The sequence below is a fragment of the Acidimicrobiales bacterium genome (assembly GCA_041394245.1).
Classification (GTDB): Bacteria; Actinomycetota; Acidimicrobiia; order Acidimicrobiales; family Aldehydirespiratoraceae; genus JAJRXC01.
Map to the genome: position 1 here is coordinate 2,057,375 of JAWKIR010000002.1, position 57,364 is coordinate 2,114,738.

The following is a 57,364-nucleotide window of genomic DNA, read 5'->3' on the forward strand; positions in this document are numbered from 1 at the left end:
CGATCCCGGCGATCCGTCGGTGCGGCGCGTCGGGGAGCTGCTCCCAGTCGTCGGGGATGTCGTCGCGCCAGGCGAGGGTGATGTTGACGACGGCGTCGCCGTCGCCGAACACCACGAATCGGTCCTCGTCGGGACCGAAACCCATGAGCGACGGGGTGGTTCCCGAGCCGGTACCACCGCCGTTGCGATAGGGAACCGTCCAGCACCCGTGCGCCTCGTCGTCGGTGAGCTCGGTTCCCGTCCACCGCAGCTTGTGGTGGTGGTCGTTCGACGAGCAGTAGATCCCGTTGTCCTCGTCGACACACATGCTCGTGCGCATCCACCCGTAGCCGGCCCGTCCGGCCTCCTCCATCTTCGTGCAGTACGCCTCGGCCTCCTCGGCCCCTCCCGCCACCTGGATGGCGTGGTACTCGCTGAAGTCACGGGCGAGCACGACCACCCAGCCGCGGTCGGTCGACATCACGAGGCGGCCGTCGAAGGTGATGTTCATGCCGACGAAGGCGCCGGTGATGTGAGCGGGCTTGTACCAACGATCTCGCTCGACGATCTCCGAGCGACGGTCGTTCGGATCGGTTTCGACATAGGCGACCGCGTGGTCCTTTCGCCCGAGGAAGAGCGTGTGGTCACGGTCGAGGAGTGCGTAGACGCCATCGAGGCCCGTCATGTACCGCATCGACAGCTCGACGGCGTGTTCGATCGCCGCCCAGCCGTCCTTTTCGTCGAGACCGCGGAGGTTGTCCTCGAGCTCTGACTGGGGGCTCTTCCCCTCGCCGCCCACGATGACGTGATCGGCGAGGATCTCGAGCGTGTCGTAGTCGAGCTTGACGATGTTCTGGCGCCCGTTGCTCCAGATGGTGCGACCGCCGTCGGGATAGACCCCGGAGATGAGTCCGCCGAAGTGACACGGACCGAGCCAGGCGTACTGGAGGTCGACCGCCTCGTCGAGCACCTCGGTCGGCCCCTCGGGGCCGCGCCACGGCACGTTGTCCTGCTGGTCGCTGCGACCGTGGGCCACCGGATAGGACGAATCGGCGAGAAAGGGATTGCGGGGTCCGTGCTGCATCTGGTTCATGTTCGGTGTCCGTTCGGGTGCTACCGGTGGGTGGTGAGAGGGGCATCGGCACGAAAGCCGGCAGAGGAGGGCAGACCGCCGTCGCGTTCGAAGGCATCGACCAGAGCTCGGATCTGGTCGCCGACGACGGCGCGGTCGAGTCCGTCGACCACCCGCGCGACCCGAGCGACGATCGCCTCGACCACCCGGGAGTGCACGGACTCTCCCGCATCGGTCAACACGACGAGGCGCCCTCGGCCGTCGCTCGGATCGGCCACCCGCTCGACGAGCCCATCGGCCTCGAGTCGGCGGAGCGTGGCGGTGAGGCCGCCGCTCGTCTGGACGACGAAGTCGGCGAGGTCGGAGGGACTGGCCGACCGGTCCGGCCGGTGGACGAGCAGTGACATGACCCTCGTCTCTGCCGGGGTGATGCCGTGGTCGGCACACACCTCGGCCATGGCGGCCTCGTTGAGACGGGACAGCCGTCCGAGCAGGAGGGCGAGTGTGGTCAGATCGATCACTCCGCCAGATAACTTTGCAGAAAGCTTTCTGTCAAGATAGTGCGGGCCAAGATAGTGTCGGCGTTCATGATTCTCGGGTTCGACGTGGGGGGCACCAACGCCCGCGGGCTGCTGGTCGACCCCACGACGCGATCGGTCATCGACCGGGCCCGGGCGTCGAGTGCGGGCCCCGGCGCAGCCGTCGTGGCGACGCTCGTCGAGATCACCCGCGAGCTCGAGCGCGCGAATGCGGTCTCCGTCGATGCCGTCGGACTCGGCGTTGCCGGCCTCGTCACCACCGACGGTGTGGTCCGGTACTCGCCGAACCTGGCGCAACTGGTCGAGTTCCCCCTCGGTCCCGAGCTGAGCGACGCGCTCGGAATCCCCGTGACCGCGATGAACGACGCGACCACCGGCACCTGGGCCGAGGCCAAGCTCGGCGCCGGGCGGGGCGCCGACGACTTCGCGTTCGTCGCCCTGGGCACCGGCATCGGGACCGGATTCGTGGTCGGCGGACAGCTCGTCCACGGCGCGCACGGTTTCGCCGGCGAGGCGGGCCACATGGTGGTCGATGCCGACGGCCCCGCCCACATCACCGGCCAGCAGGGGCCCTGGGAGTACTACGCGTCGGGCAGCGCGCTCGGTCGACGCGGGCGCGAGGCCGCCCACGACGGACGGTTCGACGCGGCGATCGACCTGGCCGGCGGTGTCGCGGCGATCACGGGCCTCCACGTCGCCGACGCGTTGGCCGCCGGGGACGACGACGCTGCCCGCGTCTTCGACGAGTTCTGCCGTGACGTCGCCCGCGGGTGCGCCAATCTCGTCGTGGTCCTCGACCCGCAGCGCATCGTCATCGGCGGCGGGCTCACCGGCATCGGCGAACCCCTCCGGCGCGGCGTCGACGACTGGCTGCACGAGCTGCTGCTCGCGTCCGACCATCGTCCCCGGGTCGAGGTCAGGCTCGCCGAACTCGGCGACGATGCCGGCGCCCTCGGCGCGGCCCTCGTCGCGATCGACGCCGCCTGAGCGACGCCGTCAGCCGTCGTCGTGCGGGCCACGCTTGGCCCGACTGGGGCTGACCCGGGGCGGCTCGTTGGGCTGCTTCGGATAGACGGGCGGCCAGGGTGCATCCATGAGACCGTCGGCCCAGTCGCGCTCGTGCCACTCGAGCAACGGCTCGATCGACTGCAGTGCATCGTCGACGCCGGCCCACGCGTCGCCGCGTTCGGCCAACCGGGCCGGCACCGTCGCGAGGGTCAACGCCTCGGGTTCGACGTCGGCGACCTCGTCCCAGGTGATCGGGGTGGAGACCTGGCCGCCCACCCTCGGACGCACCGACCAGGCACCGAACACCGTCTTGTGGGGTGCATTCTGGTTGAAGTCGACGAAGACGCGCCGACCCCGCTCCTCTTTCCACCATTCGCAGGTGAGCAGATCGGGCCGGCGCCGCTGCAGCTCGCGGGCCAGCGCCACTGCGGCGTAACGGACCTGGTAGCTGTCCCAGCGCGGATGGAGCCGCACATAGATGTGGATGCCCTTGGAACCGCTTGTCTTCGGCCATGCGACGATGCCGAGCTCGTCGAGCACCGCCTTCACCTCGTAGGCCGCGGCGCGCACGTCGTCGAAGTCGGTCCCCGGCTGCGGGTCGAGATCGATGCGCAGCTCGTCGGCGTGGGTCGGGTCCGCCGCCCGGTAGGGCCACACGTGGAACCCGAGACAGCCCATGTTGACCGCCCAGACGATGTGGGCCATGTCGTGGGCGACGAGGGCATTCGACGTCGTGCCGTTGGGTGTGCTCACCACGGTGGTCCGCAGCCAGTCGGGCGCACCCTTCGGGACCCGCTTCTGGAAGAACGACTTCCCTCCGGCCCCATCGGGATAACGCTCCAACAGGAGCGGACGCCCACCAACGACCCTCAGGAACGGCTCGGCGACCACCAGGTAGTAGCGGACGAGGTCCAACTTGGTCTCGCCTCGTTTCGAGAAGAACACCTTGTCGGGGCTGGTGACGCGGGCCTCGATGCCATCGACATCGATGATCACGGGGTCGCCGGCCATGACGCGACGCTACTTGTTCACCCGTGGGGACGCCGAAGCTCGACGGCGAGACTCACCGCGCCGCCGGCGGCCATCAGCCCACCGCCGATCAGCCCCAGGCCGGCGAACGACCACGACGAGACCAGCACGCCACCGAGCAACGGGCCGACCGCCCGGCCGGCCGCCATCGCCGCCTGCGCATCGCCGGCCCGGTCGGCCGGGTGCGCGGAGCGTTCCGCCAACAGCGTGTAGATCCCGGGCACGCCTGCCCAGAACGCGAACCCCCAGATGGTCAGCACGGGCCATGCCATCCAGACCTCGGTGATCAGCGGCAACGCGACCGCACATCCCGCGGTCACCACCAGCCAGATGCCGGCACGAGGTCGACGACCGCGCCAACGCGACGAGGGCACGCTGGCCAGGGCGTTGGCGGCGAAGAGGAGCGACAGCACCCCGGGACTCACCCCGACCTCGTCGATCAGGATCACACCGCCGAACACGAACACGGCCGAGCCACCGAGCGTCAGGAGCGTGAGCGCGCCGATCAGGACGAGGGCCTGGGGAACCGCCGCGGTGCGGGACCGATGTTCCGCCGCCGCCGCAGCCGCGAAGTCGGGAACCATCAGCAGGGGCACGAGGGCGGCGACGCCGAGCGCCCCGAAGACCCAGCGGTCGTCGCCGACCGACAGCAGCACACCGAACAGCGGCGAGACCACGACGCCGGCGATGGGCCCGACGACGGCGATGTCGCCCTGGCGCTGCTCGTCGCCGAAGACCTGCGACCAGGCGAGCCAGGTCAGGACCCCGAGTGAGAGGCCCGACAGCGCGCGGATGACCACGAACACCGCGAAGACGTCGGTCGCGGCGCTGGCGAAGTTCGCGGTCGCCAGCACGAGAAGCGCCAGACGAAATCCCCTCGCGCTCGGGACCATGAACCGCCCCGACGCCCATGAGGCCACCACGAACATGCCGAGCTGTGCCGCGGAGAAGATGCCGGCGGTGCCGGCGCCGACACCGAAACGGTCGGCGATCGACGACAGCGAGATCGGCGTGGCGACGAAGACCGCAGTCGACACCGCGGTGGCGAAGAGCAGGCCGGGTGCCGCACCGGTCCGAACGACGCGGAGAAGTCGGAGCGGAGCCTGCACCGGGGAAGTCTAAGACGGCTCTGGAGGGTCAGGCGCCCGGCTTGAAGACCATCAGGTAGAGGGTCACGAGGAACATCAGGGTGATCAACATGCCACCGATCTCGGCCTTCCTCCCGACCACGTCGTCGCCGGCGGCGATCCCCTTCTCGCCGGGGATGATCATCCCGTGCAGCACCCCGTTCATGGCGACCCAGAGGAGCACGGCAGGCCAGAGCCAGCTGTCGCTCACCGAGTAGACGAGCTCGTCGGTTCCCGGCGCCTTCGACATCCCGGCGACACCGAAACCGAGCAACCCGCCGAGGATCAGCATGCTGCCGTAGATCCGCATCGACCGGGCGGCGATGCCGGCGAAGACGGCCTGACGGACCGACGCGTCGCCACCGGCGGTCTCCCGATCGATGAACGGGTGGACGAACATCGGCGCGAACGCGGCGAACATCGTCAGGATGTGGAGGAAGAGAATGATGTTGTAGCCAGTGTCATTGATGTCGGCGAGAAGCATGGACGCGACCCTAGTCGCGCATCCGCCCGATACAGCCGAGCCGTAGTGTTCGGTATGGCCCGCTACACCACGTCGATCCGCTGCTCCCTCTCCGCCGGCGAGGCTTTCGCTCGTGTCGCCGACCTCGCCAACCTCGCCGACTGGGATCCCGGCGTCACCACGTCCGTGCAGGTCGTCGGCGACGGGCCGGGTCCCGATGCCGAATACGACGTCACCCTCTCGACCGGGTCGATGACGCTGCGCTACGTGACCACGGCGTTCACCGGGCCCCGCTCCGTCACCTACGAGGCGAAAGCGTCGTGGTTCACCTCGATCGACGTCATCTCCGTCGAGCCCGCCCCGGAAGGTTCGATCGTGACCTACGACGCCACGCTACGTCTCCCGCTCCTGTTGCGCCTGGGTGACCCGATCCTCGGCCTGGTCTTCCGTCGGGTCGGTGATGCCGCCGCCGGCGGACTGAGAAGTGCGCTCGAGGGAGACTTCGTCTCGTGAGTCTCACGGCCCGCATCGTCGATCGACTGCTCGAGGTGCCGATCGCGCCGAGCTTCACCCGAGTCGGCTACCACCTGCGGTCGTCGCTGTTCGATTGGACCGACCTCGACGAGCTCGACGGCACGGGCAAGACCGTCATCCTCACCGGCGCCACCTCCGGGATCGGCCTCGCCGCCGCACAACGCCTCACCGATGCCGACACCACGCTCGTCATCCTCGGTCGCAACGCCGAGAAGACCGAACGGGTCCGCGCCGAATTGGCCGACGGCGGCGGCGATGTGTCCTGCGTGATCGCCGACATGGGCGACCTCGACCAGGTTCGCCGCGTGAGCGCCGAGATCCTCGAGCGGCACCCCGGGATCGACGCGCTGCTCCACAACGCCGGTGCGCTCAGCGCCGAACGTCGCGACAACAACGCCGGGATCGAGTTGACGGTCGCCAGCCAGGTAGTGGGGCCGTTCCTGATGACGACCCTGCTCGCCCCTGCGCTCTCCGCCGCCGGCGGCAGGGTGATCACGATGTCATCGGGCGGCATGTACGCCAGCCCGTTGCGGGTCGACGGACTCCAGATGAGCGAGGCCGACTACGGCGGCAGCGAGCAGTACTCACGGGCCAAGCGGGCCCAGGTCACGCTCAACGAGATGTGGCCGACACGTTCCCCCGAACCCGGGATCTCCTTCCATGCCGTGCACCCCGGATGGGCCGACACTCCCGGTGTCGAGGAAGCCCTTCCGACGTTCCGGCGCATCGTCGGGCCGGCCCTGCGCACCCCGGACGAGGGCGCCGACACCATGGTGTGGCTCGCTCTCGCCCCCGACCTCGGCGACGCCCCCAACGGCAGCTTCTGGCTCGATCGTGCCCCGCGCCCGATCCATCGCCTGCCATCCACGAAGCGGTCCGACACCCCCCAACGACGCGAAGAGTTGTGGCGGATGGTGGCCGATCTTGCCGGGATCGAATGAACGACGCCGATTGCCGGGTGCGGGCCGGTGAGAATCTTGGGCCGGGAGACGACGTCACCCGTAGGCTGAGCGCATGCCCGAGTACCGCTCCCGCACCACCACCCACGGCCGCAACATGGCCGGTGCCCGCGCCCTGTGGCGCGCCACCGGCATGGGCGATGACGACTTCGACAAGCCGATCATCGCCATCTCGAACTCGTTCACGCAGTTCGTGCCCGGCCACGTCCACCTGAAAGACCTCGGTCAACTCGTCGCCCGCGAGATCGAGGCGGCCGGCGGCGTGGCCAAGGAGTTCAACACGATCGCCGTCGACGACGGCATCGCGATGGGTCACGGCGGCATGCTCTACAGCCTCCCGAGCCGCGACCTGATCTCCGATTCCGTCGAGTACATGGTCAACGCCCACTGCGCCGACGCCCTCGTCTGCATCTCGAACTGCGACAAGATCACTCCGGGCATGCTCAACGCGGCGATGCGGCTCAACATCCCGACGATCTTCGTCAGCGGCGGACCGATGGAAGCCGGCAAGACCAAGCTCGCCGGTGTGAGCGTGAAGCTCGACCTCATCAACCCGATGATCAGCGCCGGCGACAGCTCGGTGAGCGACGACGACCTGCTCCAGATGGAGCGCTCGGCGTGCCCGACGTGTGGCTCCTGCTCGGGCATGTTCACCGCCAACTCGATGAACTGCCTGACCGAGGCCCTCGGCCTGTCACTGCCCGGCAACGGCACCGTCGTCGCCACCCACGCCGACCGCGAGCAACTCTTCCTCGAGGCCGGCCGTCGCATCGTCGATCTCGCCCGCCGCTACTACGAAAAGGACGACGAGTCGGTCCTGCCCCGCTCGATCGCCACCAAGGCCGCCTTCGAGAACGCGATGACCCTCGACATCGCGATGGGTGGCTCGACCAACACGGTGCTCCACATCCTCGCCGCCGCCCATGAGGGCGGCATCGACTTCACGATGGCCGACGTCGACCGGTTGAGCCGCCGGTCGCCCAACATCTGCAAGGTCGCACCGAGCACCGAGAAGTACCACGTGGAAGACGTGCATCGAGCCGGCGGCATCATGGGCATCCTCGGTGAGCTCGACCGTGGCGGGCTGCTCGACACCACCCTCCCGACCGTCCACAGCGAGTCGTTGGCGGCTGCGCTCGACCAGTGGGACGTCATGCGCGACCCGTCCGACGAGGTCGTCGAGTTCTACCGGGCCGGCCCCGCCGGCATCCCCACGCAGGTCGCGTTCAGCCAGGCCGAGCGGTGGCCCGACCTCGACCTCGACCGCGACGACGGGTGCATCCGCACCGTGGCGAACCCCTACAACGCCGAGGGCGGCCTGGCCGTCCTCTTCGGCAACATCGCCGAGAACGGGTGCATCGTCAAGACGGCCGGTGTCGACGAATCGATCTTCACGTTCTCCGGCCCGGCCCGCGTCTTCGAGAGCCAGGACGCCGCATGCGACGCCATCCTCGACGAGACCGACATCAAGGCCGGCGACATCGTGGTGGTCCGCTACGAGGGCCCCAAGGGCGGGCCCGGCATGCAGGAGATGCTCTACCCGACCTCCTACATCAAGAGCCGGGGCCTCGGGAAGGAGTGCGCGCTCCTCACCGACGGCCGCTTCTCGGGTGGCACCTCGGGGCTCTCGATCGGTCACACGTCTCCTGAGGCGGCCGAGGGCGGCGCGATCGGTCTGATCGAGGAGGGCGACTTCATCGACATCGACATCCCCAACCGCTCCATCAACCTGCGCATCTCCGACGACGAGCTCGCTGCTCGCCGCGCCGCGATGGAAGCCAAGGGCAGCGACGCCTGGCAGCCGAACGGTCGGGTGCGCGAGGTCTCGGCCGCGCTGCAGGCCTACGCCGCGATGACGACATCGGCGGACCGCGGCGCGGTTCGCGACGTGAGCCAACTCCGCCGCTGAACCGCGACCACACCACCTCACGCAGCGACCGGTCGGTCGTCGCGTTCCTCGCATTCCTGAGCATCGTCCTCGCGTTCGGGATCGACTCGTCGTTGCCCGCGTTCGACGAGCTCCGTGACGAGTTCGGCCTGCGCGACGGTTCCGGTGAGGTCTCGCTCATCGTCACCACGTACTTCCTCGGCATGGCGGCCGGCCAGCTCGTCTGGGGCCTGTCATCGGACCGCACGGGTCGGCGGCGGCCCCTGCTGAGCGGCCTGGTGCTCTACGGCATCGGCGCGGCCGGCGCGGCGGCTGCCGGCTCGATGACCACGATGCTCGTCGCCCGTTTCGTCTGGGGCCTGGGAGCCGCCGCGCCGAGTGTCCTCCGGAACTCCATCGCCCGCGACCTCTACAGCGGCGACCGCCTCGCCCGCATCACTTCGCTCACCATGGCCATCTTCCTCGTCGGGCCGGCCATCGCACCCTCGATCGGCGAGGTCATCCTCCTCAGCGGCAACTGGCGTCTCGTATTCGCCGCCGCGGTGCCGCTCGCGCTTGCCGGCATCGCCTGGACACTCTGGTTCGGCGAGACGATGGCGCCCGAGAACGCTCGACCGCTCGACGTCGCCACGGTCCGCCGCGGCGCCGCGGCCTTCTTCCGCACGAGGGCGACGGTCGGCTACTCCGGGGCGATCACCCTCGGCTCGGGTGCGTTCTTCATCTATCTCGGCAGCGGTCAGCCGATCGTCGACGAGATCTACGGCTACGGCGACTGGTTCGCGCTCGTGTTCTTCATCACTGCGGCCGGCATCGGACTCACCGTGTGGACGAGCAGCCGGTTCATCAGTCGGTTCGGCGCCGACGCCGTGGGATCGACGGCGACGACGGTCATGGTGACCAGGGCGACGGTGTTCCTCGCGACGTGCCTCGCAACCGATGGCCGACCGCCGTTCGTGATCTGGCTCGTCCTCGTCACGGTCTTCGCGTCGTTCACGACCGTGTCGACCCCGGCGTTCGTCGCCCTCGCGATGACACCCATGGCCCGCATCGCCGGCACCGCGAGCGCCCTCAACGGGGTGCTGTCGATCGGCGTTGCATCGCTGCTCGCCGCTGTGTTCGACCGGATGATCGACGACACCGTCACACCGATGGCCGTCGGCTTTCTCACCTACTCGACGCTTGCCCTCCTCACCGCCCGCTGGGCCCGCGGCGGCTCGCGGGAGATCGTCGAACCCGACACCGAGCCGACGGCGAGAGCGATCGATGGAGGCTAGGTTGCGCGAGATGGGCAACGAGTACCGCGACGGCGTTCCTGAAGCCGTGACGTGATCTGGCCCCTCTTCCTCGCACCGGTGGCATTCGTGGCCGCCTGGCTCTTCGATCGTCGCCGCCGCGTCTATGCCGATCTCGGAACCACGCCCGCAGCCGCCGTCTACGCGGGTCGCAACGAGGTCAAGGGCCGGGCCTGGCACGAGCAACCCCTGCGCTCGCATTTGTCGCACACACCCTCGGTCTGGTGGACCTACCGACTCGAGGAGGAGCGAGAGCACACCCGCACGGTGACCAGCACCGACAGCGAAGGACGCACGACCACGCGTACCGAGACCTACACCGAGTGGCACGAGATCGATGCCCGGTCCGATGCCCGGCCGAGCATCGAGGTGGTCGACGACAGCGGGGCGGTCGAGGTGGTGATCGCGGAGGCCTCGCTGACCCCGCGCACCCTGGTGAGCGAGGTGTTCCGCGACGGCGAGAAGAAGGGGTTCCTGGCCCGACTCGTGAGCTTCGACAATCGGACCGGCCGGTACCGCCAGACCGAGACGGCGATCGCGATCGGCGACGACCTCTACGTGGTGGGCGACGCCTCGTTCCCCGGCGATGCCTCCGTCCCCCGCATCGATCACGGTCGCCCCTTCATCGTCTCGACCCGCCCGGAGGAGTCCCATCGCAAACGGGCGGGCATCGCCGTACCGATCTTCCTCGTCATCGGCGTCGCCCTCGCCATCTGGGGGGCGAGTGGGATCGACTCCGCTGTCGCGCTGCCGCTCACGATCACGGTTCTGGTGCTCCTGTTCCTCTCGGCCGTGTCGCTCGTCGTCTACAACCAGCTCCAGTCGTTCGTGCAGGCCGCCGCCCGCGCGTGGAGTCTGGTCGACGTGCAGCTGGCCCGACGGCGCGACCTCATCCCGGCGCTCGAATCGGTCACCAAGGCGGCCATCGCCCACGAACGCCAGACCCAGGAGGCGGTCGCCGTGGCTCGATCGAGCGTCGTGGGCGACGTCCCCGATGCTGCCGCCGTCGCCCAGGCCGATGCCGCCGTGCGTGAACAGACCGAGCAGATCACCCGGCTCCTCGCCGTCATCGAGGCACACCCCGAACTCGCGACCGACACGACGACGCGTCGGCTCCAACACGAGCTGGCCGACACCGAGAACCGCATCGCCGGGTCGCGGGCGTTCTACAACGAGACGGTCACGCTCCTGCGCAACAAGCGGGGAACCTTCCCGGGTGTGTTCATCGCCCGCTTCGCCGACCCGCGCGGCTTCGCCCTCTTCGGGGCCGACGGTTTCGAGCGCACCGTCCCGTCGATCGTCTACGACTTCGGCGAGGCCGACCCGCAGGTCCCGGATTAGCCTCACCCCCATGCGTCTGACCACCATCCGCCACCAGGGATCGACCCGCGCCGCCCGGGTCGAAGGCGACGATCTCGTCATCCTCGATGCCGTCGATGTGGGCGACCTGCTCCGCGGGAACGGCGACGCTTCGGCCGACGGTGCCACCATCACGGCGAGCGAGGCCGACCATGCACCGCTCGTGACCCATCCCGACAAGATCGTCTGTGTCGGGGTCAACTATCGGGACCACATCGAGGAGATGGGACGCGAGGCCCCACCCGCCCCCACGTACTTCGCCAAGTTCCGCCGCGCCCTGATCGGCGCCCACGACGACATCGCACTTCCCGACCCGTCGGTGTCGACCAGCATCGACTGGGAGGCCGAACTCGCCATCGTGATCGGTGCCGAAGTCCGGCACGCGTCGCCGGCCGAGGCGATGGCCGCCATTGCCGGCTTCACCGTGCTCAACGATGTCTCCGTACGTGACTACCAGCGCCGCACGACACAGTTCCTCGCCGGGAAGACCTTCGAAGCGATGACACCGCTCGGCCCCCACCTCGTCACCACCGACGAGGCCGGCGACGGTTCCGGTTTCGAGATCACCGCAACCGTCGACGGCGTGGTCAAGCAATCCAGCAACACGAGCCAGCTCATCTTCAACGCGGTCGACATCGTGGCGGATCTCAGCACGATCATCACCCTGGAACCCGGCGATGTGATCGCGACCGGCACCCCTGGCGGCGTGGGCGCGGCGAGGACACCGCCGGAGTGGCTGCGTGACGGCACGGTGCTGCGCACCGAGATCGCAGGCATCGGCGCCTGCGTCAACACCTGCCGCGTGCCGTGATGCCGCACGGCTCCGAACCTCAGCTGCAAGGATGACGTGATGGGTCTGTTCAGTCGTAGGAAACGGGCGCCGACCGACGACCCGACGCTCGTCGGGTTCGGTGGCGACGCGCCCGAAGAAGAGCTCGAAGAGCCCGAACCGCTCGACCTCGGACCGGAACCGCTCGAGGCGTTCGAGATGCTCGTCGACCGGGAATGGGAACGCCTCGCTGCGCCCGGAACCTGGTGGACCGGGGCCGAACGCATCGCCATCGCGGCCGATGCCCGCCGGGCCATGGCGGGGGAAGCACTCTCGGGGATCCTCCCCCCACCGGTGGAAGAGGCCACACGGATCATCGCGACCGCCGCGGCGTCCATCCGCGGCACCGACGTCGCTCGATGGGAACTCGACGGGCTCGACGCATCCGCCTACATCGAGATCGCCGGCATCGTGAGTCGCCTCGCCGCACTCGATGTCACCGCGTTCGGGCTCGGTCACAAGTTCCGCCCGCTTCCCGAACCCGAACCCGGCGACCCCTCGCGCGATCGCCCCGACGGTGCCACCATCACCACTGGCTGGGCCCCGACCATCGGACCCGCCGCAGCGTCGTCGGCTCTCTCGGCGGTCCCGGCCGAGGCGGAGGCCATGGCCGACGTGAGAGACGTGCTCTACCTCGGCGCCGTGCAGATGCTTCAGACACAGAGTGGGCGCGACGGGCTGACGCGGCCGCAGATCGAGCTGGCCGCATCGCGCGCATCGGCGCTCAACGACTGCTTCCACTGCCTGCTCGGCCAGACGTCGATGCTCCACGAGACCATCGACGCCGCGCCCGGCGCACGGACCTCGCGGCCGATCATCACCGGCTGCGGCGACGCCGGGGTCGAGCACGGTGCGGAGATCATCGCGTTCGTCGACAGCGTCGTCCTGTTCGACGACGACGAGGTCGATGCCGCACGGGCCGCGCTCGAACACCGCATCGGTCCGGTCGCAACCGACCGGGTCGCGATGGTCGCCGGCAGCTTCTCGATGACGAGCCGCGCCGTCGACGCCATCGGCGCACCCGTCGGTCGGGGTCACGACGAGTTGGCCGACGAACTCGGCGTCGCGATTCCCGCCCACCTCGCCCCGAGGTAGTTCAGACCACCTCGGCGAGCGTCGTCAGGAACCGGTCGTTCTCCTCCGGAGTCCCGATCGTCACGCGGATGCCCTCGTCGGGGAAGGGTCGGGTCACCACACCTCGCTGCTCGAGCGCGAGCGCGAGTTCGGCGCTGCGCACACCGAAGGGCAGCCAGACGAAGTTGGCCATGGGGCGAGGGAACACATGGCCGGCCGCGGTCAGGGCGTCGACCACACGATCGCGTTCCTGTCCGATCAGCCTGACCCGTTCGCGGATCTCGTCGTCCGCGGCGACGGCGGCAACAGCGGCCGCCTGTGCGATCGCGTTGACCGCGAAGGGCACCAGGGTCTTGTCCACCGACGCCACGACCTCGGGCGGGCCGATCATGTAACCCAGTCGTAGACCGGCGAGGCCGTGCGCCTTCGAGAACGTTCGCAGCACGACGGCGTTGTCGTGATGGGGCAACACGTCGACGACGGGATCTCCCAGCGCCGGGTCGTTGAACTCGCGGTACGCCTCGTCGATCACGACGAGGGTTCCTCGATCGACGGACTCCATGAAGCGCTTCAATTCATCGGTGCGCAGCGCCGTGCCGGTCGGGTTGTTGGGCGAGGCCAGGAACACCAGCTTCGTGCGGTCCGTCACGGCACCGGCGACGGCGTCGAGGTCGAACGCGTGGTCGACGAGGGGCACCGTCACCGACGTTCCCCCGACCAGCTGCGTGAACACGGGGTAGACCTCGAACGATCGCCACGGGTAGACGACCTCGTCACCGGGGTCCACATAGGTGAGACAGATCTGCTGCAGCAGACCGACCGACCCACACCCGACCGCCACCTCTGCCTCGGACACGCCCACGGCCCCCGCAAGTGCGGCCCGTACCGCCCCGGCCCGATGGTCGGCGTAGCGGTTGACCCCCGCGGCCGCCTCGGCGATCGCGGCGGCGACCGACGCGACCGGCGCCCACGGGGTCTCGTTCGACGCCAGCTTGATCGCGTTGGTGATGCCGTGTTCGGCCTCGGCCTGCGCCGCGGCCTTGCCCGGTCGATAGGCCGGCAGCGCGTCGACCGCGGGGCGCGGCCGACCGGTCATCGTTCGTCTCCGGAACCAGGTTCGGCGAGCTCGTCGGCGAGATCACGGAGCTTGTTCTTGGCCACCTTGTCGAGCGTGGCCCTCGGGAACTCCTCGACGAAGTGGACCGCGCGCGGCACCTTGAAGTCGGCGAGTTGTTCCACGCAGTGATCGATGATCGCCTGCGCGTGGGCGTCCTGGTCCTCGGGTGCGTCGCCACTGCGGATCACGAACGCGACCGGCACCTGGTCGAGCATGTCGTGGCTGCGCCCGACGACAGCGATGTCGGCGATGCCGCCGACGGCGCGGCACGTGTCCTCCACCTGACGGGCCGACACGTTCTCACCCCCGACCTTCAGGAGATCCTTGTCGCGCTCCTGGTAGAAGAAGCGGCCGGCGTCGTCGACCATCACCATGTCACCGGTGCGGAACCAGCCGTCGGCGGTGAACGCCTTGTCGTTGGCCTCCGGGTTGTCGAGGTACTCGAGGAAGAGCTGGATCCCCCGCGTGCCGCGCAACCACAGCTCGCCGATCTCCTCGACACCACACATGGCGCCGGTCTCGGGATCGACCACGATCGCCTCGTAGCCCGGTGTCGGCCAGCCCATCGTCCGCTCGGGGAAGGGATGGTGCAGGGGCGCATGGATCGCATGGATGACCGTCTCGGTCATGCCGTAGGCGGGAAGCACCCGGAGTCCGAGCCAGCCCTCGAGCAACGGCATCACGAGCCCGAACACACCGACACGGATGGTGTGCTCCGGGACCTGCTGCCCGCCGAGTGCCTTGAAGACGAACGGGATGAGCGAGATGTGGGTCACCGAATGGCGTTGCACCACTTCCCAGAACCGACTCGACGAGAACTTCGGCTGGAGCACGACGGTCCCGCCGACGCCGAGGATGCTCCACATCGACCAGGTCTGCGCATTGACGTGGAAGAACGGGAGGTAGATCAGGTAGGTGTCGCCCGGCCGCAGGTCGATGTTGCGGGGCCCCACGCGGCTCGTCCAGATCGCGTTGGCGTGGGTGTGCACCACCGCCTTCGGCAGCGACGTGGTGCCCGAGGTGAACATCACCCCCACCGGGAGCATCGGGTCGGCGGGGCGCTCGGCGACGCCGGCGGCGTCGCCGAACAACGCCGACCACGACTCGAAGCCGTCGGGAACCGGAGCCGACGGGGCCTCGCCGCTGTCGTCGTCGGTGACGACGAACCAACCGAGGTGCGGCGCGGCGTCGCGGACCAGCGCCGCGTACTGCGGCTGGGTGATCGCGCCGACGGCCTTCGTGTGGTCGGCGAAGTAGGCGACCTCGTTGGCCACCGACCGGGTGTTGGTCGTGACGCCCACCGCACCGATCCGGGCGCACGCATACCAGGCGAGCACCATCTCCGGACAGTTGTCGGCGTGGATCAGTACCCGATCGCCGACCCCGACCCCCCGTTCGACGAGGCCGGCGGCGATGCGCAGCGTGTCGTCGCGGAACTCCCGGTACGTCCACGTCGCCGTCGCCCCGTCGCGCGGTTCCCACACCAGCAGCGGCGTGTCCGGTTGGGTCTCGACCCACTCGTCGATCAGATGGGGAAGGTCCTGACCCACCATCTGAAAGCGCTCGATCTCGGTTGCGTCCATGGAACTCCTCATCCCCAATCGATCGGCACGGGCGTGACGTCGACCGGAACGGAACGTCCGTCTCGCATCACCGCCACCCAGTCCTGGTTGAAGGTCATCTCGTGGGCGATCGTCGTCGCCGCCGGCGAGTAGTGATACACCATCGCCGCCCGCATGCCATCGCTCACGTTGTCGGTCGATCGGTGGCGGAGGTGGCAGTCGAACACGAGCAGGTCGCCCGCGTTCATGAGCATCTGTCGCTCGCCGCTGGTGTCGGCGCCCTGGATCTCGACGTAGGCGAGACCGGCGCCGGGTCGGGGATCCTTCACCACGTCCTCGTGCACCGCCTCGCGGTGCGAACCGGGAACGACCCACAGCGGCCCGTTGTCGGCCGTCGCATCCGTGCAGGCCAGCCACACGCCCACCTGACGCGGCGGGTCCATCCGGAAGTACCACTCGTCCTGGTGCCATGGTTGGCCGAGGGCGCCCGGCTGCTTGAAGATGAACTGCGACAGGAAGCAGTCGATGTCCGGTCCGATCAGCTCGGCCAGCATGTCGAGGAGACGGGTGTCGGTCGCGAACTCGCGGAACACGCCCTCGGTTCGCATCACACGGAAGATCTTCGAGAGCCGTCCCTCCGCCGTCGACGCGTCGGCCAGGACGCTCTCGTGACTCACGAGGAGATCCGGTCGTTCCTCGCCACCGTCGATCCGCCGGGCGAGTTCGACGATCCGGGCGATCATCGCCTCGAGCACCTCCGGCTCCGCGAACCCCGGGACGACGAAGTACCCGTCGTCGTCCCAACTGCGGCGCTGCGCCGCGGTCAGTGCCGTCACAGGGTGACGACGTCGCTCGACGGCTGCTCGGGATCTTCCTCGGGAAGCAGGAAGCGCCAGAAGACCGTGCCGCGGGCATGCGAGTCGGTGTCGAGCCAGTTCGGGTGGCCGGGGTCCTTCGCCGACACCCAGATCTCGAAGCTGCCGTCGTCCTCGAGCTGGATCTGCGCGCCGTTGAGCGAGCAGCGACGGCCCCGGTATTCGAGCGTCTGCATGTGGGCGTTCCAGAGCATCACGTTGACGAACGGACCGGGCGGGATCGTGCCCCGCATGACCAGCGCCTCGTCGGGACCGAGATCCCAGCGACACATCGCGTAGTGGATGTCGGCCGCACCGGGAACGGGCAGTCCCGAGTCGCGGAAGCTGTAGGGCTTGGGGAGCACGTTGGGCTCGGTGGATGCGAACGGCACGCCGATGCCGCTGCTGCCGAAGTACCCCTGGCCCGTGGTGACCTGCCGCAGGAATGCGACCCCCTCGCGCATGCGTTCGGCGATGAACTCCTCGGTCAGGGCCGGCGGCGGCGTGTCGACGTCGAGGCATTCGATGTCGATGTCGACGTGCACGGCGCTGTCGTTCTGGGCCGACTTCTCGTTCTGGTAGTAGCTGCGCACGATGACGGCGATCGTGTCGGGCTCGAGCTTGATCCAGTCGCCGCCGTCGGCGTCGGCCTCGTCGGCACTGATCGTCAGCGAGTACCTCCCATCGGCGCCGACCGTGAGGTCGCGGTCGTTCACGTCGCCACGCAACGGACCGGCCATGCCGCCGTCGTCGGCACGACCGTGGAGCGTGAACGACGTGTAGCACTCGCCCTGGATGCGACCGGTCACGCGGTACTTCCGCGATCCGTCGACGCGCGTGTAGTGGTAGATCGCGTCGGGATTGTCGCCCTGGAGCTTTCGACCGGGGTCGACGATCGACACGAACCGCGGGTGCTCGGGCTGCGCTTCCCAGTAGAGCTCCGACATCGCCGAGAGCATCTGGCCGAGGTAGCGGAACGCCTCCGCCTGTTCGACCGGTTGGCTCCATCGTTCGTCATCGAGGATGTAGCCGTCACGGATCTCGGTGAGGGCCGCGATGAGATCGTCGAGCGCGGCCGTGGCGGGAGAAGTGGGGTTGTTCGACATGCGGCGAATACTGTCACGCGGTGGACGAGAACTCCGAAGACGACCAGCAACTCATCGACAGGTTCGCCGGTCACGGGATCACCCGCGACAACGCCGAGCACTTCCGCGGTCGCCTTCACCGACGACTCCTCATGGCCCGCTGCGAAGACTGCGGACGGTGGCAGCACCCGACCCGGCCGATGTGCCCGTCGTGCTGGTCGTGGAACATGACGATGACCGAGGTCTCCGGACACGGCACCATCCACCTGCTCATGACGCTGCACCAGGGTCCCGCGGCCGATGGCGTCGACTACACCGAGGGTCACCCGGTGGTCACCGTCGAACTCGACGAGCAGCCGGCGCTGCGGTTCACGTCGACGGTCACGGCCGACTTCCCCGCTGCCGACCTCGCGATCGGCACGCCGGTGACGCTGGAATGGATCGAACGCGACGGCACACCGATGCCCGTGTTCGGGAAGGCCGACCGATGACCAGCCGCAACCCGATGAAAGACCAGGTCGCGATCGTCGGTCTGGGCTCGACCGGCTTCTCGCGTGAGGGTGGCGAGTCGTCGCTCGCCATGGCGCTGCGCGCCGCGACCGAGGCGATCGCCGACGCCGGACTGACCGCGTCCGACATCGACGGCGTCGTCGCCACGAACGAGCCGGGAGCCGACGGCCCCGAGACCATCGCCGCCGCGCTCGGCATCGCCGAGGCGACCCACCACACCAAGCCGACACCGGTCGCCATGTTCTCCCTCCTCGACGCGGCCCGGGCGGTCTTCACCGGTGCCGCCGACCACGTCCTGGTCGTGACACCGGTCGTGATGGGGCCGTGGAACTCACGACGCGCCGCCGCCGATCCATGGCGACGGGGAACCCGATCCGGGATCCTTCCGGTCCCCGAGGACGCCACGAAGGCCGCGGCCTACGCGGCATGGGCCAGCCGCTACATCCACGAGTACGGCGCGACGAAGGACCCCTTCGCCCGTGTCGCGATCAACTCGCGGACCAATGCCGCCGCCAACCCGCTCGCCGCCAGCACCACACCGCTCTCGTTCGGCGCCTACGACGCCGCGCGCATGATCCGCGACCCGCTCAACATCTACGACATGGACCTTCCCGTCGACGGCGCCGATGCCTTCGTCCTCACGACCGCCGAACGGGCCCGGGCCCTCCCCCACCATCCGGTGCTCATCCATGCGGCCACGTCGGGCATCGTCGGCAAGAACGACGAGGACCAGCTCGCCGGGCTGCACCGCACCGGCCAGCACGTCGTCGTCGAGCAGCTGCGACGCACCTCCGACATCTGGATCGACGACATCGATCTCTTCTACCCCTACGAGGGGTTCACGATCATCACGCTGGCCTGGTTCGAGAACTGCGGCTTCTGCCCTCCCGGAGGCGCCGAGGTGTTCCTGCGCGAACACTGGAACGACGACGCCCAGCGCATCGAGATCGACGGCCGGATCCCGGTCAACACCCATGGCGGCTCGCTGTCGGAGGGCGCGACCCGCGGCACCGGCCACATCCGCGAGGCCGTCCACCAGCTCCGGGGCACGGCCGGCAGCCGCCAGGTGGACGGCGCCGCATCGGCGCTCGTCACCCCCGGCGGCTTCTTCTTCAACCCGCAGGGCGCAGTGCTCAGGAGGGCATGAATCATGACGATCCCAGCCGACGACCTCATCCTGATCAGCGTGGATGACCACATCTGCGAGCCGCCAGGAATGTTCACCGCGCACGTGCCGGAACGGTTCCGCGATCGGGCCCCCCGGGTCGACACCGATCCGAACGGGTTCCAGCAGTGGTGGTACGGCGACGCCATGGGACGCAACCTCGGCCTCAACGCCGTCGCCGGCAAGCCACCGGAGATGTTCAACGTCAACCCCAGCACCTACGACGAGATGCGGCCGGGCTGCTACGACGTCGACGAGCGGGTCCGCGACATGTCGGCGGGCGGCCAACTCGCCGGTCTCAACTTCCCGAACTGGCCCGGATTCGCCGGTCAGGTGCTGAGCGAGGGCCCCGACCGCGAGGTCAACCTCGTGATGATCCAGGCCTACAACGACTGGCACGTCGACGAGTGGTGCGGCGCCCACCCCGACCGCTTCATCCCGTGCGGCATCGTGCCGCTGTGGGACGCCCGGCTCGCCGCCGCCGAGGTGCGTCGACTCGCGGCCAAGGGGGTACGGGCGATCACGTTCTCCGAGAACCCCGCCGCGCTCGGTGTGCCGTCGCTGCACTCCGGATTCTGGGACCCGCTCTTCGGTGCGTGCAGCGATGAGGGCGTGGTGCTGTGCTGCCACATCGGGTCGTCGTCGAAAGGGATGAACACCTCGATCGACGCACCACAGTCGGTCCCCATGACGCTGTCGCCGGTGAGCACGATGTACACGCTCGTCGATCTCCTGTGGGCCGACCTCTGGCACCGGTTTCCCGAGCTGAAGTTCGCGCTCAGCGAGGGCGACATCGGGTGGATCCCCTACCTGCTGCAGCGAGCCGACCACGTCCAACGCCGTCACCACGGGTGGACGGAGCACACGTTCCCCGAGGGCATGAGCACCCCGTCCGATGTCTTTCGTCGCCACATGCTCTGCTGTTTCATCGACGACCCGGTGGGGGTCGGGCTGCTCGACCGGCTCAACATCGACAACCTCATGTGGGAGTCCGATTACCCGCACAGCGACAGCTCGTGGCCCCACGCGCCGGAGAGTCTCGCCGAACAGTTCACGGCCGTCGACGACGAGATCGTCGAGAAGATCACCCATCGGAACGCGATGGCGCACTTCGCCTTCGACCCGTTCTCCATCCGTCCACGCGACCAGTGCACGGCCGCGGCGTTGCGGGCCGAAGCGGCCGATGTGGACACGGTCACCCATGTCGGACGCGCCCCCGACGAGTCCGACCGCGAGTTCTTCCGCGAACTGTCGACCCGAGCCCTGCGCGGGAAGAAGAAGTAGCGCACGGAACCCACAACCATGTTCCGGTCACCGGGACGGCCGGGTCGCGACCCGAACGGATTCTGGACTACAACCTCACGATGCGTCGCCTCACCGCCCTCATCGCCGTCCTGCTCTCGTTCGCACTCCTCGCCGCCGCCTGTGGCGACGACGACACCGCGACCGACGACGACGGCGGGTCCACCACGACCGCGGCAGCGTCGGAAACCGACGATGCCGAGCCGGTCGACGGCACCATCCCCGAGGGCGACGGCACCGACACCACGCCCGATGTCGAACTCACGGGGTCGGAGCGCGGCATCACCGAGGAGACGGTTCGCATCGGCCTCGCCATCCCCGACACGACCCAGTTCTCCAACACCGGCGACCAGATCGCCCGCTACCGGGTCGTGGTCGACGAGATCAACCGCAACGGCGGTGTGATCGGACGCCAGATCGAACTGGTCGTCACCGAGTGGGGTCTGACCGACACGACCGGCTTCGATGCCGCCTGCGTACAGCTGACCGAGGACGAGGAAGTGTTCGCCGTCGTCACGCGTACACCGTCGGGATTCGGCGACATGACGTGCCTCACCGATCTCGGCAACACCATCACGGTGAACGGCCTCGATCTCGCTGCCGTCGAGGTCGAGCGGTCCGGCGGGAAGCTGTTCAGCGTGCTCTCCGATGCCTACGCCGCCCTCTCCGGTGGCATCGCGAACCTCAGCGACGAACTCGCCGACGCGAAGATCGCCATCACGGCGGGCGACGAGGCCGGCGGCGAGGACCGGGCCGGCGAACTCGAGCAGGTGCTCGGTGATCTCGGGCTCGATGTCGTGGCGACGACGGTCAGCTCGGTCGCCTACAGCGACGACCCCGCGGCTGCGCTCACCGAGCAGGATCGCTTCGCCGAGATCTGGAACAGCTCCGGAGCCACGCACGTCATCGGCGTCGGCAACGCCGTGATCGGCGCCGCCTATGCGATCGACAACCAGGACCTCGAGAACGACATGGTCCTCATCACGTCGAACCTGGGAATCCGGACTCTCAACAGCCTCGGCGCCGACCTGTCGGTGCTCCAGATGATCGGCGTGGCCGCCCCCGATCCGGGCACCGTCGCCGAGCAGGGCCTCCACGGAATGCCGGAGTGCATCTCGTTGATCGAGGAGCAGCTCGGCGAGACCGTCATCTTCTTCCCCGAGGAGGAGGAGCTCAGCGCGCTGTCGTCGACCTGGATGGCATGCGCCTCGTTCGACTTCCTCACCGCTGCGCTCGAGGCGATCGGCCCGAACCCCACCCAGGATGACTTCCTCGCGCTGACCGACGCGGGCTTCTCCTTCGAGATGACCGGCTCGGCGACCGCGTCGGTTTCGGCCGGCAAGGCCTACATGAACGACGACCCCGGCACGATCTACGACTGGAACGGCACGGAGTTCACCCCGCGCGGCTGACCACCCCGGTCAGTCGATCGAGGCGATCCAGGCGAGCGCGTCGCCGTAGTTCCGGGCGACGGGCATCTCGGGGTACTGCTCCGGGAGGCCGTCGGGCGGATGGATGAAGCTCGCCGCGTCGGCGGCGAGCAGCATGCCCAGGTCGTTGTGCGAGTCGCCCATCGCGGTGACGTGGTAGTTGAGGCTCTGGTACGACCGGACCGCACGCGTCTTCGGGTCGGCGACCCGAGGCGCGAACGCGACGATGCGATCGTCGACGACGGTGAGCCGATGGCACAGGAGGTGCGGCCGACCGAGCTGTTCCATGAAGGGCTCGGCGAACTGCTCGAAGGTGTCGGACAGGAGCACCACCTGGTGGCGAGCGCGCAGCTCGTCGAGGAACTCCCTGGCGCCGTCGAGCACGCCCAGGCCGCGGATCACGTCCTGGATGAGCGACAACGAGATCCCGTGCTGCTCGAGGATGTCGATGCGATAGTCCATCAGCGCCTGATAGTTCGGCTCGTCGCGAGTGGTCCGGCGCAGTGCGTCGACGCCGGTGCGTTCGGCGACCGCGATCCAGATCTCGGGAGTGACCACGCCCTCCATGTCGAGGGTGATCATCCGCTGGAGGGCGGTCACGAAACGAGTCCGGCAGCGAGGTCCTCCGCGAGCTCGCCACCATCGCCGAACGCGAGATCGTGTGCCCACGCCCGCTTGAGGAACAGATGGGCGTCGACCTCCCACGTGTAGCCCATGCCGCCGTGGACCTGCACGCAATCCTTCCCACACGCAGCAGCCGACTTCGACGCGAGGATCTTGGCCACCGACACCACCCGTTCGGGCGACTCGACGCCTCGTCCGTCGAGCGTCACACCGGCCGCGTAGACCGCGGCTCGCAGCACCTCGACCCTGGTGATCATGTCGGCACAGCGGTGCTTGACCGCCTGGAACGCACCGATGGGGCGGCCGAACTGTTCGCGCTCCTTGGCGTAGGCCACGGCGAGCTCGGTGGCACCGATCGAAATGCCGAGCTGTAGCGCGGCCGTCAACAGCGCACCGCGGAGCCGCCACTCGGCCGCCGCATCGTCGTCGCCGATCTGCTCGCCTTGCGGGAGTGCATCGACGCGGCGAATCGGCGTCAGGGGATCGAGCGGTTGGTGGGCATCGGTACCGCCGAGCGCCGCCGCGGGCACCGACCAGAGGCCCTGCTCGTCGCTGATGACGACGACATCGGACCAGACGACGTGTTCGATGTTGACGGGTCCTGCGGTCCGCTCGACCGTGGTGACGACGGTGGCCCCCTCGGCGGCTCCGTCGATGATCCCCGCGGCGAGCGTGGTGGCGACCAGAGGCCCGGGCACGAGTGCCCGGCCGAGCTTCTCGAACACCACTGCGGCCTCGGCCCAGCCGAGCCCCACACCACCGTCGGCCTCGGGAAGACACAGCGAGAAGACGCCGGTCTCGGCGAGTTCGGCCCAGCGCCCGCGATCGAGACCATCGGTCTCCATCGCCCGCACGGCTTCGATGTCGAAGCGGCCGGCGCACAGCGCGCCCACGCCTTCGGCCAGGGCTTCCTGGTCCTCGGAGAGTTCGAAATCCATGTCAGCGATCTCCTCTCGGCAGGCCGAGCAGCCGTTCGCCGACGATGTTGCGTTGGATCTCCGAGGTGCCGGCGGCGATCGTGAGGGTCAGGGTGTAGAGCCGCTGGCCGACATGATCGAGTTCGCTGAGATCCAGCGAATCGCCGATGGCGAGCCCGGCCCGGCCGAGGATCTGTTCGGCGAGATCGGCCATGCGCTTGCGCACGTCGGCGTAGGCGAGCTTGAACACCGAACCGCCGGGGCCGACCATTCCGGTGCGTTGCGCCTGGCTCACGTTGCGCTTGGTGAGCGACCAGAGCGCGTCGAGCTCGGCATCGAGCTGCCCGAGTTCACGACGGATGCCCATGTCGTCCCATGCGGTGCCCGATCGGCGGGTCACCTTCTGGGCGACCTTGGCCAGATCGGCCAGAAGTCGCTGCGACGAGATCACCTCGCTGATGAACGCGGTCCCTCGCTCGAACGAGAAGGTGACGTTGGTGACGCGCCACCCGTCGTTCTCGTCGCCCACACGGTTCACCTTGGGGATGCGGACCTCGTCGAGGAACATCTCGGCGAACTCGCCCGAGCCGAGCGCGGTGTCGATCGGGCGGATCTCGATGCCGGGCAGGTCCATCGGCATGATCACCCAGGTGATCCCCTTGTGCTTCGGGGCCTCGGCGTCGGTCCGCACGAGCAGTTCGCAGTAGTCGGCCACCTGGGCGAACGAGGTCCAGATCTTCTGACCGGTGACGACATAGTCGTCGCCGTCGTCGATGGCCCTGGTCGACAAGGAGGCGAGATCGGAGCCGGATCCCGGCTCGGAGAAGCCCTGGCACCAGACGTGCTCGCCCTTGAGGATCGGAGCCAGGTGGGTGGTCCGCTGCGCATCCGATGCCTCGGCGATCAGCGTGGGGCCGGCGTGGAGCTGCCCGACGAAGTTGACGCCCACATAGGGAGCACCGGCCCGTTCGGTCTCCTCGAGGAAGATCAGGTGCTCGGTCGGGGTGCTCCCCCGGCCGCCGAACTCGGCCGGCCAGTGGATGCCGGCATAGCCGGCGTCGTGGAGCATCCGCTGCCAGTCGGTGTCGTAGGCCCGGCGTGCCACCAGGTCGGTGTGGTCCGCGGGCAGTGGCGGAACGTCGGGGAGAACGTCGGAGAGCCACCCTCGCAGCTCGTCGCGAAAGTGCTCTTCTGCCTCGGTGTAGCGCAAGTCCATCGGGCGCCGATGGTAGGCGCGGGAATCGACCGGCACTCAGCCGGAGCACTTCGTTCCTTCGGGGTGTGCGGGCTAACTTCGCCGCCATGTCCGAGCACGATTCCGCAGACAAGTACGCCGCCGACGAACTCACCCGCTCGAGCCGCGATCGGGCCGAGCTGCAGACCCGGGTCCGCGCGTGGCTCGACGAGAAGGTCGACGCCACGGTCGAGGTCGGGGAGGTGACCAGCCCCGAGGGCAGCGGGATGTCGAGCGAGACCCTGCTGTTCGACGCGACCTGGGACGGGACGACCCATGCGCTCGTCGCCCGGGTCGAGCCCGACACCGCCGACGTCCCCGTCTTCCCCACCTACGACCTCGAGCTGCAGTACCGGGTGATGGAGCTGGTCGGCGACCGCAGCGACGTCCCCGTCCCTCGCACCCGTTGGTACGAGTCCGACCCGACGCCGCTGGGCGCACCGTTCTTCGTGATGGACCGCATGACCGGGCGGGTACCCGCCGACATCCCCCCGTACCTCATGGACGGGTGGCTGTCGGCCGCCACACCGGCCGAGCAACGCGCCCTCCAGGACGCCAGCGTGAAGATCCTCGCCGATCTCCACGGCATCTCGATCGAAGGCCTCGACACCGCCTTTCTCGACACACCGGCCGCCGGCCCGACGCCGCTCGCCCGCCACGTCGAGAACCAGCGGGCCTACTACGAGTGGTCCCGCAACGGACGCACACATCCGATCGTCGAGCGCGCCTTCGAATGGCTCGATGCGAACTGGCCGGCCGACGAGGGGCCGACCGTGATCAGCTGGGGCGACAGCCGCATCGGCAACATCATGTATGCCGCCGACGGCTTCGAGCCCGTCGCCGCCTTCGACTGGGAGATGGCCGCGCTCGCGCCACAGGAGATGGACCTGGCGTGGATGATGTTCATGCACACGTTCTTCCAGGAGATCGCCAACGTGCTGGAGATCCCCGGCATGCCCGACTTCCTGCGGCGTGACGACGTGATCGAAACCTACGAGTCGCTCTCCGGGCGCAAGGTGCAGAACCTCGAGTGGTTCGAGGTCTACGCCGCGCTGCGGCACGCCATGATCATGGCAAGAGTCACCGAACGTACGGTGCACTTCGGCCAGGCGGAGTGGCCCGACGACCTCGACTCGGTGATCCCCCACCGCCACGTGCTCGAACAGATGCTCGACGGAAGCTGGTGGAGCTGATGCCGAATCCGATCGGTCCGATCCTCCCCGAGGACGAGGGCTTCACCCACCAGATTCCCGAGACGTTCGCCCAGGTCGGGTCGAGCGATCCGTCGTGGACCGAGAAGGTCTGTGCGATGGCCATGGCCCGCGACGGCAGCCTGCAGATCGGCTTCGGTCTCGGCAAGTACACCAATCGCAACGTGATGGACGGCTATGGCGCCGTGAGTCGCGGGGTCGAACAGTTCACCGTCCGGGCGAGCCGCCGGCTCGAACCCGCACCCACGACCACCGCGATGGGGCCCCTGTCGTACGAGGTGATCGAACCGCTCCGACAGGTCCGGTTCCGGCTCGAGGCGAACGACACCCAACCGATCGCCTTCGACTGGCTTTTCGAGGCCGTGCTCCCACCGTTCGAGGAGGAGCGCTCGTTCCACCGCCGCGCCTATCGCACGGCGACCGATCTCGTCCGCTATCACCAGACCGGCGTGTGTTCCGGTTGGATCGAGGTCGACGGTGTGCGCACCGAGATGTCACCCGACTCGTGGGTCAGCACCCGCGACCACTCCTGGGGGGTGCGCTACGACGTCGGCACCCCGCCCACCGACACCGAGCCCGGCACGGGCATCCCCGCCGGCGTCGGCTTCCAGATGATCTGGTGCCCGGTGCTGATGCAACGCGCGGACGGCTCGCACTTCGCCCTGCACCTGCACTACACGTGGCATGCGGTCGGCGATCATGGTCAGAAGATGGTGACCGCCCAGGTCGAGCACCCCGACGGGTCGAGCGACCAGATCGTCGACATCGTCCCCCACCTGCGGTTCGACCCGGACAATCGTCGCCTCCTCGGTGGAACGCTCGACTGCCGCATGGCCGACGGATCCGAACGTCCGCTCACCATCGAGGTGATGGGCGACACGGGCGTGCAGCTCGGGGCCGGCCTCTACTTCGGGCTCGATGGCCACCACCACGGCGAATGGCGCGGCGAGCACCATGTCGATGGGGAGTACATCGCCGACTGCAGTACCCCCGAGATGGCGCGCCGCCTGCACCAGATCCGCGACACGACCGTGCGGGTGATCGACCCGGTCGGCGGCGCCGAGGGCTGGGGCAACTGTCAGCCCATCGCCTCCGGTCCGTGGCCCGAACTCGGGCTGGCCGACGAGAGTTGGATGTAGCCGACCTCGCCGTGCGGGCCGGCATGGCCGTCAGCGGAGCCGGGCCTTGGCTTCCTTCTTGAACGCGGCGAGCTGCACGCGTTCCTCGCGCTCGTTGTAGAAGTCGTCGAGCGGGTAGCAACCCGAGACGAGACCACCGCGCGGCGCCGTGGTGCAGTCGGAGAAGGTCCGGCACAGGAGTCGTCGATCGAGCTCGCGCCCGGCCAGGACGTCGGCGGGCATGTGGGGATACGACAGGACCATGCGGCCGAGCCCCACCGAGTCGGCGACGCCGTTCGCCACCATGGCCTGGCCGACGTTGGGCAGCCATTCCTGCAGGTACGAGAGACCGGCGCCGACGATGCGCATCTCGGCGTGGTGGTTGGTGACCTCGGCCGTCGCCGCGATGAGTCGGGCAACACCGACCAGAGGGTCCTCGGGAGGCTGGTAGCCGTCGGAGGGTGGGAAGTAGGCCGGCCGCTGTGCGTGGGGGACGTAGTACGGGCTCCCGGCCGTCGCGCACACGAGGCCGACGCCCATCATGTGGAGGGCATCGAGCAGCGCGTGGGTCTGGGTGAGGTCGTAGCCGTGCCCGGTGCCGTCGCCGCCGAACGCGTAGGGATAGTCGCCCTCGATCTCCGGCACCCCGGTACCGCCCGCACCGGCGACATGGGGCACCAGGTCGAAGATCGACAGCCGTATCGCAACCCCCAGTCCTGGCGCCGCATCACGGATCCCTTCGATGACGGAGCGGACGAATTGGGTCCGCCCGACGAGGTCGCCGCCGTAGCGGCCGGGCCGGTCGTAGGCGGTGAGGAACTCGTGGCCGAGATACCCGTGGCAGGCCTTGACGTCGACGAAGTCGAAACCCGCCTGCTCCGCCAGCACGGCACGATCGACGAACTGGGCGACCATCTCGTCGATCTCGTCGTCGGTGAGGAGGTTCGCGTCGTCGGCCCCCACCCGCGGGTCGAGCAGCGGGTGACGGTAGAGCGTCCGGGGCGCGGGACCGTCGGCGTTCGGACGGGCGTAGCGGCCCGAGTGGGTCAGCTGGAGCACCGACACCTGACGCGGATCGAGCATCGATCGCAACGCGGCGATGTCGTCGACCGTGGTCTCGTCGAGGACAAGCTGGCGGGGGTTGGCCTTGCCATCGGGACGCACCGCCGTGGCTTCGCCCCAGACGAGACCCGCACCGCTCGTGGCGAACCGACCCCACCGGCGCCGGACCAGGTCCGACGGGCGACCGTCGGGTTCGGCGTCCCACCCCTCCATGGGGAGGACCGTCCAACGGTTCGGGGCGAACGTCGTGCCCGCGGAGCCGTCGGTGATGGTCATCGGCGCGGCCAGCACGCCGGCCGGATCGACCTCGTCGTCGAGCGGGATCTCCACGCCGAGCGACGCGACATGATCCCGGAACGCCGCCGCGTCGGTGAGCCGCTTCACCTGCGTGTAGCGCGCCATCAGAGCACCCCCAGGCGTTCGCCGATGTCGCGCAGGACCTCACGGTCGGCGCTCGGACGGCGCGGCGCGCCGGCCGGGACGTTGTCGGATTCCGCCCATCCCCGCAGCTCGAGGAACGTCGCCGCGTTGTGCCGGTACCCGGGGACCGGCGGACGGAACGTGAAGTGTCCGAGATACTGGAGCAGGTCGTTGAGCTCGTAGAAGCCGGCATCGCCCTCGTGCCACAGCCGGTCGCGTTCGGCGAACAGCTCGGGGGCGAAGGTCGACAGCCCCAACAGGTAGTCGGAGCCGTACATCACCATGTCGATCCCGAGGTCGTTGCCGGTCAGGACCATGAAGTCGGGGCGTACCTCGTCGCGCAACGCCAACCGCTGCCATTCGAGGTCCCGGCTGAGCGACGAGTGTTTGGCCCCGACACATTGCGGGATGTCGAGCAGCGCCCGATACGTGTCGAGCGAGAAGATGCGGCCGTAGGGGACGAACATCGGGCCCAGCTCGAAGCCGAGGAACCGGTCGAGCTCGGCACCGATCGCCGCGAGCGCGTCGATCCACTCGTCCTCGGTCCCCTCGTTGAGACCGTGACTCGGGAACACCACCGGGGTCCCACCGCGGCTCGCGATGTCGGTCGCCGCCGAGATGTAGGCCGCGAGGTCCAGGGGGTCTCCGGGAGAGTCCCCGACGAAGGCCCCCGCCGCGAAGTTCCCACCGGTGACCTGCCGGGCGAGGTCGAGCACCCGCAGCTTCGTCTCGTGATCGAGCAGTTGCACGTACCCGGTGTCCATGTTGACCCCGGGCACGAGACCGGCTTCGTGGGTGCGGGCGATGTGCGCCTCCGTCGCGGCCCAGTCGATCTCGCCGTTGCGGGTGTGGGGCAGCAGCACTGCGGACATTCCGGTGATCCGGCGCCGCGGCACGATCAGCGAGGGGACGTCGAGGTCTGGCACGACTCGAAGCTAGTCGGCGGGTCCTAGGACCCCGACGACTGATCGCCCCAACCGCCGGGCACGACACCGTCGGTGGTGACCTTCCGCTCGGCGAACAACCAGCGGCCGTCGACGCAGCGGTACCGGTCGATGTAGCGGCCCCAGTGGTCGAGGCCCCGGTCGGTCAGCACCTGGTAGTAGCAGCGGCTGGAGGCGGTGTGGGGTGACTCGACGTCGATCTGCAGCGTCGCCGTGAAGTGGCGGATGAACCGGGCCCGGGCCGCGTCACCGTCACCCGTCTTGGCCGCGGCGGTGGCGAACATCGCCGCGATCGCGCCGCGGCCGTGGTGCGACCCCGACGGGATGTGCATCACCGCCTCGGGCGTGAACAGCTCCATCATCGGTGCGAACCGGCCGGCGTCACCATTGGCGTTGTAGCGGGCCACCAGATCACGGATCTGCTCGCGGGCGTCGAGTTCCCAGTGCTCCATGCGCCATTCCCTACCACGCAACCGCACCCACTAGCGTCGCCATCATGACCGTCGTCGACGACTACTCCGGCCCCTTCGACCCCGATTGGACCGTCGCCTCTCTGTCGCGGGGGGCGCTGGCCCGACTCTGCCGGGAGTACCAGATGCTGTCGATGTTCCACGACCGGTCATGGATGCCGCACATCGCCGTGGTCGGCGGTGAAGCCGCGACCGTGACCATGGCCGACGGCGAGTGGATGGGGGCGAGCCCGATCTACACCCGCCGCAACCTGGCCAATGTCGGGGCCGCGGGAGAGACGGTCGCGTCGATCTTCAAGGGCATCCAGCTCGACATCGGTGGGCCCGATCACTATCTCGACTTCCGCTTCGAGGTTCTCTCCGACGACGAGGGGATCTTCTGGACGGAGTTCTGTGGCCCCCACGACCATCTGCGGCGGCTGTCCGGCAACGACCCGGCCACCGTGCAACTGATGTGCCACGACATGGAGGACCGGACCTTCGATGCCACGTTCGGCGCCACCAACCCGAAGGCCCGCTGCGAACCGATCTTCCGGCCGCCACGGCCCGACGAGTTCACCGGTCACCACTGCCGCTGGCGTCTCTCCATCGACCACGAGGCCACCGGCGCCCTCCCGCCGAACCCGAGCCTCGCTTTCATGGAGACGACGAAGGCCGCGGCCTTCCCGTTCATCCTCGGCGAGTCGGCCGAGCCCGGAGGCCTCGACGACTACTCGGGTCCACTGCTCGAATGGTTCCGGCTCGAGGAGTTCTCCCATGCCTTTCTGGTCCGCCAGGCCAAGGAGTACGCGCTCGACAATCATCTCCTGATGCGGGCCGGCTTCTGGACGGCGGCCGAGAACTGGGGCGACGACTTCCTCGAGCAGACGATCCCCGAGCATCGGGCCGGTTTCGCCCCCGGCCTCACCGAGCGACTCACCCGGGCCCTGCGGATCGAGGGTGACGACCTCGAAGCGATCGCCAAGGTGCTCCAGGTCGACCCCGTCCACGTCCCGGAATACACCGACATCCGTGTCCGGCTCCACGACGACGCGGTGGTGGTGGAACTCCACGACTGCACGGCGCTCCACGACGACCCCCGCAGCCCGCTGATGCCGCTGTTCGCCACGCCCGACCGGCCCGGGTTCGAGCACATGGCCCAGGCGGTCAACCCGCGGGCCCGGGTGCGCCACCTCGGGCCGAACGGGGATGCCGTCCACGCCTGGGAGATCGTCGTCGATCCCGATGCCGAACCCGTCGACCCCCACCCCCTGGCCGACATGGTCAACCTGCACGAGATCACGACCTTCGACCTGACGGCTCGCCCCGAGACCCCGGTCGAACTGTCGAGCAAGGCGGCGGGGACCGCTTCATGAAGCCGTATCCCGCGCCGGTCGAGGGGGTCGACGTCACCCACGACGGCGGCATCGTCCGCGTGCTGCTGAACCGACCCGAGCGCCGCAACGCGCTCACCGACGAGATCGTGCAGGCGCTCATCTCGACCATCGAGGCCGCCGGATCCGACGACGATGCCCGGGTGATCCACCTCTGCGGCGCGGGCGATCACTTCTGTTCCGGGTTCGATCTGACCGGGCGCTCGAAACCCGACACGCCACCCCGAACCGGCGAGACCCAACGTCGCATGCGCTGGCAGGTCAACGAATTGATCCCGGCGATGCTCGAGACACAGATCCCGATCGTCGTCGCCGCCCGCGGGGCGGCGATGGGACTCGGGCTCGGACTCGTGCTCGCCGCCGACTTCGCGGTCGTGGCCGACGACGCCCGCCTGTCGGCGCCGATGGTGCGCTCCGGCTTCACCCCCGACAGCGGCATCTCGTGGCTCGCCCCGCGCCTCATCGGCATCGCCCGGGCCAAGGAGCTCCTCATGCTGGGGCGGGAGGTGAGCGGCACCACCGCGGCCGAGTGGGGCATGGTCCACGCCTCGGCGCCCACCTCGAACGTCGGCGAGGTCGCGGCTGCCCTGGCGGCCGAGTTGGCCGGGAGCGCAACGGTCGCCGTCGGCCTCGCCAAGGCGCTCGTGCAGCGCTCCCTGACCGCGGATCTCGACCGGCACCTGGCCGACGAGGCCATGGCCATCGAGCTGTCCAGTCGGTCCGCCGACTTCAAGGAGGCGAGCCGGGCCCGCCGCGACCAGCGCGACCCCGACTTCACCGGCCGCTGATCAGGCGCCGCGCCGACGCGTCAGCGTGGCGCGAACCGTTGACCGGCGTCGAGGCGGATGCAGCCGCCGTTGAGCATCGGGTTCTCGATGATGGCGACCGCGAGGCGGGCGTACTCCTGCGGCTTGCCGAGGCGCTTCGGGAACGCGGCGTCCTTGGTCAGCGCGTCGGCGAACTCGTCGGGAATCCCCTTCGTGATACCGGTGGCGAAGAGGCTGGGCGCGATCGCGTTGACCCGGATCCCGAGCGATCCGAGATCGCGGGCCATGGTGAGGCACATGCCGGCGATACCGGCCTTGGCGGCGGTGTAGGCGACCTGCCCGATCTGGCCTTCGAATGCGGCGATCGATGCCGTGTTGATCATCACCCCGCGCTCGCCGTCGTCGTTGGGCTCGTTGTCGCTCATCATCGCGGCGGCCAGGCGGTTGAGGTTGAACGAGGAGACGAGGTTGAGATCGACCACCCAGCGGAACTCGTCGAGCGGGTGCGGCCCGTCCTTGGAGAGCGTGCGCTTCGCCACACCGCCGCCCGCCGTGTTGACGACCGCGTCGAGACCCCCGAGGGCTGCGGCCGCCGCCTTCAGGACCTCCTCGGTTCCTTCGAAGTCGGTGACATCGCACGGATGGAAGGTGGTCCCGCCCCCGATCTCGGCGGCGACGGCTTCACCGTCGGACGACGCGAGGTCGAGGATCGCCACGGTTCCCCCGCCGGCCACGATGGCCTCCGCTGTGGCTCGTGCCATCCCTGATGCCCCGCCGACGACGATGGCCCGTAGTCCCTTGATCTGCATGTTCTTCCCCTTGGATACGACGGTCGAATCATTGCACGGTCGCCTTTCTCGACACGAACGGGAGGGCACTAGGGTCGGCCACCATGAGCAGCGCACCCTGGGCCACCATTCCCGAACTGATCGACGACGCGGCGGCCCGGTTCGGCGACAACGAGGCGATGGTCGACGGCGACGTCCGCTGGAACTTCGTCGAGTTCCGCGACGAGATCCGCCGGGCGGCCCGAGCGCTGATGGCGAGCGGCATCGACAAGGGCGACCGGGTGGCCGTGTGGGCGCCCAACATCTGGGAATGGGCGGTCGCCGCGCTCGGTGTCCATGTCGCCGGTGGTGTGGTCGTGCCGGTCAACACCCGCTGGAAGGGCCGGGAGGCCGAGTACGTCCTCGGCAACAGCGCCGCGAAGATGCTCTTCACCGTCACCGACTTCCTCGACATCGACTATGTGGCCGAGCTGCGCGGGGCGACGATCCCCGACTCGCTCAACGAGATCGTCGTGATGCGAGGCACCGTGCCGGAGGGCACGACGTCGTTCGCCGATTTCATCGCCCGTGCCGACCAGGTGAGCGAGGACGAGCGAGCCGCCCGCACGGCGACGGTCACCGGCGACGACCTCTGCCACATCATGTTCACGTCGGGCACCACCGGCGACCCGAAGGGCGCCATGCTCGTCCACTCGGCGATCTGCCGGTCCTACCTGTCGTGGGCGAGCACGATCGGCATGGATCAGGACCGCTACCTGATCATCAATCCCTTCTTCCATTCCTTCGGACTCAATGCCGGCATCCTCGCCTGCCTGATGACGGGGTCGACGATCATCCCCCATCCGGTCTTCGACGTGCCCTCCGTCATGAAGCGCATCCCCGAGGAGCGCATCTCGATGCTGCCGGGGCCACCGGCGATCTACCAGACCATCCTCAACACCGAGGATCTCGACCAGTGGGACATGTCGTCGCTACGGCTCGCCGTCACCGGCGCCGCCGCGATTCCCGTCGAGATGATCATCCAGATGCGGGAGCGGCTCGGCTTCGAGAAGATCGTCACCGGCTACGGCCTGACCGAGTCGTCGGGCATGGCCACGATGTGCCGCCACGACGACGACCCCGAGATCATCGCCAAGACCAGCGGCCGCGCCATCGACGACGTCGAGGTGGAGATCCACGACCCCGAGGGCCGCGACGTTCCCCGGGGCGAGCCCGGCGAGATCGTGGTGCGGGGCTACAACGTGATGAAGGGCTATCTCGACGACCCCGAGAAGACGGCCGAGACGATCGATGCCGAGGGATGGCTCCACACGGGCGACATCGGGACCATGGACGACGCCGGCAACATCGCCATCACCGACCGCGTGAAGGACATGTTCATCAACGGCGGGTTCAACGCCTACCCGGCGGAGATCGAGAACCTGATGATGCGCCATCCCGGAGTCGGACAGGTCGCGGTGGTCGGTGTTCCCGACCAGCGACTCGGCGAGGTCGGCTACGCCTTCGTCGTGCCGGCACCGGGTGCGGCGCAGGATGCTGCCGAGTTGATCTCGTGGTGCCGCGCGGAGATGGCCAACTACAAGTGCCCCCGCCACGTCGAGTACGTCACCGAGCTCCCCCTCAACGCCAGCGGCAAGGTCCTCAAGTACGAACTCCGCGACCGCGCCACCGCCTCCCTCCCCTGACCCATACCTTCTGGGGTCAGACACCCTTACCTTCTCGGGGCCGGCGTCGTCGCCGGCGCGTCACGGACTACTCCGGGAGGACCTCGTCGAGCGTTCCCGTCTCCACGTCGTAGACGAACCCGCGGATGTGGTCCTTGTGCGGGATGAACGGTGACAGCTCCAGTCGCCGCATCGACTGGCGTGTGTCGGCGTAGGGATCGACGAACGACTCGAGCGCCCAGGGCGGCCGGACCCCGAGCTCGGCCTGCATCTCGTCGTTGAAGCCTGCTTCGGTCACCTTCTGCAGACCGCAGTCGGTGTGGTGCACGAGAATGATCTCCTGGGTGCCCATCGACCGCTGCGAGAGCGCCAGCGAACGGATCACGTCGTCGGTGACGACGCCACCGGCGTTGCGGATGATGTGAGCGTCGCCACGGTCGAGCCCGAGGATGCCGAAGATCGGCATGCGGGAGTCCATACACGCCACGATCGCAACATGGCGTCTCGGGCTGACGGGAAGGCCACTCGGCTCGAATCTCGCCGCCCAGTCTCGATTGTTCGACACGAACTCGGTAGCGCTCGGCGCGAAACCATTCGGGACAGCGGGATTCTCGGCGGACGATGTCACATCCTGTGGTCTAGCCGATCATCACTCCGACGACGACGTTCCCCGCGGCGTCATCACCGACAGCAGATCGCCGATCACGTGCCCCTGCTCGACTCGATGCCGCATGGGGCTCTCTCCGTCGATCGCATAGTGGTTCCGGCGGCCGACTCTCGTCGGCATCAGACAGCCGGCCGCCCGCAGATCGTTGACGATCCCCTGGACCGCCCGCTCCGTGATTCCCACCTCTTCCGCGAGATCGCGCAGCCGCATCTGTGGATCGCGGGCCAGGCAGATCAGCACGTGCGTGTGGTTCGTGAGGAACGTCCAGTTCCGCTCATCCGGCTCCCGCTGGACTGCCATGAAGGGAGAATAGCGCAGAATCTCAGATAATCATTGCATGAACTATATTTCATGTTTATGATATCGCCTTATGGAATACGTTCTTCTGCTTGTGCCTTTCCTGCCGCTGGCCGGCGCGCTGATCACGTTCTCGCTGCGCTCGCCGGGCAGCGGCGACGGGCACGTGGCCCAGGCGTTCGTTGCAGCGGCCGCCGTTGCGGCTGCCGTAGTGGTCATTGCGACATTCGACGCACCGCAGGAGCTCGTTCACGAGGGCGACGACGGCCGAGCGACGATCGGTCTGGTCGCCGATCGGGGCGAGGCGATTCTCGCGCTGCTCACCACCGCGGTGAGCACGGTCGTCATCTCGTTCGCCCGTCGTGCGCTCGACGGCGACCCCCGACGGAACCGCTTCCTCGTACTGGCATCACTCCTCACCGCGAGCACCTCCACGGTGGCGCTGTCGGCGACCGGCACCGGCATTGCCGTCGGCTGGATCGCGACCGGTGCAGTGCTCGCCGCTCTGGTCGGCCACCGCCGCGATTGGGCACCGGCCCGGATGGCCATGCAGCGCACTCGACGGGCGTTCGCCGTCGGCGATGTCGCCATCGGCGCGGCGATCGTCGTCTCGATCCTCGCCGTCGGCGATCTCGATCTCCGGACCGTCGCCGCCGACGCCGGAGCGCTCGCAGCCGACGAGGTCGGTGCGGGCACCACGGCCCTCGACATCGTCGCGGTCTTGGTGGTGATCGCCGGGGTGGCCCGGTCCGCCCTCGTCCCACTGCACCGCTGGCTCCCGAGCACCATCGCCGCACCCACGCCCGTGTCCGCCCTCCTCCACGCCGGCGTCGTCAACGGCATCGGCGTGCTGATGATCCGTCTCGCTCCTGTCGTCGGAGTTTCCACACCGGCGATGGCCCTCGCCTTCGGCGCCGGCATCGTCACCGCCGTGCTCGCGACCGCCGTCATGTTGGTGCGGGCCGACGCGAAGGGTGCGCTCGCCTGGTCCACGGCCGGCCAGATGGGGTTCATGACGGTGCAGTTGGCAGTGGGTGCATTCGCCGCAGCGCTGTTCCATCTCGTCGGCCATGCCATGTACAAGGCGGCGCTCTTCCTGGGTGCCGGCGACACCGTCTCGGCCCGCGGCCGTCTTCGCCACCTCCCCCACGCCGAATCCACACTGAACCGGACCCGCCGACTCACGATCGCCGCCACGGCGTCGGTCTCGTCGATCGGGGCCGCCTTCCTGGTGTTCGACCCGCACGTCACGACGGCGGCCGCGATCCTGGTGTTGACGTTCGGCACCCTCACGACCGGCAACGCGGTCAACGGGTGGCTGCGCGCGGCACCCTCGACGGCGGGTTCACTGGTCATCGGGATCGGCGCCGGCGCGGCGGCGGCATTCGCCTACGTGGGTGGGCTCAGCCTCTTCGAGATCCACGTCGCCGACACCGTCCCCTACGAAGTCGACGGCGCAGTCGGCCCGGGGGTCCTCGTCGCCACCCTCGCCGTGATCGCACTCGGCGCCGTCACGATCACCTGGCTCCCCGGCCCGAGCGGCTCGCAGATGCGGCGCCGGGCCTACGTCACCCTCCACGGCCTGACCGGGCCGCGCCTTGCGCGCCGGCCGGCGGCCACGACGATCGAGCCCCGCCGCAGCCGATCCGATGTCCTCCGTCCGACCAACCAACCCCACCTCCGCCCCACCGGCCGGATCCTCGCCCGATAGGAGCGGGTCGACATGAGCCCCACCATCACCCACGCACCGAATCTCGCCGCGCTACGCGCCGACGTGTCGTCAGCGGCGCGGATCATCGCGCCGATCTGGCCGTTGACCTCCTTCGTGGCGGTCAACCCGCTCGGCGGCTTCGAACACCTCCCCTTCCACGATGCCTGCACCGAGGCCGGCCGTCGTTTCGGCGCCCGCACCCACCGATCGCTCCAGAGTTCCCGCACCGCGTTCTCTCGCGGGGACGTGACCGAGAACGACCTGCGCGCCGCGATCCTCGAGGTCGACCCCCTGCTGGCGCACGAACCCCCGGTGATGATCTCGGGGCGCGCCACCGATCCACTCGACCTGCTGGTCCACGATCTCGTCGCCGGACCGGTCGCCCTCGCGGTCGACGCGGATGCCCGACTCCATCCCCGTCAACACGACGTGGCGGCATACGTCGCCCAGTGGTGCATCGCGTACGCCGACGAATCGGCCGCCGCATTCGCGATGCCCGAACGCGAGCGCGGCCTGTTCGCCGCGTGGCATCAGCTGTGCGGTGGCGACCGACGGCTCCGCTCACTCGTGGGCGGACCGGCGCAGGAATGGATCCTCGGCCTACCCGACGATCCGTCCTCGGCCCTCCTCGCGGCGCTGTGGGTGCTCGATCCCGAGGACCACAACCGAACCGAGATCCTGCGCACCCTCGCGACGCGACTTCCGGGTTGGACGGGCTACGCCCGCTGGTGCGACGAGTGGGCACCCGCCAACCACCGGGGTCCCAAGCTGCGGGTACTCGACGTGATCGCACTCCTCGCCGTCATCGAAGCGTCGTTCGGTCTCCCGCTCACCGTCTCCCCGGCGCCGTCGATCGACACCGGTGCACTCCCGCGCCGGGTCGCCTCGGTCATGGCCCACTTCGGCCACAGGCCCCATGGGGACGACGACACCGGGGACGACGACACCGGCGACGAAGGCATCGCAGACGTCACCCGCCTGCTCGCGCGGGTGCCCGAATCGACCCGGGCCGCGATCTGGCTCGTCGCCCACGAGCGCGCCTTCCGCAACGAACTGTTGACGAAGCTCGCCGACGCGGACCCCGTGCCGAAGTCGACGTCACCGGTGGCGCACTTCGTCGCCTGCATCGACGTCCGGTCCGAGGTGCTGCGCCGGCATCTGGAAGCCCAGGGCGACTACGACACCTACGGTTTCGCAGGCTTCTTCGGAGTGCCGATCTCATGGCGGCCGATGGGCTCCGGCACCGTCGAGGCGCGGTGCCCCGTGCTCGTCAATCCCCGCTTCGAGGTGACCGAGCTGGTGGTCGACGGCGGGACCGCACCGGAGATCGCCCGCGGCCGATTGGCCCATGCCGGTCACGACGCCTACCACGATGCCAAGGCCGGCCTCGGATCGCCGTTCGCACTCGCCGAGTCGGCCGGCTGGCTGCTCGGTCCACGCGCTGCGTTCAAGACGCTGCTGCCCGGACGCCGGGGCCGTCGACGCGAGGCCACTGCGACCTTCGCCTCGGTCGACCCCGCCGTCAACCCCGCCTCGGGGCTTCCGCTGGAGGACCGCACGCTCTTCGCCGAGGCGATCCTGACCACCATCGGGTTGACGCCGAGCGCCCCCTTGATCGTCCTCTGCGGTCACAGCGCCAGGACGGTCAACAACCCGCACGCCTCCTCGCTCGACTGCGGCGCATGCGGCGGCGCACCCGGCGGTGCCAACGCCCGGGTCGCGGCCGCGATCCTCAACGACGCCGAGGTCCGCAGCCGTCTGGCCGATCGGGGCATTCACCTCTCCCCCGACACCTGGGTGGTGGCCGCCGAGCACGAGACGACCTCCGACGTCGTGTCGATCCTCGATCCCCACCTCGTCCCTGCGGCGTTCGCCGAGCCGCTCGCCGCGCTCGAACGCGATCTCGCGACCGCCGGCGCCGCCGCGAGCGCCGAGCGGGCCCACCGTCTTCCGGGCGATCCTCGTCGGGTGCGCGAGCGCGGCCGCGACTGGGCCCAGGTTCGACCGGAATGGGGACTGGCGGGCAACGCCGCCTTCATCGCCGCACCCCGGTCGGTCACCGCGGGAGTCGATCTCGGGAGTCGTTCCTTCCTCCACAGCTACGACGCCGCGACGGATCCCGACGGGGTGGCACTGGAGACGATCCTCACCGCTCCGCTGGTCGTCGCCCAATGGATCTCGTGCCAGTACTACTTCTCGACCGTCGACCCCGACATCTTCGGTGCCGGCGACAAGATGCTCCACAACCCGATCGGCGGCGTCGGTGTCGTACTGGGCGACGGCGGCGACCTCGCGGTCGGTCTCCCGAGCCAGTCCGTGTCGCTCGGCGACCGGATGGTCCACGAACCATTGCGTCTCCTCGCGCTCATCCAGGCACCGCCCGAGATGATCGACCGGATCGTGGCTCGCAACCCCGGTCTCCGGGATCTCGTCGAGAACGAGTGGATCCACATCGCCGCCCGGAGCGGCGCCGACGAGCCGTGGACCCTCCGCAGCCCGGCGGGCCCGTGGACCGTGTGGCAGCCTTCCGACACACCCGACGCCGGCCCGTCCACCCCCACAACCAATGGAACGAGTGCATGACCGAATTCGCCGATCTCACCAAGATGGCCAAGATCGAGGTCGTCATCGACGGCGCCGACGAGGCCACCGTCCGGGACCTCATGCTCGGGGCCGGCGCCTCGGGCTACACCGCCGTCACCGGCGTGTCCGGTTTCGGCCATCGCGGCGCACACCAGGGACGACTGCTGTTCAATGACAAGGCGAGCCTGTCGATGCTGATCTCGGTGGTCCCCCTCGATCGCGCCGACACGCTCGTCGCGGGGATACGCCAACTCCTCGAACACCAGCACGGCGTCCTCTTCGTGACCGAGACCTACGTCAGCCGACCCGGCTACTTCACCTGATCTCCACCGGCGTGGTAGGACCTCCGTCATGAGTGGAGTCATGGACGGAATCCGGATCCTCGAGGTCGCGGATCACACCTTCGTACCCGCCGCGTCGGCGATCCTCGCCGATTGGGGCGCCGACGTGATCAAGATCGAGCACGCCGTCCGCGGCGACGCGGCGCGTGGCCTCGGGCAGAGCGGCGCCGTCGACCTCAGCGGCGCGGTCCACGCGATCATGGAACACGCGAACCGCGGCAAGCGCAGCCTCGGTCTCGACCTCCAGAACGACGACGGGCTCGCCGTACTGCATCGGCTCATCGCGATCAGCGACGTCTTCCTCGTCAACAAGCCGCCGGCGGTGCGCGAGAAACTGCGCATCACCGAAGCCGAGGTGCGGGCCCACAATCCGTCGATCGTCTACGCCGCCGGCACGGCATGGGGACCGAAGGGTCCCGAGGGCAATCGCGGCGGCTACGACATGACCTCGTTCTGGTGCCGATCGGGTGCCGCGATGGGCGCGTGGTTCGTCGACGACGAACGCATGCCGAGCCAGCCCGGCCCGGCCTTCGGCGACTCGATGGGCGCGATGACCATCGCCGGCGGCATCAGTGCCGCCCTGTTGAAGCGGGAACGGACCGGCGAGCCGCAGTCGCTCGAGGTGTCGCTGCTGGCAACCGGGATGTGGGCGATGGCCTCGGGCATCGCGATGAGCCACGTCAACGGATCGGCATGGCGCCCGTTCGACATGGGCGGCATCGTGTTCAACCCGTTGCTGGGCACCTTCCCCACGGCCGACGGCCGGATGATCAACATCACCTGCCTGCAGCCGCTCAAGTACTGGCAGGAGTTCTGCCGGGTGATCGGCCGCGACGAACTCATCGACGACGAACGGTTCGCGACCCACGAGACGCTCACGGCCAACGCGACCGAGGCCAAGGCGGTCGTCGACGAGTTCATCGCGACACGCACGCTCGAGGAGGTCCGTCGGGACCTCGCCGACTTCGACGGCCAGTGGACACCGGTGCTCGATTCGCTCGAGATCATCGACGACCCGCAGTCGATCGCGAACGACTACGTCCAGGACCTCGAGAACGAGGCCGGAGTGCCCTTCAAGCTGGTGACCACGCCGGTGCAGTTCAATGGCGCGCCGAGCCCGGTCGGGCGGGCTCCGGGATTCAACGAGCACGGCGACGAGATCCTGACCGGCGACCTCGGTCTCGACATGGAGGAGATCATCGACCTCAAGGTGAAGGGCGCGGTGACCTAGCCGCAGTGATCCGAGCCTCGGTATTCCGGGGAGCCGTGTGCTAGGCAGACTCCATGCGCACCCCGATCTGTGACCAACTCGGGATCGAGTTCCCGATCTTCGCTTTCTCCCACTGTCGCGATGTCGTGGCGGCCGTCACCAACGCCGGCGGTTACGGCGTGCTCGGTGCACTCGCCTACGAGCCCGAGCGGCTCGAGATCGAGCTCGACTGGATCGACGACCATGTGGGCGGCAAGCCCTACGGGGTCGACTTCGCGATGCCGGCCAAGTACGAGGGTCAGGGCGGCGGCGAGACCGCCACGCCCGAATACCTGGCCTCGCTCATCCCCGAGGAGCACCGCAAGTTCGCCGATCGGATCATGGCCGAGGCCGGCATCCCGCCGTTGCCCGACGACACCGACCGCGTGCCGAAGGCGGCCGGACTCAACGTCGACGCGGAGGGTCCGGGCCAGGTGGAGGTCACGCTCAGCCACGACAACGTCAACATGGTCGTCAATGCGCTCGGCCCGCCGCCGAAGTACGTGGTCGACCAGTGCCACGAACGGGGCATCCTCGTCGGCGGACTCGTCGGTTCACGACAGCACGCCGAGCGTCAGCTCGCCATCGGCACCGACGTGATCATCGCCCAGGGCACCGAGGCCGGCGGCCACTGCGGTGAGATCTCGACGATGGTCCTCATTCCCCAGGTCGTCGACGCGGTGGGCCCCGACGTACCCGTGCTCGCCGCGGGCGGGATCCAGGACGGACGCCAGATGGCGGCCGCCATGGCCCTGGGTGCCCAAGGCGCCTGGACCGGGTCGATGTGGCTCCTGGCGGCCGAGGCCGACATGTCGCCCGAAGTCACGGACAACCTGCTCGCCGCCACCTCCACCGACTTCATCCGCTCCCGGGCGATGACCGGGAAGCCGGCCCGTCAGTTCCGCTCGGCCTGGGTCAACGCGTGGGAACGCGACGACGCACCCGCCACCCTCCCCATGCCGATCCAGGGTCTGCTCTTCGGCGAGTACGCCGCCCGTTGGGGACGGGTCCACTCCAAGCCGTTCGCCGGCCACCCCGCCGGCCAGATCATCGGAAGCATCGAGAAGGTCCGTCCGGCCAGGGACATGGTGCTCGACATGGTCAACGGCTGGCTCGAGACCGCAGAGATGTTCGCTGCGCACCTCGAGGCCGCCAAGGAGTAGTCGTCAGGGCCGGCGTCGACCGGTCAGGCGAACCCGAGGATCCGTGCCGCGTTCGCGCGCAGGAACGGCTCCCACACGTGATCGCGAAACGGCACGTCGTCCATCTCCGAGAAGATGCGGTCGAGTTCGAGCGCGTACGGGTGGTAGCCCCCGTAGAGGATCTTCTCGGTGCCCCGCGTGTTCGCGTAGTCGACGATCGCCGCCGGGTAGTGCTTCGGTGCAAACGCCGAGGTCGAGTAGTGCAGGCCCGGCCACTTGAGCATGAGCTTCACTGCGAGGTCGGTCCAGGGCTCGGCACCGTGTCGCATGACGAGGACCAGCTCCGGAAAGTCGTACATGACCCGGTCGAGCGCCTCGACGTGCTGGCTGTCCATCGGAACCCTCGGCCCCGGAACGCCGACGGTCACGAAGACGGGAAGGCCGAGCTCGACGCACGTCGCATAGATCGGATACCAGGCGGCGCCGTCGAGACGCTGCGGGGGTGCCGCGCCGGCGGGGAACGCGCCGACCGCCCGGATGCCGTAGCGCTCGTGATCGTGGCGGATCCGACGCACCGCGACCATGACGTCGTTCGGATCGACCTGTGTCGCGAGCGCGAAGCGCGACGGGTGAGCGATGGCCGCCGGGACCGCGGCGGGATGGCCGAGAGTGACCAGGCCGACGGCGACGCCGTTGGCGTCCATCGCGGCGAGCGTGTCGGCGATGACCGCGGTGTCGTCATCGTCGATGCCCGCGAGGGCGGGGATGTCGCGATACATGTAGTCGGCCGGATGCCGGTCACCGCGCTGCGAGGGACGGACGTTCGCCGGGTTGCGGTCGACGTCGGCTGCGGCCCGGAACCCGATCAACGTGTCGATCGCTCCGATGTCGGAGGGTCGTGCCATCGACAACCCGCCGGCTCAGCCGGCGACGCGGGCGAGGTGGGACTCGATGGCGGCACGCCACTCGGCTTGATGCGTGAGCTGGGGCGAGTGGTAGGCGCCGTCGATGATGACGGCGATGCCGTCGACCACACCGGCGGCGAGATCGGGCGCATGGTCGACGTAGGGATGGTCGTGCTCGCCGGCGATCACGGTCACCGGGACGTCGATGTCGCCGAGCAGATGGTCGACCGGTTGCAGGTGGTCACCGAACAGGGCCGTGCCGAGTGCCCGGCACGCCATCGGATCGAACGCCGCGCTCATCTGCGCCTTGCGGTCCTGCCACTCGGTGGGTGTCGCCGCGTCGATGAGCGGGTCCTCCGCCGTCTCGGGGCCTCGGCCCATCGGCGTGTCGACGGTGATCGACGAGAAATAGCCGCTGATGGCCTCGGCCAGTTCCGGGTCGTCGAGACCGAAGCGCCACGCGGTCGTGTCCATCAGGATCAACGAGTGCAGGAGGTCCCGGCGGGCGAGAGCGAGTCGCAGGGCGACCCGACCTCCCATCGAGTGACCGAGCAGGTCGACGGGTCCGTCGACCGTGTGCGCCAGCCAGTCGATGACGTCGTCGACGATGTGATCGACCGTGTAGGTCGCCTCGTCGAACGAGTTCGTCGAACGGCCGTGGCCTCGATGATCGATTGCCAGGACGCGCCGGTTCTCGGCCAATGCCGGGATGTGGAGGGCGAAATCATGAGCCGATCCGGAGAACCCGTGGATCAGCACCAGGGGCGGCCCGTCGCCACTGCCCCATTCGTCCCACGCAAGGGTGAAGCCCTCGACATCGAAGGTCTTCGTCAGCTCCGGCATGGTCGCCACTTCAGCGCACTCATCCCTCGTTGACAAGCGGCACGACCTGCTCCGCGAACGCGTCGATCTGGTCGAGGTACTCGGGCAGGTCGCGGGCCCGGAACTTCAGGTGGATGGTGTTGGCACCGACCTCGCGGGCCGAGCGGATGTCGTCGGCCAACGGTTCGATGCCGCCCGACAGCGCCATGACACCCTCGGGTACGTCGCCCAGGAGGTAGGTCCACGGCGGCATGTAGCCGATGTCGAAGCCGGCCTCGGCCCGCCCGGCGGATGCGGCGGCTCCGTGGATCGTCTCGACGATCTCGCCGTACTGGTCCTTGCCGTTGCCCATCGGGATGTAGCCGTCACCGATCCGTCCCGTTCGTCGCCACGCGGCCGCGCCGCTGCCACCGATCCAGATCGGCAGCTCGTCGGCGGGCTGCGGGGCGACTCCCACGTCGGCATAGGAGTAGTACTCGCCGTCGTGGCTGACATAGGTGTCGGCGAACGCGCCACGCACCGCGTCGAGCGTCTCGTCGAGGCGCTTCCCGCGGGTCGCGAAATCGACCCCGAGCGCCTCGAACTCCGCTTCCACGTGGCCGGCACCGACGCCGAGGATGGCCCGGCCACCCGAGAGGTGGTCGAGGGTACCGAACGACTTCGCCGTCTGGAGCGGATGCCGATACGCGGCGATCCACACGACGGACAGCAATCGCACATCCGTCGTGTGCGCCGCGAGGAATCCGAGGGTCGCGATCGTGTCGTACCACGTGGTGGTCATGCGGGCTGCGTACTCGTTGTCGGGAATGGCGACGTGATCGCACACCCCGACGAAGTCGTAGCCGCGTTCGTCGCAGCGTTGCGCGATCGCGACGAGATCGTCGACCGTGGCGGCGTCCTCCCAGGGATCGACGAGCGTCCGGGTGAGGGTCTGGATGGGAAGCTGGATCCCGTAGGACCAGCCGTTGCCGTTGTTGATCGCGCTCACTCGTCTCCCTCCGCGAGAGTCTTCTTGTACTCGGCGATCGCTTCTTCGGTGACACCGACGAACTCCGCCGCTCGCGGGTAGCCGACGTAGGGCGTCACCTGGATCAGTGCTTCACGCACCTCGTGCTCGTCGAAGTCGCCGCGCTTGAGGCCGGCGAGGCACTGGATCTTCCAGGTGGCCGTGCCGCCGATCGCGGCGATCGCCCCCATGATGATCAGCCGCCGGTCGCGCACGTCGAGTGCCTCACGGGTCCACACCGCCCCGAAGAGGTCTTCGGTCATGATGTCGGCGAAGTCCATGAAGCCGTGGGGCACGACGGGCACGACGTCCTGGTAGACGTCGGCCATCTTGGCCGCCCCCCGGTTCCACTTCTCCTGATCGATCTCGTGAGCCATGTCAGCCCTCTCCTTCAGTGTCGACGGGCATGCCGTAGACGAGATTCATCGAATCGCGAACCGCTTCGACCACCGGCATCGGCCGACCGCTCTCCAGTCCGAGGCCGGCGGCGAGGTCGAGATCCTTCTCGGCCAGATAGATGTTGCCGGCCAGGAAGTCGCCGAACTCGCCCACCTTCGTCTCCGACGGCATGGTGACGAGTGGATAGAAGCGCTCCGACAACGCACCGAGCTGGCCGACATGGCGCCATGCGGCCAAGAGCTGCTCGGGATCGCTCTCCTCGCCGACGACGATCTGGTACGCGGCGCTGACGGCAGCCTGCTGGAAGTAGGTCATCACGTTGAAGGCGACCTTCATCGCCATACCCGCGCCGACCGCACCCGACTCGAACACGGCGCCGCCACAGCAGTCGAGGACCGCCCGGGCCGTCTCGGGGATCCCGCCCTCGGGCACGCCCGCCATGATCGAGAGTTCGCCCACCTCGGCGGCGGCGGCGCCACCGGCGACGCCGGCGTCGAAGAACGACACGCCGCGCTCGCGCGCCAGGACGGCGAGATCGCGCACGGTGTCGGGATGCACCGTCGAGTGCACGGCGATCGAGGTTCCGGGCGCGCACGATTCGAGGATCCCCGCCTCGCCGGTCACGACCTCCATCACGGCCGCGTCGTCGGGAACGCAGATGCTGATGTGCGCACACGCGGCCGCGAGTTCCGCCGCCGATGCCGATGCGACGCCACCCTTGGCGACGACGGCGGCCACCGCATCGGGCCGGAGATCGAAGACCAGGAGGTCGAATCCGCTCTCGGCGAGCCGCCCCGCCATCGCTCCGCCCATGGCACCCAGTCCGATGTATCCGACAGTTCCGGTCACGCTGTTCGTCTCCTCGAGAGCCTGCGGGCGCCAAGGTAGTGGCACGACCGGCGAGGCTCAGAATCAGAGGTATCGGAATCAGAGGTAGTCGAGCGGCAGCGCCGTGGTCTGTTTCATCTGCTCCATGACGAAGACGGTTCGTACGTCGTAGAGGTCGACCCGAGCGATCAGGCGCTTGTAGAAGCCGTCGTATGCCTCGATCGACGGGACCACCACCTTGAGCGTGTAGTCGATCTCGCCCGATGTCCGGTATGCCTCGACGATCTCGGGGAGGTCGGCGATGCCGGCGCAGAAGCGGTCGAGCCACGCCGCGCTGTGGTCGTTGGTCCGGATGTGCACCAAGGCGGTCACGTCGAGATTGAGTGCGGCGGGGTCGACGAGTGCCACGCGACCCTTGATGACACCGTCATGTTCGAGCTTCTGCACCCGTCGCCATGTCGGCGTGGCGGTGAGGCCGACGTGCTCGGCGAGCTCGCGTGCCGTGAGATCGCCGCGGTCCTGGAGCAGACGCAGTATTTCCCGATCAATCTCATCCACAATAGAAGAACATAGTGCTAGTTCTCTACTTGTGAGTATGTACCTGCACACGAGCAAGATCAGCTGCAAGAATTCGCACAGATCTTCGATCCCCGGTTCCGTACGCTGGCGCCATGGCGTCGAACCCCTTCACCACCCACCCGCACGCGGCCGGCGAGACCTATCGCGAACACATGGGCGTGGCACTGGGGGTCAGCCGACAGCTCGCCGGCGCCGCGGCAGCCGCGCTGGTCCACGCAGTGTTCCCGGTGCTCCACACCACCACGGCGAGCGACAAGATCCGAGCGCTCAACGCCTGCCTCGAACGCCACGACCGCGCCGGCCTGAAGAAGAACGCCACGCTGACCATCGTCGACGGCGCCGCCTGAGGTCCCGCGGTCGCGCCGATTGCCGCTGACCGGTTTCGCCCTGTCGGACGGTTCCGGCCAGACTGACCCCATGAGCAGCGAACACCACACGGTCATCAGCGCCGACACCCACTGCGGCGCGGATCTTCTCGGGTACCGCCCTTACCTCGACGCCAAGTACCACGCCGAGTTCGACCTCTGGGCCGAGTTCATGCAGGCCGACCACGAACGCCGCAAGGAACTGTTCAAGGACATGGAGCGCACGCCGATGGAGGTCGGCGTCGACGGCGACCCCGACGAGTTCGGCTATCGCAACTTCGATTCGGCCAAGCGCCTGCAGGAACAGGAGGAGGACGGGGTCATCGCCGCCGTGCTCTTCCCGAACACGCAGCCGCCGTTCTCGCCTCCGGCCGCCACCTCGTTCGAGGCACCGCCCTACAGCGACAACTTCGAGCATCGCTGGGCCGGCCTCCGCGCTCACAACCGCTGGCTCGCCGACTTCGTCAGCGAGGCTCCTGCGCGCCGAGCCGGGATCATCCAGATCTTCCTGGGTGACGTCGAGGGTTCGGTCAAGGAGATCGAGTGGGCCGCCGAACAGGGTCTTCGTGGCGGCATTCTCGTGCCGGGGGCACCGCCCGACTCACCGTTCGAGCCGCTGTACTCGGCCGCCTACGAGCCCATCTGGGCGGCTGCCGCGGCCCACGACATGCCGCTCAACCATCATGCCGGCGGCGCCACACCCAACTTCGGCAACCACTTCCCGGCGTCGCTCGCCATGTTCATGCTCGAGGTCCAGTGGTGGACGCAGCGCGCGCTCTGGCACCTCATGTTCTCGGGCGTGTTCGAGCGTCACCCCGATCTTCCCTACGTGATCACCGAGACCGGCACCGCCTGGGTCCCCGACACGCTGGCCAAGCTCGACAGCTTCCATCACCGCATGAAGTACTCGAAGTACGGCTCCGAGTCGATCTTCGGCGGCCAGGCCGTCGCCCAGATGTCGCTGACGCCGACCGAGTACTTCCAGCGCCAGTGCTACATCGGTGCGTCGTTCCTGCGGCCGGCCGAAGCCGACGCCGTGCGCGAGGTCGGCGTCGACCGTGTCATGTGGGGCTCGGACTACCCCCACATCGAGGGCTCCTATCCGCACACCCACGAACATCTCCGGCTGACCTTCTCGCAGATGACGCGTGAGGAAACCACGACGATGCTCACCGACAATGCGGCGAGGATCTACAAGTTCGATCTCGAGGCACTCGCGCCGCTGGCCGAGCGCTACTGCCCGACCAAGGAATACGTCGAGACCCCCATCGACTACGCCGAGATCCCCGAGCGGGCCAAGGGCTGCCCGGGAATGAACCCCCTCAACCAGGTGCAGGAGGTCGCGTGAGCGATTCAGGAGTTTCCCCGGACAACATCGGACCACTGACGATCGACGGCACCGTCGCCGTCGTCACCGGCGGTGCCGGGGGCATCGGCAAGGGCATCGTCGGTGCGCTCCTGCGCGCCGGCTCGTCCGTCGTCATCGCCGACATCGAGGCCGACACGATCGCGGCCACCGTCGAGGAGTTCTCCTCGCTCGGTCCCGTGTCGGGCATTCGCACCGACATCACCGACGAAGCATCGGTGAAGGCGCTGGCCGACCAGGTCTACGAGCAGCACGGCAAGGTCAACCTGCTCTACAACAACGCCGGGGTCACGTCCGGCGGCGGCGGCAAGCCGTGGCAACAGGAACCCAACGACTGGCGCTGGTGTTTCGGCGTCAACGTGTTCGGCACCGCGATCTGCACCTCGGAGTTCGTTCCGCGGATGCTGGAGGGCGGTGAGCCGGGTCAGGTGATCAACACGTCGTCGGGCGACGGCGGTTTCGCCCCGGTGCCCACCGCGTCGGTCTACGCGGCATCGAAGGCGGCGGTCAGCTGCTTCACCGAGGCCCTGCACCACAACCTCGTCACGGAGGACACCGCACTGCGGGCTTCGGTCTTCTACCCCTCCGGTGGGTTGCAGCGCACCGGCCTGTTCACCGCCAGCCGCAACCGCCCGGCAGCGCTGCAACGGGTGGGCGAGGCGACCGGCCGCAAGAGCATGACGTTCGACGAGATGAAGGCGATGCTCGAAAAGGGCGGACGCGAAGTCGTCGAAGCCGACCTCGATGCCCAGGGCGACTTCGTCGTCGGCGAGACCGCCGCCCGTCGCTACATCATCACCCTGAACCTCGGCGACACGGTCGAGCTGCTCCACCGCCGCGCCGATGCGATCGGCCGGCTCGAGGTTCCGCCCCACCACGGCATGCCCATCTGAGCAACACCGTGCCGACTCCCGAAGACCTCACCGCAACCGCGCTCGCCGAAACGGTCGCCTACACGCAGCTGCGGCGGCTGCAGAACCGCTATGCCGACATCGTCACGCGGCGGGCCTGGCCCGAGTTCCACGAGATCATGCGGGCCGATTGTGTGATCACGGTGAACCTCGTCGACGACGAGATCCACTTCCACGGACCGCAGGAGATCGGCGACTTCATCAGCGGCCAGCTCGTGCAGTTCGACTTCTTCGAATTCGTGATCCTCAACACCGTCATGGAGATCGACGCACCCGCCGGCACGGCCACTGCCCGGATGTACATACAGGAGGCCCGCCAGACCATCCACGACGGGAGACGGTCCGACACGTTCGGCGTCTACCACGATCGCTTCGAACGAGACGACGACGGCGCCTGGTGGTTCGCCCGACGGCGGTACCAGTCCTACGCCAGGACGAACGGCGGCGACCGCGCCCAAGGTGCGGCCGACCTCACCGTGTTCGAACTCCCCGAGATCGCACTCGACGAACTCGACTGAGGATCACCAACCGGCTTCGAGACCGGCGAGGATCCGCGGGTACCAGAGGTCGTACATCGCGTCGGACCCGTAGCTCTCGTTGTTGAGCACGGCGATGCTCATCAGCTGCTGCACGGCCATCGCCCGATACGTCGCGTCGACGCCGGCGCGCAGCTCGGCGGAATCGAACTCGATGCCGTGATCGGCGAGCGCCGCCTCGTAGTCCTCGACCAACGAGGTGCGAAGGTGGATCTCGTCGGTGCGCAGGCTGCTCGAGAGCAGGTAGCCGATGTCGAACGCGGGGTTCGCGTAGCCCACGAGCGCCCAGTCGAGCAGGACGACCTGGCCGTCGGACCCGTAGAGGATGTTGTCGGAGCGCGGGTCGCCGTGGATCATCGTCGTCGGCCGATTCAAGCGGGCGACGTCGTCGGGGAAGCGATCGAGTGCATCGTGGATCAGCGCAACGTGTTCGTCGGTCAGCCACTCGTTCCACCGCTCTTGGGCGAGGGCGAGACATCGCTTCCGGCCGACCGTCTGATAGAGGCCGGGAGTCGTGGTGAGGATCGGGCGGAAGATCTCGTCGCCGGCGATGGAATCGTCGCCCCAGAACGCGGCGTGCACCGCGGCGAGCGCGGCGAGAGCGTCGGCCAGCTGGTCACGGTTCGGCGGCGCCGTCATGTCGTAGACGGTGCTGTCGGCGCCCAGATCCTCGATCAGGAGGGCGTAGCGGCGCTTGGTCGCCCGCATGAACTTCGTGACGTCGGCGGTGATCGCGAGCTGCACCCGATCGGGTAGGGCGTCGATCACCTTCGACATGACCGGACCCGTGCGCCGAGCGCCCTTCTCGTCGAACTCTGCGCCCAGGAACGTCGCCAGCCGGCACGGCATGCGGTGGGCGAACTGGCGGTAGAAGCGGATCTCGCGGGCGTAGGCGTCGAACTGTTCGAGCATGCCGCGGGTCTGATGGTCCGACGTCGGGAACTTGGCGATCACCGACGAAGGGGGGTCGTCGCCGCCCTCGGTGGAGAGCCGAACCCGGACCGTGTCGCCCGTGAATCCCGTGCCGCCCCCGGTCAACGCGGTGACCTCGAGGTCGACCACACGACCGGTCGGCAGCGCACCCGCGGCGCGCATCACGTCGGTCACCCACTGCGGCGTGAGGTCGGAGGGGGAAGCGGGAATGTACGCCGACACGAGTGAGCAGGGTAACGCGATGACAGGACAACCCTCTGAGGCGCGTCCCGCACGTCGCGCCTACCTTGAGCGACCATGAGCACTCCCGTCACCACGATCCAGACCGTCACGGGCCCGATCGCCACGAGCGATCTCGGGCGGACCCTCATGCACGAACACCTCGCGATCGGATACCCCGGATGGGAGGCCGCGACCGATGAGCCCTTCGACCGAGCCTCGGCAGCACGGATCTGCATCGAGCACATCGAACGACTGCAGGCGCTCGGCTACTCGTCGATGATCGATCCGTGCCCGAACGACCTCGGTCGCGACATCGAACTGATGGTGACGGTGGCCGAAGCGACCGGCTTCCACATCATCTGTGCGACCGGCCTCTACAAGGAGCACGAAGGCGGGCATGCCCACTGGGACTTCCGATCCCGTTTCGAGGACATCAGCGCGGTCATGACCGATCTGTTCGTCGGCGAACTGACCGACGGCATCGGCTCCACCGGTGTGCGGCCGGGACTCATCAAGGTGGGAACGGGCCTCGGCGATCTGACGACCCACGAGTCGGCGGTGTTCGCCGCCGCAGCGGCGGCCGCCGCCGCAACCGGTGTTCCCATCACCACCCACACCGAGGACGGGACACTCGGCGATCGACAGCAGGCGGTGCTCACGGCGGCCGGTGTCGCGCCCCACCGCATCGTCATCGGCCACTCGTGCGGCACGACCGACACTGACTACCACCTCCGCATCGCCGGCAACGGCAGCTATCTCGGGTTCGATCGGTTCGGGATCCCGACCGTGTCCGACGACGATCGCGCCGCCGCGCTGGCCCGGGTCATCGATGCCGGCGCGGGCGACCGCGTGGTGGTGTCCCACGATTCGGTGTGGTGCTGGAAGGGCAATCCCTGGCCGGTCGCCCTGCGCGAACAGATCGCCGCGACCTTCGTCCCCACCCGGTTCGACGAGGAGATCATCCCGAAGCTGCGAGATCTCGGCATCGACGACGCCGCGCTCCACCGGCTCACCCACGACAACCCACGCAACTACTTCGAGGGCACGCCCCTCGCCGATCTCGGTGTGACCGCATGAACGGCCACGGGGAGCGACCTCTCCCGCCCGACACCGTGGGCCTGCTCGAGGGCCTGACCACCACACGGTCCATCCGGCGCTACACCGACGATCCGGTTCCCGACGACGTCCTGCGCGACATCATGTTCGCGGCGACGCGTGCCCCGAGCGGCTCCAACCGTCAACCGTTCCGGTTCGTCGTCTTGAAGGACGGTCCCGTGGCAACCGAGGCGAAGGCGATCGTCGGCCGCGGCGCCCAGGCTGCGTGGGCGGCCAAGCGCGAGAACGAGGGGTACGACCAGGGGTCGGGCGTCGACCCTGATTCACCGAAGGCCCGCATGGCCCGCTCGATGGAGCGCTATGTCGACAACATCGCCGACGTTCCCGTCCTCGTGCTCCCGTGCTTCATCCGCTATCGGCCGGCCAACCCCACGGAAGGCGCATCGGTCTACCCCGCGTGCCAGAACCTCCTCCTCGCCGCCCGCGCCCTCGGCTACGGCGGCGTCCTCACCATTTGGCACGCCTTCGTCGAGGCGGAGCTGCGGACGCTGCTCGAGCTGCCCGACGACGTGGCCATCGCGGCGACGATCACCCTGGGCAGGCCCGAAGGGAACCATGGCCCGGTCCGGAGGGTGCCGATGTCCGAGCTGATCTACGAGGGGACCTGGGAAACCCCGGCACCGTGGGCCGTCGACCCGCCGGGCACCCGGTTCACGAGCGCAGGTCCGCCCCGCTAGAACGTCTCGCCGACCAGCGATTCCGACATCGCCCACAGGCGCTCGGCCGCCTCGGGGTCGGTCGCCCACGCTTCCGGCTCCGCGAACTCGACATCGTCGAGGTACCGACCACCGATCCCCTCGAGGCTCGGATCGACGGCGGCGAACACCGACGTCGCTGCACCCTGCTCGACCGTCTTGAACGAGGGCAGGCCGCCCCCGGCGCCCGACGATGCGCGTCGCGAGGCCCGGGCGCCGAGCTCCTCCATGTCGCCGGCGCCCATGTGGCGGGCGAGATCGGTCATGATCATCCCGGGGTGCACGGCGTTGGAACGCACACCGGCAGCGGCGTAGCGGGCCTCGAGTCCGACGGTGAACAAGATGTTGGCCGTCTTCGACTGCCCGTAGGCGTCGAACTTGTCGTAGGGACGCGACTCGAAGTTCGGGTCGTCCCACAGGACATCGCTGAATCCATGGCCGGCGCTCGACAGGTTGACGATCCGGCTCGGCGCGCCCGCCAGCAACGCGGGCATGACGTGGTTGGTGAACACGAAGTGCCCGAGGTGGTTGGTCCCGAACTGGGTCTCGAATCCGTCGACCGTCCGTCCCTCCGGCGTGAACATGACCCCCGCGTTGTTGACGAGGATCGAGATCTTCGGATGTCGGGCGACGATCGCGTCGGCCGCGGTGCGCACCGACGAGAGGTCGCCGAGGTCGAACGGCTCGTACTCGAGCGAGGCGTCAGGGTGGGCCAAGCGGATCTCGTCGATCGCGGCCCGGCACTTCTCGGCCGTGCGACCGCACACGATCACGTGGGCGCCGGCCGACGCGAGGACCCGTGCGGTCTCCCGACCGAGCCCGGTGGTCGCCCCCGTCACGATCGCGATCCGGCCCGCGAGATCGATCCCGTCGATCACCTCGGTCGTGGTTGTCTCGAATGCCATCTCGCCGCGACTCCTCGTGTGGTCGATGGCGAGTTGCTATCACCCACAGGGCTAGGAATACCAGCGTTGCGACGAGTATGGTCCCCCTCTGCGTCGCCGCCCGCTGGTGCCGCGCTTGCGTCCGTGTTCCGGGGGGTTTCGAGGGTGAGCGACAGTGAACCAGCTGCGGAGTCGGCACGGTCGCTGACCGCATCGGTGCTGGAGGAGGAGGCATCGCGTCAAGCCGCGCAGGCAGCGCGGTCCAAAGAGGTGCTGTTCGCCGACGAGCTGCTGCCGGGCGTCGGATCCGAGGAGATGTCGCTCAAGGAGGGATTCGCCAAGGGCGGCTCCTTCACCTTCTTCGTTCTGCTCGCCCTGAACTCCATGGACGAGCTCGAGGGCGCAGCGGTGAGCATCCTCGGCCCCGACATCGGCGAGACGTTCGGCGTGTCCGACGGCGCCATCACCCAGATCACCGTCGCCTCCATCGTGTTCTTCGTCCTCGGTGCCGGACCGATGGGCTATCTCGCCGACCGCTACAAGCGGGGCCCGATCGTCGGCCTCGCCAGCATCGCCTTCGCCTTCTTCGCGTTCCTGGGCGGCCTGGCCGTCAACGCCTTCATGTTCTTCTGGACCCGCTTCTTCACGGGGCTGTCGAAGGCCAACACGATCACCGTCCACTCCACCCTGCTCGCCGACGCGTACCCGATCGCCATACGCGGCCGCATGTACTCGCTCAACGCGGCGATCGGGCGGGTCTTCGCCGCCGCGAGTCCGGTCCTCGTCGGCGGCATCGCCGTCTGGGCCGGCGGTGTCGAGGGCTGGCGCTGGGCCTACCTCCTGCTCGGCCTCCCCGTCGCCGTCTTGGCCATTCTCGCGTTCTTCATCCCCGAACCCGAGCGAGGGCAGTGGGAGAAGAAGGACGTCCTCGGTCACAGCTTCGGCACCGACACCGAGGAGATCCCGATCTCGGTCGGCGCCGCCTTCAGCCGCATCTGGCGCATCGACACCGTCCGCTCGATGACCGTCGGACTCGCCGCGATCGGCTTCGCCCTGTTCCCGGCGGCGTCGATCCAATCGTTCTTCCTGGAAGAGGAGTTCGGGCTCGACGCACTCGAGCGGGGCTACGCCACGGCACCCACCGGACTCCTCATCGTCGCATTCCTCCCGTTCATCGGCAGCCGCTTCGACCGAACGTTCCGTCAGGCACCCGACAAGGCGCTGCGCATCATCGGGGCCCTGCTGATCCCGGTGGGCATCCTCATCCCGATCCAGTACTCGATGCCCAACGTCTGGTCGTTCGCCGTTCTCGCCACGCTCTCGGGCACGTTCATGGGTGCGGCGTTCGCGATGATCCAGCCGTCGATCCAGGGCGTGGTCCCGTACCGCCTGCGAGGCATGGGCACCGCCATCATCACGTTCTTCATGGTCGCCATCGGCGGTGTCGGCGGCGGCCTGATCAGCGGCTTCCTCCAGGACGAGTGGGGCGAGCGCTTCGCCATCACCGCGCTCGCGATCGTGGCGATGCCCATCGGCGGCTACAACATCATCAAGGGCAGCCGGGCGATCCGCCGCGACCTGTCGCTGGTCGTCGAGGAACTCCAGGAGGAGCAGGCGTACTTCGATCTCGTCTCGAACGACACCGACATCCCGGTGATGCAGGTCAACCACATCGACTTCAGCTACGGCCAGGTGCAGGTGTTGTTCGACGTGTCGTTCGACGTCGCCAAGGGCGAGACCCTCGCCCTGCTCGGCACCAATGGTGCGGGCAAGTCCACGATCCTGAAGGTCGTGGCCGGGCTCGAGACACCCGAGCGGGGCGTGGTGCGCTACCACGGCAAGACCTGCACGTTCGCGAGCCCGGAGGTACGGGCCCAGCTCGGCATCCAGATGCTCCCGGGGGGCAAGGGCGTCTGGCCGAGCCTCACCATCTGCGACAACCTCGAGGTCGGCGCCTATCAGTACCGAAGCGATGCCGCCGATGTCCGCCGCCGCATCGACCGGGTCCTCGAGATGTTCCCGGCGCTGTCCGATCGCCTCGACGAACGGGCCGCGGACCTGTCGGGTGGCCAGCAACAGATGCTCGCACTCGCCCGCGTGATGCTGCACGAGCCCGACCTGCTCATCATCGACGAGCTCAGTCTGGGCCTGGCCCCGACCGTCGTACAGGACCTCCTCGTCCACATCGACCGGCTACGCGACGCCGGCCAGACCATGATCATCGTGGAGCAGTCGCTCAATGTCGCGCTCGCCGTGTCGGATCGGGCGATCTTCCTCGAGAAGGGCCAGGTGCGGTTCGAAGGGTCGGCGCGCGAACTCGCCGAGCGTGACGATCTCGCCCGGGCCGTCTTCCTCGGCAAGGAAGGCGGCTGATGGACACCCTCCTCCTCGGGGCCTGGGTCACCCGCCAGATCCTCTTCTGGACCATCGTCCAGGGACTCGTCTTCGGCCTGCTCGCGATGGGCATCGTGCTCATCTATCGCTCGACGCGGGTGATCAACTTCGCGGTCGGCAACATGGGACTTCCGGGCGCGACGCTGTTCGCACTGTTGATGATCAACTGGAACTGGCCGTTCTGGCCGGCGCTGATCCTGTCGCTCGCCGTGGGTGCCATCCTCGGTTTCGTCACCGAGGTCACGGTGGTGAAACGGCTCTTCCACCGCCCCCGCATCGTTTTGTTGATCGCAACCGTGGCGATCGCCGACTTCTGGCGCGCCATCGTCTTGTTGGCGTTCCCCGACGTCGAGGGAACCCAGACCCGGTTCCCGGCCGCGATCGGGCGGAGCTGGGACGGCGTGGGCGGTCACTTCTCCGCCCTCGAGAGCATCGGTGTCGCGAAGGACGACGGCATCCTCGTCAAGGGTCCGGAGATCCAGATCCTGATCGTGGTCCCCATCGTCGCGATCCTGCTCGGGCTGATGATGAGTCGCACGACCTTCGGCAAGTCGATCACGGCGTCGGCCGACAACCCGGACCTGAGCCGACTGTCGGGCATCAATCCCCATGTCGTGTCGACGGTCGTGTGGACCCTCAGTGGG

Annotated in this window: 56 protein-coding genes (2 of these 56 cut by a window edge); 30 read left to right on the forward strand and 26 right to left on the reverse strand. The window is 68.5% G+C overall.

Annotation, left to right across the window (positions count from 1 at the left end; all coding sequences use genetic code 11):
- Together R2707_10320 and R2707_10325 are read right to left on the reverse strand one after the other, a co-directional pair.
- Positions 1-1,063, reverse strand: partial view of a hypothetical protein gene (locus R2707_10320; protein MEZ5245481.1) — the 5' portion only. Its footprint begins 521 nt before the window's first position; 1,063 of the gene's 1,584 nt are visible here — the first part of the coding sequence; its start codon is at positions 1,061-1,063; its stop codon lies beyond the left edge, outside the window.
- Between the two features lie 29 nt (positions 1,064-1,092).
- Complete coding sequence (locus tag R2707_10325; GenBank protein MEZ5245482.1) at positions 1,093-1,572, reverse strand: MarR family transcriptional regulator; 480 nt, start codon at positions 1,570-1,572, stop codon at positions 1,093-1,095.
- 66 nt (positions 1,573-1,638) lie between these two features.
- Between R2707_10325 and R2707_10330 the strand changes: the two genes are divergently transcribed.
- Complete coding sequence (locus R2707_10330) at positions 1,639-2,577, forward strand: ROK family protein (protein ID MEZ5245483.1); 939 nt, start codon at positions 1,639-1,641, stop codon at positions 2,575-2,577.
- A 9-nt stretch (positions 2,578-2,586) separates the two neighbouring features.
- Here R2707_10330 and ligD read toward each other — a convergent pair whose 3' ends face one another.
- Genes ligD through R2707_10345 form a run of 3 tightly spaced genes read right to left on the reverse strand, consistent with a single transcriptional unit; the run spans position 2,587 to position 5,238 of the window.
- Positions 2,587-3,609, reverse strand: coding sequence for a non-homologous end-joining DNA ligase (gene ligD, locus R2707_10335; protein ID MEZ5245484.1), 1,023 nt, complete (start codon positions 3,607-3,609; stop codon positions 2,587-2,589).
- 17 nt (positions 3,610-3,626) lie between these two features.
- On the reverse strand, positions 3,627-4,736 hold the full coding sequence (locus R2707_10340) for a hypothetical protein (GenBank protein ID MEZ5245485.1): 1,110 nt from the start codon (positions 4,734-4,736) through the stop codon (positions 3,627-3,629).
- A 28-nt stretch (positions 4,737-4,764) separates the two neighbouring features.
- On the reverse strand, positions 4,765-5,238 hold the full coding sequence (locus R2707_10345) for a hypothetical protein (protein ID MEZ5245486.1): 474 nt from the start codon (positions 5,236-5,238) through the stop codon (positions 4,765-4,767).
- 54 nt (positions 5,239-5,292) lie between these two features.
- Between R2707_10345 and R2707_10350 the strand changes: the two genes are divergently transcribed.
- The 7 genes from R2707_10350 (at position 5,293) to R2707_10380 (ending at position 13,173) form a co-directional block, all read left to right on the forward strand.
- Complete coding sequence (locus R2707_10350) at positions 5,293-5,730, forward strand: SRPBCC family protein (GenBank protein MEZ5245487.1); 438 nt, start codon at positions 5,293-5,295, stop codon at positions 5,728-5,730.
- Positions 5,727-6,692 (forward strand): SDR family NAD(P)-dependent oxidoreductase, encoded by a 966-nt coding sequence (locus R2707_10355; GenBank protein MEZ5245488.1) that lies wholly within the window; start codon positions 5,727-5,729, stop codon positions 6,690-6,692. The genes R2707_10350 and R2707_10355 overlap by 4 nt, the downstream gene beginning before the upstream one ends.
- A 73-nt stretch (positions 6,693-6,765) precedes the next feature.
- Positions 6,766-8,619 (forward strand): dihydroxy-acid dehydratase, encoded by a 1,854-nt coding sequence (ilvD, locus tag R2707_10360; GenBank protein ID MEZ5245489.1) that lies wholly within the window; start codon positions 6,766-6,768, stop codon positions 8,617-8,619.
- Positions 8,616-9,872 (forward strand): MFS transporter, encoded by a 1,257-nt coding sequence (locus tag R2707_10365; protein ID MEZ5245490.1) that lies wholly within the window; start codon positions 8,616-8,618, stop codon positions 9,870-9,872. The genes ilvD and R2707_10365 overlap by 4 nt, the downstream gene beginning before the upstream one ends.
- Before the next feature lie 51 nt (positions 9,873-9,923).
- Positions 9,924-11,231 (forward strand): LemA family protein, encoded by a 1,308-nt coding sequence (locus tag R2707_10370; GenBank protein ID MEZ5245491.1) that lies wholly within the window; start codon positions 9,924-9,926, stop codon positions 11,229-11,231.
- A gap of 10 nt (positions 11,232-11,241) precedes the next feature.
- Positions 11,242-12,060: a fumarylacetoacetate hydrolase family protein gene (locus R2707_10375; GenBank protein ID MEZ5245492.1), complete on the forward strand. Its 819-nt coding sequence runs from the start codon at positions 11,242-11,244 to the stop codon at positions 12,058-12,060.
- Between the two features lie 39 nt (positions 12,061-12,099).
- Positions 12,100-13,173 (forward strand): alkylhydroperoxidase-related (seleno)protein, encoded by a 1,074-nt coding sequence (locus tag R2707_10380; GenBank protein ID MEZ5245493.1) that lies wholly within the window; start codon positions 12,100-12,102, stop codon positions 13,171-13,173.
- Position 13,174: 1 nt separating this feature from the next.
- Here the strand turns inward: R2707_10380 and hisC are convergent, their stop codons facing one another.
- Genes hisC through R2707_10400 form a run of 4 tightly spaced genes read right to left on the reverse strand, consistent with a single transcriptional unit; the run spans position 13,175 to position 17,791 of the window.
- Entirely contained in the window at positions 13,175-14,248 is a 1,074-nt protein-coding gene (hisC, locus tag R2707_10385) for a histidinol-phosphate transaminase (GenBank protein MEZ5245494.1), read from the reverse strand.
- Positions 14,245-15,852: a class I adenylate-forming enzyme family protein gene (locus R2707_10390; protein ID MEZ5245495.1), complete on the reverse strand. Its 1,608-nt coding sequence runs from the start codon at positions 15,850-15,852 to the stop codon at positions 14,245-14,247. The genes hisC and R2707_10390 overlap by 4 nt, the downstream gene beginning before the upstream one ends.
- 8 nt (positions 15,853-15,860) lie before the next feature.
- Positions 15,861-16,667, reverse strand: coding sequence for a phytanoyl-CoA dioxygenase family protein (locus R2707_10395; GenBank protein ID MEZ5245496.1), 807 nt, complete (start codon positions 16,665-16,667; stop codon positions 15,861-15,863).
- The gene (locus R2707_10400) at positions 16,664-17,791 is read right to left on the reverse strand and encodes a DUF1214 domain-containing protein (GenBank protein MEZ5245497.1); all 1,128 of its coding nucleotides are present in this window, start codon (positions 17,789-17,791) and stop codon (positions 16,664-16,666) included. Before R2707_10400 ends, R2707_10395 begins: the two co-directional genes overlap by 4 nt.
- 20 nt (positions 17,792-17,811) lie before the next feature.
- On the opposite strand from R2707_10400, the gene R2707_10405 reads away from it, so the two are divergent.
- The 4 genes from R2707_10405 to R2707_10420 all read left to right on the forward strand — a co-directional run bounded on the left by R2707_10405 (position 17,812) and on the right by R2707_10420 (position 22,159).
- Positions 17,812-18,261 (forward strand): zinc ribbon domain-containing protein, encoded by a 450-nt coding sequence (locus R2707_10405; protein MEZ5245498.1) that lies wholly within the window; start codon positions 17,812-17,814, stop codon positions 18,259-18,261.
- Positions 18,258-19,427 carry a hypothetical protein gene (locus R2707_10410; GenBank protein MEZ5245499.1) on the forward strand — a complete coding sequence of 390 codons (1,170 nt, stop codon included), beginning with the start codon at positions 18,258-18,260 and terminating at the stop codon, positions 19,425-19,427. Before R2707_10405 ends, R2707_10410 begins: the two co-directional genes overlap by 4 nt.
- 3 nt (positions 19,428-19,430) lie before the next feature.
- On the forward strand, positions 19,431-20,729 hold the full coding sequence (locus tag R2707_10415; GenBank protein ID MEZ5245500.1) for an amidohydrolase family protein: 1,299 nt from the start codon (positions 19,431-19,433) through the stop codon (positions 20,727-20,729).
- An 80-nt stretch (positions 20,730-20,809) separates the two neighbouring features.
- Complete coding sequence (locus tag R2707_10420) at positions 20,810-22,159, forward strand: ABC transporter substrate-binding protein (protein ID MEZ5245501.1); 1,350 nt, start codon at positions 20,810-20,812, stop codon at positions 22,157-22,159.
- A gap of 9 nt (positions 22,160-22,168) precedes the next feature.
- Here R2707_10420 and thrH read toward each other — a convergent pair whose 3' ends face one another.
- The 3 genes from thrH to R2707_10435 are packed head-to-tail and all read right to left on the reverse strand — an operon-like array spanning position 22,169 to position 24,934.
- Positions 22,169-22,777: a bifunctional phosphoserine phosphatase/homoserine phosphotransferase ThrH gene (gene thrH / locus R2707_10425; protein MEZ5245502.1), complete on the reverse strand. Its 609-nt coding sequence runs from the start codon at positions 22,775-22,777 to the stop codon at positions 22,169-22,171.
- Entirely contained in the window at positions 22,774-23,739 is a 966-nt protein-coding gene (locus R2707_10430; protein ID MEZ5245503.1) for an acyl-CoA dehydrogenase family protein, read from the reverse strand. Before R2707_10430 ends, thrH begins: the two co-directional genes overlap by 4 nt.
- 1 nt (position 23,740) lies before the next feature.
- A complete protein-coding gene (locus tag R2707_10435) occupies positions 23,741-24,934 on the reverse strand; it encodes an acyl-CoA dehydrogenase family protein (protein ID MEZ5245504.1) in 1,194 nt (397 codons plus the stop codon).
- An 86-nt stretch (positions 24,935-25,020) separates the two neighbouring features.
- Between R2707_10435 and R2707_10440 the strand changes: the two genes are divergently transcribed.
- Positions 25,021-26,145: a phosphotransferase family protein gene (locus R2707_10440; GenBank protein ID MEZ5245505.1), complete on the forward strand. Its 1,125-nt coding sequence runs from the start codon at positions 25,021-25,023 to the stop codon at positions 26,143-26,145.
- Positions 26,145-27,302: a hypothetical protein gene (locus R2707_10445; protein MEZ5245506.1), complete on the forward strand. Its 1,158-nt coding sequence runs from the start codon at positions 26,145-26,147 to the stop codon at positions 27,300-27,302. The genes R2707_10440 and R2707_10445 overlap by 1 nt, the downstream gene beginning before the upstream one ends.
- Before the next feature lie 30 nt (positions 27,303-27,332).
- On the opposite strand, the gene R2707_10450 is transcribed toward R2707_10445, so the two are convergent.
- From R2707_10450 to R2707_10460, 3 genes are read right to left on the reverse strand one after another with little or no spacing between them, the layout of a single operon-like run.
- A complete protein-coding gene (locus tag R2707_10450; GenBank protein MEZ5245507.1) occupies positions 27,333-28,745 on the reverse strand; it encodes an NADH:flavin oxidoreductase in 1,413 nt (470 codons plus the stop codon).
- Positions 28,745-29,689, reverse strand: coding sequence for a dihydrodipicolinate synthase family protein (locus tag R2707_10455; protein MEZ5245508.1), 945 nt, complete (start codon positions 29,687-29,689; stop codon positions 28,745-28,747). The genes R2707_10450 and R2707_10455 overlap by 1 nt, the downstream gene beginning before the upstream one ends.
- 23 nt (positions 29,690-29,712) lie before the next feature.
- The gene (locus tag R2707_10460) at positions 29,713-30,159 is read right to left on the reverse strand and encodes a nuclear transport factor 2 family protein (GenBank protein MEZ5245509.1); all 447 of its coding nucleotides are present in this window, start codon (positions 30,157-30,159) and stop codon (positions 29,713-29,715) included.
- A 44-nt stretch (positions 30,160-30,203) separates the two neighbouring features.
- Here R2707_10460 and R2707_10465 point away from each other — a divergent pair, with 44 nt between their 5' ends.
- Positions 30,204-31,532, forward strand: coding sequence for a hypothetical protein (locus R2707_10465; protein ID MEZ5245510.1), 1,329 nt, complete (start codon positions 30,204-30,206; stop codon positions 31,530-31,532).
- Entirely contained in the window at positions 31,529-32,338 is an 810-nt protein-coding gene (locus R2707_10470) for an enoyl-CoA hydratase/isomerase family protein (protein MEZ5245511.1), read from the forward strand. The genes R2707_10465 and R2707_10470 overlap by 4 nt, the downstream gene beginning before the upstream one ends.
- 20 nt (positions 32,339-32,358) lie before the next feature.
- Here the strand turns inward: R2707_10470 and R2707_10475 are convergent, their stop codons facing one another.
- Positions 32,359-33,126 carry an SDR family oxidoreductase gene (locus R2707_10475; GenBank protein ID MEZ5245512.1) on the reverse strand — a complete coding sequence of 256 codons (768 nt, stop codon included), beginning with the start codon at positions 33,124-33,126 and terminating at the stop codon, positions 32,359-32,361.
- An 83-nt stretch (positions 33,127-33,209) separates the two neighbouring features.
- Here R2707_10475 and R2707_10480 point away from each other — a divergent pair, with 83 nt between their 5' ends.
- Entirely contained in the window at positions 33,210-34,790 is a 1,581-nt protein-coding gene (locus R2707_10480) for a FadD3 family acyl-CoA ligase (protein ID MEZ5245513.1), read from the forward strand.
- Positions 34,791-34,857: 67 nt separating this feature from the next.
- Here R2707_10480 and R2707_10485 read toward each other — a convergent pair whose 3' ends face one another.
- Positions 34,858-35,397, reverse strand: a complete 540-nt coding sequence (locus tag R2707_10485; protein MEZ5245514.1) for a carbonic anhydrase — start codon at positions 35,395-35,397, stop codon at positions 34,858-34,860.
- Between the two features lie 21 nt (positions 35,398-35,418).
- Positions 35,419-35,736 carry a winged helix-turn-helix domain-containing protein gene (locus R2707_10490; protein MEZ5245515.1) on the reverse strand — a complete coding sequence of 106 codons (318 nt, stop codon included), beginning with the start codon at positions 35,734-35,736 and terminating at the stop codon, positions 35,419-35,421.
- Between the two features lie 70 nt (positions 35,737-35,806).
- Here R2707_10490 and R2707_10495 point away from each other — a divergent pair, with 70 nt between their 5' ends.
- The 5 genes from R2707_10495 to R2707_10515 are packed head-to-tail and all read left to right on the forward strand — an operon-like array spanning position 35,807 to position 42,780.
- Positions 35,807-37,444 (forward strand): proton-conducting transporter membrane subunit, encoded by a 1,638-nt coding sequence (locus R2707_10495; GenBank protein ID MEZ5245516.1) that lies wholly within the window; start codon positions 35,807-35,809, stop codon positions 37,442-37,444.
- A gap of 12 nt (positions 37,445-37,456) precedes the next feature.
- On the forward strand, positions 37,457-40,027 hold the full coding sequence (locus R2707_10500; protein ID MEZ5245517.1) for a putative inorganic carbon transporter subunit DabA: 2,571 nt from the start codon (positions 37,457-37,459) through the stop codon (positions 40,025-40,027).
- Entirely contained in the window at positions 40,024-40,350 is a 327-nt protein-coding gene (locus tag R2707_10505; protein ID MEZ5245518.1) for a hypothetical protein, read from the forward strand. The genes R2707_10500 and R2707_10505 overlap by 4 nt, the downstream gene beginning before the upstream one ends.
- A 28-nt stretch (positions 40,351-40,378) precedes the next feature.
- Positions 40,379-41,599 carry a CoA transferase gene (locus tag R2707_10510; protein MEZ5245519.1) on the forward strand — a complete coding sequence of 407 codons (1,221 nt, stop codon included), beginning with the start codon at positions 40,379-40,381 and terminating at the stop codon, positions 41,597-41,599.
- A gap of 53 nt (positions 41,600-41,652) precedes the next feature.
- On the forward strand, positions 41,653-42,780 hold the full coding sequence (locus R2707_10515; protein MEZ5245520.1) for a nitronate monooxygenase: 1,128 nt from the start codon (positions 41,653-41,655) through the stop codon (positions 42,778-42,780).
- A 23-nt stretch (positions 42,781-42,803) separates the two neighbouring features.
- Here the strand turns inward: R2707_10515 and R2707_10520 are convergent, their stop codons facing one another.
- The 6 genes from R2707_10520 to R2707_10545 are packed head-to-tail and all read right to left on the reverse strand — an operon-like array spanning position 42,804 to position 47,277.
- Positions 42,804-43,664 (reverse strand): amidohydrolase family protein, encoded by an 861-nt coding sequence (locus R2707_10520; protein MEZ5245521.1) that lies wholly within the window; start codon positions 43,662-43,664, stop codon positions 42,804-42,806.
- Between the two features lie 15 nt (positions 43,665-43,679).
- A complete protein-coding gene (locus R2707_10525) occupies positions 43,680-44,507 on the reverse strand; it encodes an alpha/beta hydrolase (protein MEZ5245522.1) in 828 nt (275 codons plus the stop codon).
- Positions 44,508-44,526: 19 nt separating this feature from the next.
- Positions 44,527-45,474, reverse strand: coding sequence for a TIGR03619 family F420-dependent LLM class oxidoreductase (locus R2707_10530; protein MEZ5245523.1), 948 nt, complete (start codon positions 45,472-45,474; stop codon positions 44,527-44,529).
- Positions 45,471-45,869, reverse strand: a complete 399-nt coding sequence (locus R2707_10535; protein ID MEZ5245524.1) for a carboxymuconolactone decarboxylase family protein — start codon at positions 45,867-45,869, stop codon at positions 45,471-45,473. The genes R2707_10530 and R2707_10535 overlap by 4 nt, the downstream gene beginning before the upstream one ends.
- Before the next feature lies 1 nt (position 45,870).
- Positions 45,871-46,785, reverse strand: a complete 915-nt coding sequence (locus tag R2707_10540; GenBank protein MEZ5245525.1) for an NAD(P)-binding domain-containing protein — start codon at positions 46,783-46,785, stop codon at positions 45,871-45,873.
- Positions 46,786-46,818: 33 nt separating this feature from the next.
- On the reverse strand, positions 46,819-47,277 hold the full coding sequence (locus tag R2707_10545; protein ID MEZ5245526.1) for an Lrp/AsnC family transcriptional regulator: 459 nt from the start codon (positions 47,275-47,277) through the stop codon (positions 46,819-46,821).
- A 113-nt stretch (positions 47,278-47,390) separates the two neighbouring features.
- Here R2707_10545 and R2707_10550 point away from each other — a divergent pair, with 113 nt between their 5' ends.
- The 4 genes from R2707_10550 (at position 47,391) to R2707_10565 (ending at position 50,458) form a co-directional block, all read left to right on the forward strand.
- Positions 47,391-47,645, forward strand: coding sequence for a DUF6356 family protein (locus R2707_10550; GenBank protein MEZ5245527.1), 255 nt, complete (start codon positions 47,391-47,393; stop codon positions 47,643-47,645).
- A 70-nt stretch (positions 47,646-47,715) separates the two neighbouring features.
- Complete coding sequence (locus R2707_10555; GenBank protein ID MEZ5245528.1) at positions 47,716-49,011, forward strand: amidohydrolase family protein; 1,296 nt, start codon at positions 47,716-47,718, stop codon at positions 49,009-49,011.
- Positions 49,008-49,922, forward strand: a complete 915-nt coding sequence (locus tag R2707_10560; GenBank protein ID MEZ5245529.1) for an SDR family NAD(P)-dependent oxidoreductase — start codon at positions 49,008-49,010, stop codon at positions 49,920-49,922. The genes R2707_10555 and R2707_10560 overlap by 4 nt, the downstream gene beginning before the upstream one ends.
- 8 nt (positions 49,923-49,930) lie before the next feature.
- A complete protein-coding gene (locus R2707_10565; GenBank protein ID MEZ5245530.1) occupies positions 49,931-50,458 on the forward strand; it encodes a nuclear transport factor 2 family protein in 528 nt (175 codons plus the stop codon).
- A gap of 3 nt (positions 50,459-50,461) precedes the next feature.
- Here the strand turns inward: R2707_10565 and R2707_10570 are convergent, their stop codons facing one another.
- Entirely contained in the window at positions 50,462-51,631 is a 1,170-nt protein-coding gene (locus R2707_10570) for a phosphotransferase (protein MEZ5245531.1), read from the reverse strand.
- Positions 51,632-51,706: 75 nt separating this feature from the next.
- Here R2707_10570 and R2707_10575 point away from each other — a divergent pair, with 75 nt between their 5' ends.
- Both R2707_10575 and R2707_10580 read left to right on the forward strand, forming a co-directional pair.
- Positions 51,707-52,708 carry a hypothetical protein gene (locus R2707_10575; protein MEZ5245532.1) on the forward strand — a complete coding sequence of 334 codons (1,002 nt, stop codon included), beginning with the start codon at positions 51,707-51,709 and terminating at the stop codon, positions 52,706-52,708.
- Positions 52,705-53,424, forward strand: coding sequence for a nitroreductase family protein (locus R2707_10580; protein ID MEZ5245533.1), 720 nt, complete (start codon positions 52,705-52,707; stop codon positions 53,422-53,424). The genes R2707_10575 and R2707_10580 overlap by 4 nt, the downstream gene beginning before the upstream one ends.
- On the opposite strand, the gene R2707_10585 is transcribed toward R2707_10580, so the two are convergent.
- A complete protein-coding gene (locus tag R2707_10585) occupies positions 53,421-54,347 on the reverse strand; it encodes an SDR family NAD(P)-dependent oxidoreductase (protein MEZ5245534.1) in 927 nt (308 codons plus the stop codon). The two genes, R2707_10580 and R2707_10585, sit on opposite strands and share 4 nt — an antisense overlap.
- A 144-nt stretch (positions 54,348-54,491) precedes the next feature.
- On the opposite strand from R2707_10585, the gene R2707_10590 reads away from it, so the two are divergent.
- Positions 54,492-56,699 (forward strand): MFS transporter, encoded by a 2,208-nt coding sequence (locus R2707_10590; GenBank protein MEZ5245535.1) that lies wholly within the window; start codon positions 54,492-54,494, stop codon positions 56,697-56,699.
- Positions 56,699-57,364 carry the 5' portion of an ATP-binding cassette domain-containing protein gene (locus R2707_10595; protein MEZ5245536.1) on the forward strand. 2,646 nt of this gene lie beyond the right edge of the window, so the window shows 666 of its 3,312 coding nt (coding positions 1-666); the start codon lies at positions 56,699-56,701; its stop codon lies beyond the right edge, outside the window. The genes R2707_10590 and R2707_10595 overlap by 1 nt, the downstream gene beginning before the upstream one ends.

Coding starts and splice junctions, on each gene's coding strand:
- R2707_10330 (MEZ5245483.1), top strand. CDS start 1,639: ATGATTCTCGGGTTCGACGTGGGGGGCACCAACGCCCGCGGGCTGCTG.
- ligD (MEZ5245484.1), bottom strand. CDS start 3,609: ATGGCCGGCGACCCCGTGATCATCGATGTCGATGGCATCGAGGCCCGC.
- R2707_10345 (MEZ5245486.1), bottom strand. CDS start 5,238: ATGCTTCTCGCCGACATCAATGACACTGGCTACAACATCATTCTCTTC.
- R2707_10350 (MEZ5245487.1), top strand. CDS start 5,293: ATGGCCCGCTACACCACGTCGATCCGCTGCTCCCTCTCCGCCGGCGAG.
- ilvD (MEZ5245489.1), top strand. CDS start 6,766: ATGCCCGAGTACCGCTCCCGCACCACCACCCACGGCCGCAACATGGCC.
- R2707_10375 (MEZ5245492.1), top strand. CDS start 11,242: ATGCGTCTGACCACCATCCGCCACCAGGGATCGACCCGCGCCGCCCGG.
- R2707_10380 (MEZ5245493.1), top strand. CDS start 12,100: ATGGGTCTGTTCAGTCGTAGGAAACGGGCGCCGACCGACGACCCGACG.
- hisC (MEZ5245494.1), bottom strand. CDS start 14,248: ATGACCGGTCGGCCGCGCCCCGCGGTCGACGCGCTGCCGGCCTATCGA.
- R2707_10390 (MEZ5245495.1), bottom strand. CDS start 15,852: ATGGACGCAACCGAGATCGAGCGCTTTCAGATGGTGGGTCAGGACCTT.
- R2707_10400 (MEZ5245497.1), bottom strand. CDS start 17,791: ATGTCGAACAACCCCACTTCTCCCGCCACGGCCGCGCTCGACGATCTC.
- R2707_10410 (MEZ5245499.1), top strand. CDS start 18,258: ATGACCAGCCGCAACCCGATGAAAGACCAGGTCGCGATCGTCGGTCTG.
- R2707_10415 (MEZ5245500.1), top strand. CDS start 19,431: ATGACGATCCCAGCCGACGACCTCATCCTGATCAGCGTGGATGACCAC.
- R2707_10420 (MEZ5245501.1), top strand. CDS start 20,810: ATGCGTCGCCTCACCGCCCTCATCGCCGTCCTGCTCTCGTTCGCACTC.
- R2707_10430 (MEZ5245503.1), bottom strand. CDS start 23,739: ATGGATTTCGAACTCTCCGAGGACCAGGAAGCCCTGGCCGAAGGCGTG.
- R2707_10435 (MEZ5245504.1), bottom strand. CDS start 24,934: ATGGACTTGCGCTACACCGAGGCAGAAGAGCACTTTCGCGACGAGCTG.
- R2707_10440 (MEZ5245505.1), top strand. CDS start 25,021: ATGTCCGAGCACGATTCCGCAGACAAGTACGCCGCCGACGAACTCACC.
- R2707_10445 (MEZ5245506.1), top strand. CDS start 26,145: ATGCCGAATCCGATCGGTCCGATCCTCCCCGAGGACGAGGGCTTCACC.
- R2707_10450 (MEZ5245507.1), bottom strand. CDS start 28,745: ATGGCGCGCTACACGCAGGTGAAGCGGCTCACCGACGCGGCGGCGTTC.
- R2707_10460 (MEZ5245509.1), bottom strand. CDS start 30,159: ATGGAGCACTGGGAACTCGACGCCCGCGAGCAGATCCGTGATCTGGTG.
- R2707_10465 (MEZ5245510.1), top strand. CDS start 30,204: ATGACCGTCGTCGACGACTACTCCGGCCCCTTCGACCCCGATTGGACC.
- R2707_10470 (MEZ5245511.1), top strand. CDS start 31,529: ATGAAGCCGTATCCCGCGCCGGTCGAGGGGGTCGACGTCACCCACGAC.
- R2707_10475 (MEZ5245512.1), bottom strand. CDS start 33,126: ATGCAGATCAAGGGACTACGGGCCATCGTCGTCGGCGGGGCATCAGGG.
- R2707_10480 (MEZ5245513.1), top strand. CDS start 33,210: ATGAGCAGCGCACCCTGGGCCACCATTCCCGAACTGATCGACGACGCG.
- R2707_10490 (MEZ5245515.1), bottom strand. CDS start 35,736: ATGGCAGTCCAGCGGGAGCCGGATGAGCGGAACTGGACGTTCCTCACG.
- R2707_10495 (MEZ5245516.1), top strand. CDS start 35,807: ATGGAATACGTTCTTCTGCTTGTGCCTTTCCTGCCGCTGGCCGGCGCG.
- R2707_10500 (MEZ5245517.1), top strand. CDS start 37,457: ATGAGCCCCACCATCACCCACGCACCGAATCTCGCCGCGCTACGCGCC.
- R2707_10505 (MEZ5245518.1), top strand. CDS start 40,024: ATGACCGAATTCGCCGATCTCACCAAGATGGCCAAGATCGAGGTCGTC.
- R2707_10510 (MEZ5245519.1), top strand. CDS start 40,379: ATGAGTGGAGTCATGGACGGAATCCGGATCCTCGAGGTCGCGGATCAC.
- R2707_10515 (MEZ5245520.1), top strand. CDS start 41,653: ATGCGCACCCCGATCTGTGACCAACTCGGGATCGAGTTCCCGATCTTC.
- R2707_10520 (MEZ5245521.1), bottom strand. CDS start 43,664: ATGGCACGACCCTCCGACATCGGAGCGATCGACACGTTGATCGGGTTC.
- R2707_10525 (MEZ5245522.1), bottom strand. CDS start 44,507: ATGCCGGAGCTGACGAAGACCTTCGATGTCGAGGGCTTCACCCTTGCG.
- R2707_10535 (MEZ5245524.1), bottom strand. CDS start 45,869: ATGGCTCACGAGATCGATCAGGAGAAGTGGAACCGGGGGGCGGCCAAG.
- R2707_10550 (MEZ5245527.1), top strand. CDS start 47,391: ATGGCGTCGAACCCCTTCACCACCCACCCGCACGCGGCCGGCGAGACC.
- R2707_10555 (MEZ5245528.1), top strand. CDS start 47,716: ATGAGCAGCGAACACCACACGGTCATCAGCGCCGACACCCACTGCGGC.
- R2707_10575 (MEZ5245532.1), top strand. CDS start 51,707: ATGAGCACTCCCGTCACCACGATCCAGACCGTCACGGGCCCGATCGCC.
- R2707_10580 (MEZ5245533.1), top strand. CDS start 52,705: ATGAACGGCCACGGGGAGCGACCTCTCCCGCCCGACACCGTGGGCCTG.
- R2707_10585 (MEZ5245534.1), bottom strand. CDS start 54,347: ATGGCATTCGAGACAACCACGACCGAGGTGATCGACGGGATCGATCTC.